Below are 57,671 nucleotides of genomic sequence, written 5' to 3'. Positions count from 1 at the left end.
AAGAGACTATGCACAGGGCTTCACTCGTGAAGAGATTGAGGCGGGTGGCGCTAAAGTTATCTTCTTCGATGTTCCAGAAGGTACAAAGCGTGTTGTATGGGAAGTGCTTAAGGCTCCAAGAGTCGCATATACCGCGTTAGATCTTGGTATGGATGTCAACGGTGACGAAGACATTCAATGGTTAGATGAAGCCATTTGTTATTCCAATACAGATGCTGGTGACTTCTGTGCCATCAACGACCCTATGCCTGGTCGTTATTGGGCCATAGCCGGAAACTGGAAGTGGGCTCGTGAAGACATTAACCAGAGTGCAGATCTATTTGAATTGCGCCTAGCTGTAGTGACTGCAGATGATGAGGCCAACATGACAGTTGAAGGCCCTGCCACAAATGATGGCATGACCCCTTTCCAACTAAAAATGAATCATAACCTCTCTGATGCAAAAGAAGGCGATGTCTACTACGGGGTGGTAAGTATCGGCAGCGATAGCTACAACGACAGTAACCTGGGTGATTTCGGGGTTAAGCTACAACATAAGGGTAGCGACATTCAGATTGAAGCCTCACAAACCGCAGCGAAAGCTGGTGACATAATCAACTTCAATGTTGACCTGGCACCTAACCTGTTAGGGGGCGAACGTGAGTTTACCCTAAATACTAAACTGTCCGATGGTTTGGTACTGCTTGCAGACTCTGTCAAAGTGGGTGGTATTGGAACATATGCCGATGACACCACTGTTGAAGGCAACCTAATCAGTATTGCTAGCACTCAGCCCGCGTCGAGTGAGATGAAGCGTCACTATGTCTATACTACCAATGAAACTGATGCCAACTGTAAGGTGCCATATGGCGATGATGAAACCTTCTACGATCTTCCGTCTGCAGGTTTCAGCCACATGGGGATATCTGGTTACTCAAATCGTCCACTATACATACCGTTAAGTGAAAATGGACTCGCGAGTGTTCCCCTATATGCCAACCCAGATGAGTACAGCTATGACGTTATAGGTGTCTCTCCATTTGGCTACTTGCAACTCGATGCGATGCCAATGTTCTGGAACCAAGATCGTCCATTTAACGACTTCTTCCAGGACTTCCCTGATACGCTGATCGCCCCACTCTGGCGTGGTGATATCAGAATGCCTGAGGCGTCATTTAACTGGGATACCTTGAAGATCCAAGATGCTGTATATGGTGTTGTTACCAACAAGCATTACATCTTCCAATGGGTAGGTGGTGAAGAATGGAGCAACTTCCTAGTGGGAGCCAACAATCCAGATCCCGATGCCCAGTATAATGTTGAAACGATAGTAGCCACCGATATTAGCTTTGAAGAAGAGACTCCTGAAATCATCTTCGCCTATCGCACGCTGAAGTCGGCTAACTCCAACTTAGGCTCAATCGGCCTACATGGTTTCTGGGGCGAGCGTCACATGTTCGGTCCGATAAACGGCTGGTTAAACGATGGTTTTGCCTATCGTGATGTCGATAGCAAGGTGAAAGAAGGCTTGGTTGTCTGTGCTGATTATCGCGGTCCAGAGCAATCGGCTGTATCACTGACCTTCTCCGCGAGAGTCTCTGCCTCGGCAGTGGGCAAGGATAACAGCGTTACCGTTGATACCCAGTACGCCGACTCTGAACTGGTCTCTGTCACCCATCATGTGGCGAGCGCCACTAACATCTCGGTTGCGCCTATTGCCGACATGATGATGGAAGAGAACACCACGCTGGAAGGCATCACTGTGACCTACAACGATGTCAAAGGCACAGCCAATGGCATCAAGGTATCGGGTGAGCACATCACGGCAACTGTGGATGGCGACAGCTTCAGCATCACGCCTGACGCCGACTGGTATGGCGAAACTCTGGTGACGGTAACCGTACACGATATGGCCTACCCATCTGACGCCGCCTCCACCAGCTTCATGCTGACGGTGAACTCAGACGGTGTTGAACCTACACCACCGGCGCCGGAAACCCCAGAACAGGGCGGTGACTCTGATTCGGGTGGTAGCCTTGGCTTCCTGGCACTGGGCCTACTGGGTCTTATCGCCGGACGCCGTAAGCTGCACTAAGCAGTATCTGACGGTAAAACGTTTAGTTCGACCTTGTCTTTGGGCCCTCTCTGAGGGCCCTTTTTTATGCCAGCTTAAAGCGACAACATCGCTAGTTCATGCCGTGGCAGTCACTACACTCCTTGATGGTCAGCTCTGGAGTGTGAATCTCTGGATCAGGCGCATGGGCATCTCCCATGCCATGACAATCGTTACAGGTCGCCAGGGTAGCCTCTGACTCTGTGTGCATGGTCAGGTCGATAGGCTCATGGCAATCTGTGCAATCCGTGGCGACAGCCGCACCCGCAAATAACAGGCCGGCGGCTAGGGTGGTAAATTTTTTCATCTCTGGTTCCTGGTTTTGGCAAGTCAAACAGTGAACATCTCACAATAAAAGGCAAAGGCTCAAAGGCTTTCCGCCTGTGCCGTGCCAGGGCCAAACGCCTCTGACACTGATACCTGTTAGGCGAGCTTCACTAGCCAAGATTAAGCCAGCCTTAAAAATAGGAGAGAGATGAGAGAAGTGCCGCCAAGATCAAATACCCGAATAGCATTTTGTGAACACAAGCTAGATTCAGGCTCGCCACAGGTATAAAAAAAGCTGCTCTGAGGCAGCTTTTTTAACGCAAATGGTTAAGCCAAAGAGGTTAGAAAGAGGTGCGCTTATAGCGGCGATATTCCGCCGTCCAGAAGTTGTCTTCGATCGCCTGCAATAGCAGCTCGTCGCTACATGGCAACGCATGGCCCTGCTCGATGGCAACCTTGCCCACCGCAAAGGCGATATGCTTACTGACCGCATGAATATCTTCCAGCGCAGGCAGCAAGGATCCCTCGCCGTCCTTCGCCAGCGGCGAGCACTCTGCCAGGGCGCGGCTCGAGGCCATCAGCATCTCGTTGCTGACGCGCTTGGCACCGGAGGCCAGCACACCCAGGCCAATCCCGGGGAAGATATAGCTGTTATTACACTGGGCGATCTCATAGGTCTGCTCCTCGATCACCACAGGCTCAAACGGACTACCCGTAGCTACCAGCGCCTGGCCCTTGGTCCAGTGCAAGATATCTTTCGGCGTCGCCTCGACGCGGCTGGTCGGGTTCGACAGCGGGAAGATGATGGGGCGCTCACAGTGGCTATGCATCGCCTTGATGATCTCTTCGCTAAACAGACCCGGTGCACCGGACACGCCGATAAGCACGGTCGGCTTACCGTTATTCATCACATCCAGTAGCGAGATGTTCTCACTCTCGGTATTCCAGCCCTCGACCTTGGCCGCCTGCTGCGCCAGGTTCTGCTGGAAGGGCAACAGGTTAGGCATGTTGTCCTGCAACAGTCCCCAGCGATCCACCATGAAGACCTGCTGACGAGCCTGCTCGTCGCTAATTCCTTCTGATACCATCTGGGCGATTATCGCCTCGGCAATACCACAACCAGCACTCCCCGCTCCAAGGAAGGCGACTCTCTGCTTGCTCAACTGGGTGTTGGCTGCCTGACAGGCCGCCAGCAAGGAACCTACGGTCACCGCCGCCGTGCCCTGAATATCGTCGTTAAAGCAGCAGTATCTATCCTTGTAACGCTCTAGCAGCGGCATGGCGTTCTTCTGGGCAAAGTCTTCAAACTGGATCAATGCATCTGGCCAGCGTCTGTGTACCGCCTCCATGAAGGCCTCGACAAACTCGGCATACTCTTCGCCGCCGATACGCTGATTACGCCAACCCATATACATAGGATCTTCCAACAGATGCGGGTTATCTGTGCCCACATCTAAGGTGATCGGCAGAGTATAGGCCGGACTGATACCGCCACAGCTGGTGTAGAGTGACAGTTTACCTATGGGGATACCCATGCCGCCGATCCCCTGATCGCCCAGCCCCAAGATACGCTCTCCGTCGGTAACAACGATAATCTTCACCTTCTGGCGGGTCGAGTTGTTGAGGATGTCGTCGATGCGATCCTTGTTTGGATAGGAGATAAACAGGCCGCGGTTACGACGATAGTTTTTCGAGAAGCGCTCACAAGCCAGGCCGACCGTGGGCGTGTAGATGATAGGCATCATCTCGGTAATATGATTCTGCAGCAGACGATAGTAAAGCGTCTCGTTGGTATCCTGAATGTTGCGCAGATAGATATGACGATCGAGATCGTTACTGAAGTTCTTGTACTGATCGTAGGCGCGCGATGCCTGCTCTTCGATGGTCTCGATCACGTGAGGCAGCAGACCCTCTAGGTTAAAGAAGATACGCTCCTCTTCGGTAAAGGCGCTTCCCTTGTTGATCAAGGGGGCTTCAAGAATGGCAGGGCCGGCAAAAGGAAGATATAGCGGGCGTTTATTATCGTCCATTGGTAACCTTTTCTCTATCTGTGGGTATGTTGGAATGGCTGTGCTTTCAATTTTGGCAAGATTACCACAAAGTGTGATCTTTGTTGCCTTTCACGCGATCATTTTTTTGATTATTTTCACACCTTGGTTGTTTTAAACAGCCATGCCTTGGCCCAATCGCCAGACATAAAAAAACGCGGCCTGAGCCGCGTCTTTAGGGAATGATATTCTTACTTGCCGCGATACTTGATCGACAGACCCATCAAGAAGTTACGCAGCACCTGGTCGCCACACTCCTTAAAGTGCTTGTGGCCTGGTTTTCTAAACAGGGCACCCAGCTCGGAACTCGTCATTCTGAAGTCCGCCAGGGCTAAGGTCTCGATAATATCCTCTTCGCGCATCTCAAGGGCGATCCTCAGCTTCTTGAAGATCAGGTTGTTGTTTAACTGAGACACGGGGGTGGGGATCTCTGCCCCATCGCGCAGGCCGCGTTTTTCGATGATCAAGCCATCCAGAAACAGGCACAAGGTCTTGTCGTTGCAGGGCTTATAACCCTCTTCAGCCTCTTTCTTGAGCATGTTGAGCAGGACTTCCTGGCTCATCTCATGTTTGACCTTGGCGAAGATCTTGATCATCTTGGCATTCTTGTAATCGAATACGAATCGTAGACGGCGTAAAATATCGTTATTAATCATGACTTAAATTCTTAAATTACTGGCTCGCGCGGGTGCGCCTGCCATAGCGACGACATTATAACCGACTTTGCGTCGGTGCCGAGGCATTATTTTCAAGCTTGCTATCGGCCATCAAGGCCTCGCGTACTGCCCGGCGCAGCTTGTCATGCAGGCCGAAGGCCTGATTGCTCTGATCGATCGGCCAGGAGGCATTTTCCAACACCACAAGGTAGGTGTCTGACTCAGGATAGCTCAGGCTCAGGGATTGATAGCCAGGCAGATAGCCTGAGTGGCTGTACTCATTCATTCCTGACTGGCTAACCTGCACGCCGAAACCGTAATAGAGCTGTTGCCAGCGATGAGGTCGTAATATCTGAGGAGCCACCATCGCCTGGTAGGCCTCCTTGCTCAGCAGCTTACCGCCGTGTAGCGCCCTAAGGTAATTGAGCAGTCCTGTGGCCGAGCCAGTCATGCCGCCCCCCGGTAGTAGGTTCATATGCACCTCATACTCCATCGGCTCTTGGCTAGCGATCTCTATGCCTTGGATCAGCCCCTGCTGTGCCCCGAGCCGGGCCTCGATGCCTTCTACGCCGTGCTCGCCGAGAAAGGTATTCACCAGGGTGGCAAATTCCTGCTGATAGGTGATCTCGAGCAGCTGCGCCAACACCTGATAACCCAGGTTAGAGTATTGAAAATCGCTGCCGGGCGCGAATCGGTTGGCCTTGCCCTGTGGGGCGATCCCTGAGCTGTGGCTAAGCAGCTGAGCAATGGTGATGCCCTCGTCATAGGCTGGCAGATTAGCGGATACCAGATAAGGATTAATCTTATCCTCCAGGGAAAACTTGCCCTGACTCACCGCCTGCATCACCAGCGCCGCGGTGATCATCTTGCTCTGTGAGGCCAGCATGACCCGGCTATCCAGCGTCGGCGCCGCAGCCTCGGCGTAAGGGTTAGACTTCACGTAGCGCAGCTCGCCGTGCTGCATCAGGGCGATCACCCCATAGAAGGGGCGCTCGTTGGCAGCAATAATAGTATCGAAAACCTTGCCAATCTCAGCAAAAGCCTCGCCAATCGCCAAGTCATGCGCAGATGTTAAATTACCCCCCTCGCCACTAGCTTGCTCAGCCTTATCCCCGATAACGGGCTCGCTAGCAAACCCACTGTCGCTAGCCAAAGTCCCCAACAGACAGAGGCTGCTCGCCAAGACACTCATCTTCATCCTTGTTCTCCTAAACGGCTTAACCGATACACTTCCAGTAGACAAATAAAGCCGCAAACCCTAGCAGATAAGTCATGCCGATCCAAGAAAGCAGCCGCATGGCGATGCCATAGCGATCGCCCGGCGCCAGATTGTCACTGGTCATCAGGCGGTAGTTGAGCCAGGCGAAGATGATGGTGGTCATGAAGGCCAGGGTCATCACAAACTGCAGCAGCGGCAGCAATGCCCCCTTGAAGAACAGGATGATCCCCAGTCCCAGCAGGCTCACGGTTAACATGGTCAAGTTCAACCCGCGCTCGCTGACCTCATCCTTTCGCAGTAGCTGCACACTCAGGATAAGGGTACGGCTGTAGCCATCCACCACAGTAACCGTGGTGCTGAAGATACACAGCAGGGCCACCAGGGCGATAAGGTAGCGACTCCCCTCCCCCAGCACCTGGCTATAGAGCTGGATCAACTGCTCGGCAAACTTAGCCCCAGAAGGTGAGAAGTGTACGCCCGAACCGTGCATCACCATGGCACCGAGCGAGAGAAACACCACTGCCAATATTGCCGTGGTGATGAAGCCCAGATTGAAATCGAACAGCGCCTGCTTAGGGGTGACCAGCTGCTGTTTCTGTTTTTCCAGCAGCCAGAGGGAATTCCAACAGCTCACCTCGATAGGCGCCGGCATCCAGCCCATCATGGCCACCAGAAAACCCACATGGGCCCACTGCCAGGGTGAGGGGGACACAAAACCCGGCGCGATAATGGGTTCAGCATTAAAGGCCAGCGCGGCGGCAATCAATGTGGTCACGGTCAGACAGAGCATGATCACCTTGGTCACCCTGTCCAGCACCCGGTAGTGACCGAGCACCAATAGCAACAGGCTGGCAACCAGGACAATCAGCGCCAGCAGATCAATAGATAAGGGGACAAACTGAGTCAACAGCGCGGCGGTTAGCATGGCGACGCCAGCAGTGCTGGCCACCGCGGCCAGGGCATTGAGCAGCGAGAAGAGCAGCAAGTAGCCACGCCCCTGACGCTGATAGCCGTGGAGCAGGCTCTCACCAGTTGCCGCAGTATAACGAGCCCCGGCGGCAAAGAAGGGATACTTGAGCAGATTCACCAGGAGTATCACCCAGGCCAGTTGCCAGCCAAACTCGGCGCCGGCGCGGGTCGAGGCCACCAGATGTGAGGCGCCAATCGCCGCGGCCGCCATTAGCAGGCCAGGACCTGTGGCGGTTAACACCCGGCGGCACTGATGCCACAGGCTGACTTGAGTTGCATTTGCAGTAAGTTCTTCCACCGTCTCAGTTTTCCTTCACATTAAGCCAAAAAATGTTTGTATTTCGCCGGGCCACATTAGTCCAAGTCCAGAGTTCGCCACAGAGGCTTGCCCTATAGTTAACACTGCGATGGCTGTTAAATTTAAGCCAGCTTGGCCTCGATGCGCCTCAGGGTCTCATCGATACTCTGCAGGCAGACTAGGGTCTGAGCAGCTACGTCCACTTTCGCCTCAACCGGCTGACTCTGCTCGGCTAGCGCACTCTTTTGCGCCATCACTGCGGCGCGAAACTCGGCCACCTCCTCGACGCCGGTAAGGCTGATCAGGGCACCGTTACCCGACTGCCCTGCCGTCTCTATAGTCAGCTTATGAATGCCAAACAGGCGCATCAATGGCCCTTGTATCATCGCCATGTCGGTGATCTTATCCAGCGGCACGGTATTTTCGGTGCGGGTGAGTATTCCCTTACGCACGATCAACTTCTTGGTGGTCAGCTGGGCGCTCATGTTGGCGATATATCTGTGAGTCGCCCACAAGCCGATGGGAAACCAGAGCAGCAAGAGTGGAATCCCCACGACAGTAATGCCTAACACCACCGCCCCCGAGGTCAGCCAATAGAGCCCAAGCTTGCGATGAAAGCGTGCCTCGAGCAGTGTTTTCTCTTCCATTTAATTTACATCTCCAACAAGGTCTGACAGTGAGCCGACCTAAGACAATGCCAAGAGGCTCGGCATTAATCAATCCAAATTCATAGGTTTATTTATTTACATTTGTTAGCAATTAGCACTATTGACTTTGCTACTTTAGCAATTAGCTTAGTAACGTTACTGTAACAAATGGTGGCGGTAGTTAAGTGGTAGTCACTGAATTAAAAATATAACTATTAATTAGGGATAATTATGAAAAGACCTCAATATTGGCCCAGCGCCTGCGCTATCGCCATTACCATTGCGCTAACCCCACATGCATATGCTGCCAGCGAGGACGTCGAACGCATCGAAGTCACAGGCTCTCGTATTAAACGTACCGACATCGAAGGCCCATCGCCGATCCAGTCGATCAACAAAGACGATATCGCCAACATGGGCTTCGACAACCTGCAACAGCTGCTCGAACGCATGCCGGCCAACGGCGCAGGCGCCTTCTCAACCCGCGGCAACAGCCAGGACTCCACCGCCAACGGCGCGGCCTCTATCAGTCTGCGCGGCATGGGCCCAGATGCTACCCTGGTACTGATCAACGGCCGCCGCGTGGCCATCAGCTCATTCGCCGAGGGGATCACTAACTCCTTCGTCGACATCAACAACATTCCCGTTTCTGCCATCGAACGTATCGATATCCTTAAAGATGGCGCCTCGGCCATCTATGGCTCAGACGCCATCGCCGGTGTGGTCAACATCATCCTGCGTAAGAACTTCGAAGGGATCGAAGTTAACCTGGGCTATGGCGAGGCATCTGGCTCCGGCTATGACGAGCAGAGCGGCTCCATGTTGTGGGGCATGCAGTCCGATAAGGGCAGCGCCTCTATCATTCTCGACTATTTCAAAAACAGCACACTCGCCGCCAGTGAGATGGGTCGCTTCGGTACCGCCAACCAGAGCCCATACGGCGGTGAAGATTTCCGCTCGTCACGTGGCTTCCCTGGCTACTTCTATGTCGATGGCGTCAAGACCATAGACCCTGATTGTCCTCCAGACTCGGCCACCGCCAGCGGCAGCTGTCTGTTCGACTACGGCCCATACAACCTCACCATCCCTGCCGCCGAGCGTGTAGGGGCGATCGCCCAGTTCGACTATCACCTGAGCGATGAGATGACCGCCTTCCTAGAGGTCGCGGCACAACACAACACCTCTGAGGCCGGTGGTGCGCCGACCCCCCTAGATGAAGATGCCATGCTTACGGTTCCAGGCACCCACCCTAACAACCCATGGGGCAAGGATATCGAGATAGGTCGTTACCGCACAGTGGATGCCGGCGCCCGTCGCTGGGATATCGAATCTGACACCCTGCGTCTGGTTGCCGGTTTGCGTGGTAGCCTAGATGAGTGGGATTGGGAAGTCTCGGCACAGAAAGGCCGCAGTGAATCGACCCAGAAGGGTGACAGAACCCAGGGCTGGGTGCGTACCGACTTCCTGCAAGCCGAGATCGATGCCGGTAACTACAACCCATTTGGCGGCACCATGAACTCGCAGGATGTGATCGATCGTATCACCACCAGCCTGGTTCGCCAGGGTGTCTCTCACCTGACCGCCTATGACGCCAGCATCACGGGCCCCGCCTTTACCCTGGCGGATCGTGAAATCATGATGGCCGCAGGTGTCGAGTACCGCGAAGAGGACGTGAGCGATATCCCAGATGATCAATTCCAGCGCGGTCTGATCTTCGGTACCGAAGCCGTCTCTGCCCAGGCCGACCGCGACCAGTACGCGGCCTATGTGGAATTCTCTATTCCGGTTACAGACAACTTCGAGTTGCAACTTGCCGGCCGTTACGATCACTACAGCGATTTCGGTTCGACCACCAACCCTAAGGTCGCCTTCCAGTGGGGCATTAGCGATCAGCTGACCGCTCGCGCCTCTTGGGCAACCGGTTTCCGCGCGCCATCTCTGGCACAGATAGGTCTAGGTCCATCGAGAGAGAGCAGCTTCTTCATCGACACCTACCGCTGCGCCGCCGACAATGTCGACTGTACGGCCCTGGACTACAACACGGAATTTGCCGGTAATTCAGACCTAGACGCCGAAGAGTCAGAAACCTGGAACGCGGGCCTGATCTGGGCACCGAGCCAGAAGTTTGATATCGGCTTCGATGTCTTCAGCATCACCCAGGACAACAAGATCGATAAGCAGCCCCTGGGCGAGATCTACCTGGCGAACTGTAACGATCAAAACAGCACTGTGTGTGAGCGTCTGGCGCCGCAGCCAGGACAATCGCTGGGCCCAATCAGCCTGATCCATTCGAGCTTTATCAACCTCAGCTCGCAAGAGGTACAAGGGGTGGACGTTTCCAGCCATTATGGCCTGGAGATGGATCGTTTCGGCGACCTCAAGTTTGGCCTGGAATACAGCTACCTACACAAGTTTGAGAAGGACAACCTGGATTACACCGGCGAGTACCGCTACCCGCAGCATCGCTGGTTGCTGACCACCAACTGGATGATGGATGACTTCGCCGCCAACATCAACTTCAGCTACATAGGCGAGTTTGAAGATACGCCAGACATCAACTTCGACGGCGTGCTCGACTTCGAAACCAACGAGTCGCGTATGGTTGATTCGCAGATATTGGTGGATATGTCGGGCTCATACCGCTTCAACGACACCTTCAAGTGGACAGTCGGCGTCAACAACGTATTGGATGAAGAGCCGCCATTTGCCATCGGCGACGGCGACACAGACCTCTACGGCTATGTGATTGCCACCCATAACCCAATGGGCCGCTACTTCTACACCAAGTTGAGCATGAGGTTCTAATACCAATCACACTAAGTAAGCTATCAGAAATAGCGTAAGAAAAACGTTTGAGAACAAGGCGGGATTTTTCGATAAGTAGTTATTCTACAATCAAAAAAGCTAACGCAGTTATCGAACGTTTTAACAAGCTTGGATGATCAGCTATTTACTAGGATAGGTAAAACATACACTGTCACAAAAATGGCATCCAAATGGATGCCATTTTTATTTACACTCATTACTCACCTAAAAACATGAACGAGGAAAAGGATGATCACTCTATATGGAACCCCAAGAAGCCGCGCGCTACGCGTCTCCTGGCTACTGGAAGAACTGGCTATCGACTGGCAATTTCATTTCATCAACTTTGCCAAGGGCGACAACCGCAGCGAGGCCTTTCTGGCCATGAACCCTTGCGGTAAGGTGCCCGTTATAAAGGACGATGATCTGGTGCTCACCGAATCCGCCGCCATCTGCCAGTACCTGGTGGAAAAATATGGTCAGGGACAGTTTCTGCCCACTCCCGGTACACCACAAGCCGCCCTTTACCACCAGTGGATGAGTTACATCATCTGCGAATTGGAGCAGCCCCTGTGGACCATGGGCAAGCATAAGTTCGCCCTACCCGAAGAGCACCATCTGCCAGCCATACTGCCCACTGCGGTATGGGAGTTCGACAAGGCCGCCGCCATCGCCGAACAGTGGCTGCCGGGCAGCGACTACCTGCTGGGTGATACCCCAACGGTTGCCGATATCATGCTGGCACATACCCTGATGTGGGCCACGGTATTTGAGCAGCAGATCCCACCTAAACTCGCCGCCTTCAGAGACAGGATGCAGACCCGCCCGGCCCTGGCCAGCGCCCTCAAAAAAACCGAGGCCGTCGCCGCCCAGGCAGCAGAGTAGTTAGGCGTAAAAGGTTTAGCAGCATAATGTCTAACACTTTAGAGATTATGCTGCCATCCATCACCATGAAGCCTTAGCAAATAGTCTTCATTTTCGCTGTGTAAAGCGAACTGACATCAGGCAGATGGACAACCTGGCACCTTGGAGAGATCCAGTCTGATCTCGTCAAACCTAGAGCTTATCTTCAAGATATGCTCATCCAGGCTCACCTCATACTCCCCCATCCAGTCCAAGGTTTGAATCGGCGCCAATCGATACCGCCACAGGGGCAGATCGCACTGCATCCACACCCGGTGATAGGCCTTGCCCATGGCACCGGGATCTACTGTCTGCACCCAGATGGCGTAATCTTCATAGCGCTTAAACTGACTCTGCTCATTGGCAGGCGCGCCAAATACCAAGTTCATAAACAAGCCTAAACTCAATAAAACAAGCTGAATTATCCCAACCAAGAAACTGAGTTTAATTAAGAAAGATACAAGCCAATGGCCACGGATAAAGTCACTAAATTGGCGACGAAATTGCTCCAACTTCCAAAAGCCAAAAAACACGACAATCAGTTTTATCATTAGAGCCATAGGTTTCACCTTGGCCATAAAGCTAGGATCAACCCAGTAGGCGGCAAACAGGCCGGGTAACAGGCTCTCAATCAGCGGCAGATAGATAAGCGCTGCGATGGCAATGAAGAGTAAAGTAGGCTGACGAGGGCTGGCGGCTTGGTACATATCCTTGTCCAAATTGAGTTAACCTTTAAGTAACATCTGCACAAGATAGCATTGGGCTCGTTGAAGCAACACAGTTTGAAGATGAAAGATAATTAAAAAAGCCCCGCTCATTAGAGCAGGGCTTTTTATCGAATCAGGGGTTAACTCACAGCTGAGTAGCTGCCCACTTGGCGCGGCTCTCGCGGCTCTCTTTCAGGCCTTCCTGCTCGCGATAAGCCTTATAGGCATCGACGTCCAGCGGCACTAGGGTGACCTCAACTTCCAGCACCAGCTTACACTCTTTCTTGATGCGCCAGGCCGCCGTGTTGTATAGCTCGGTCAGCGGCAGCGAGCTTAAGAACTCGGGGTTGTACTGGGTGTATACCGCCTGTGTCGGGTAGACCACGAAGCTCAGGCGACGCTTAGGTTCCTTCTTAAACAGCTCCTCGATACCGTCACAGGTGTTAAGCACCTGCATCTCTATGGTCTCATCCAGTTCCAGCAGCTTCTTGGCCGCCAGCCCAGACACCTCGGCCTCACCCGCTTCCCAGGCTAGCACGTCTGCCTCGCTACACTTGCTCAGCTCGGCCACCTGGGCGGCAGTTAGGCCGAGTGAGTGACGCAGGTAAGTAATTTCTATCGCATTTAAATCAGCTGTCTTTGCCATCTTAATATCCAAATTGAGTTAATCTTGTCACGTACCTAGGCGGGGATCCAAACCTCTTCGACCCATTGCCACAACGACTCCCAGCGCTCCTCGGCTAGCTCGCCGTCTTGCCACAGCATCACCTGACCTTCCTGATCGATACAGTAAAAGTCATCGCCCTGTTGGCAGATGGCAATATATTCCCGCGGCATACCGATAGACCAAGCATAGGAGGTCACCTCTGGAAGATAGGTATGGGCATAGGGATCGGCTGCGGTCACAGGCTCCAAGGTGCCGTGAATCACATCGCTGGCGAAGAGGAGATACTCTTTCAGCTCAGCGGGTAAGGGGATCAGAATCTGCTCTTCCACTTCGACCAGTTGATCGAAGCTGGGCAGCTCCAGGGGAACGGGAACTGTCTCGCTCAGTTCCCTGAGTTGCTCGATAAGATCGTGCATTATCGTCTGCTCTAATTGGGCTAATGGCCGCAAGTATAATCGCTTTAAGCCCAGATTGTTATTCCAATTTAATGCAGACGACGCGCCTCGCTTGGATCAAGCCGCCGCATTCAACAACTCGGCGCTGTCCAACCTTTTATAATAGAGCCAAGCCTTGTGATACTGCTTGTGAGACGCCTGACGCAATGCGGTGATCTGCGCCTGTTCCAACTCGCTCAGCTCACGGGACTGGGCCATGGCGCGGGCCTCGATGGCCTGGATCTGCTCGTAGGCCTTATGCTCCTCGCCGCTCTTGATCTCGGCGATGGCCTTGAGGTGCAGCTGAACCTCGGCAATCATACAGCTTTTGGGCAACTGCACCAGCAGGTTGAGGTCACGATATCCGGAGGCCTTAGGCTCGGCGAAACGGTTTTTCACCTGCAATACCTTCACCTGCTGCTGAAGATCTTCGAACGCCGTCATCAGCCCCTGAATATCGTCGGCCACCAGACTGGCCCTAGCCAGATCCGTGATCTGGCTGGCATCGCCGTCAAACTTAGCGGCAATCTTGGCCTTGGCACGCTCATAACTTTTTACCTCGGGGATCAGCAGCTGGTAATTCTCTTGTCCATTGAGGCCCTCGAGCAGGTTAGTCAGCTCCTGTTGGGCATGCTCGGCCTGGGCATAGAGGCTATCGAGATCATCGCTGCTCTGGCGAATAAGGGCGGCAGAGCTGCTGGCGATGGCGTGCAGACCATGCTGGTCTTTACTGAAGGATTGTTTCTGGGCGTAGCAACCAGACTCCTCCTTGGTGTCGATTAAGGTATCGTAGTTGATCGCCAGGGCGCTGCGGGTGGAGACAAGTAGCAGGAAGATAAAAAAGGGTCTAAACAACTTATTCATAACCGTCCTCGGTAAAAGCGCAAACCTTGTACCCTTAATCTAGCTAGGGTTCACTTAACCCTTGCTGAATGGATGATGAACAATTATTTATCATGAAACAGGCATAAAAAAAGAGCGCCAAGGCGCTCTTTTTTATCGAGAAATGTCGAATTACCAGATCTTCACACGCTGGCTTGGCTCTATGTACATAGCATCGCCCGGCTTAACGTCGAAGGTAGTGTAGAACTCCGGCATGTTAGACAAGGCGCCCAGGGCACGGAACTTAGCCGGAGAGTGTGGATCGGTTGCCACGCGGTTACGCATCGCCTCTTCCTTCATCTTGGCGCGCCAGATCTGGCTGAAGCCGATGAAGAAGCGCTCGTCGCCGGTCAAGCCGTCGATTACCGGGGCTTCCTTACCATTAAGTGACATCTTGTAGGCCTTGTAGGCGATGGTCACGCCTGACAGGTCACCTATGTTCTCACCTAAGGTCAGCTCACCGTTTACGTGCAGGTCATCAAATACCGCGTAGCCGTTGTATTGAGCAACCAGCGCCTTACCGCGAGCGGCAAACTCTTTCAGATCTTGCTCTGTCCACCAGTCGCGCATGTTGCCTTCACCGTCGAACTTAGCCCCCTGGTCGTCGAAGCCATGCCCCATCTCGTGACCAATCACGGCGCCGATACCGCCATAGTTCACCGCATCGTCCGCTTCCATGTTGAAGAAAGGCGGTTGCAAGATAGCGGCAGGGAAGACGATCTCGTTCATGGTTGGGTTGTAGTAGGCGTTCACCGTCTGTGGTGTCATGTGCCATTCCCACTTGCGGATTGGCGACCCTAGCTTCTCAAGCTCCTTCTCGTGGCTCAGCTGGCTGGCGCGCATGCTGTTGCCGACCAGGTCATCTGCCTTGATGGCCAGCTTGTCATAGTCTTCCCAGCGATCTGGATAACCTATCTTAGGATCGAACTTGGCCAGCTTATCTTTGGCGGCCACCTTAGTGTCAGGACTCATCCATTCCAGGCCATCTATGCTATCACCATAGGCGCGGCGCAGATTTTCCACCAGCTCCTGCATACGCTGCTTAGCCTCAGGCTTGAAGTGACGTTTGACATAAACCTTACCCACAACCTCACCCAGCAGGTTGTTTACCGTGCTCACGCCGCGCTTCCAGCGAGGCTGCTGCTCCGCCTGGCCGTTCAGCGTTTTAGAGAAGAACTCGAAGTTTTCACGGTCAAGATCTGTGCTTAGATCGCCGGCGAAGTGGGTCAGGGTCTGCCAGGTCATGTAGGTCTTCCACACTGACAGTTCGTTGGCCTTGAGCACCTCGTTGAAGCCTTCGATGAAGCTTGGCTGGTTGATGATGATATCGGCCTGCTTGTCGCCGCCCAGAGTCTTGAGGTAACCGTCCCAGTTGACATCCGGAGCCAGCTTAGCAAGGTCTGCGACTTGGTATAGGTTATAGGTCTTAGTGCTGTCACGGGTCTCGACTACGTCCCAGTGACGGCTGGCAATAGCGGTTTCCAGTGCGAGGATCTGTTCGGCGCTCGCCTTAGCATTTGGCAGGCCGGCCAGGGTGAACATCTTCTCGATATGGGCCACGAACGCCTTACGAATGTTGACGAAACGCTCGGCTTCGTTGAAGTAGTAATCTTTCTCCGGCAGGCTCAGACCGTATTGCCAGATATGGGTCGCATAACGGCTAGAGTCTTTGGCGTCGATATTGATGTAGAAAGCCAGCGGCGTGCCGCCACCTATGATCTGGCTGTGGGCAAAGTACTCCACCAGCTGATCTTTGTTCTCCAGCGCGGCGATCTTGTCCAGCTCACCCTGAATAGGCTTGATACCCAGCTTGTCTAGCTGCTCTGTATCCATGAAAGAGCGATACAGGTCGGCAACCTTCTGCTCATCGCTACCCGCCTTCAGGTTAGGGGTGGCCGCCACCTCTTCGATGATGGCCTTAACATCGTCACGTGACTTCTCGCGTAGATCATAGAAGGCGCCAGTGCTGGTGCGATCGCCTGGGATCTCAGTGTTCTTGATCCAGGTGCCGTTTACGTAGCTATAAAAATCATCTTGAGGACGCACAGACTTATCGAAGTTAGCGAAATCGATACCCGAAGTCAGGGCCTGTTGTACCGCTACGGCGGTTTCTGTCTTGGCGGTTTCCGGGGCCTTAACTTCTGCCTGGTCGCTGTTGCAAGCGCTAAGACCAAGAATCAAAGAGGCACATACCCCTCCAATGAACACTTTTTTCATGTGAATTCCTTTTATGCTTAATTGTTTTTCTGTTAGCAATGCGACTGTCATGGCGAAGCCAAAATGGTGCAAAAACTGCTTCAAGCGACCTATGTTAAAGGGATTGGGTCAATGTAAACAAGTTTATCTGCCTACCAGAGGCGAATTTGTGGTCTCTCATATGTAAGTAAAAATTTCCTCTGCGGCGACAAGCAAACCTATTTACCCCTCAATTTGACGTATCACACGTGCGGGGTTACCTCCCACCACGGTTCTGGGCGCTACATCTTTGGTGACCACAGCCCCCGCCCCGACGACGGCCTCATCGCCTATGGTAGCACCGGGCAGAATGATAGCTCCGCCTCCGATCCACACCCGCTCGCCGATATGAATAGCCTTGGCCTGCTCCCATCCCTGACAGCGACGTACAGCATCCAGAGGGTGACTGGCGGTATAACACTGCACGTTTGGCCCAATCATGGTCTGACGTCCTATGGTGATGGGGGCGTTGTCCTGCAAGGTGACATTGACGTTGATAAATACCTGAGGCGCGACAAAAAGATTCTGCCCATAACTGACATAGAGCGGCAGCTTAACCACCGCCTTGGCGTCCAGATGAGGCAGCAGCTCATTGTCCACCTCCCCGCGGCGGTTCATCTCGGCATTGGCCTGTTGCCGCGCCTGCCAACGGCTCTGCAGCTCGCCATCGAGGCAGTTGTACTCCTGACCGCTGACCATCTTGTCAAATTCACTCACTTCTTCCATCGCCTATCGGCTCCTTTCGAGGATGCATAATATGTCTGAAATTTGCCATGCTAACACTTTTCAGTGATAGCTCTTTTCCCCACTGACGCTTTTCGTGACGAGTCCTTTTTAATTGGCACTTTCCATTAGTTCTCGGCGGCCTCATAATACCGCCCCAAAGTACCATCCTTAGGATAATCCAGTGCGTCTAGACAAATTTATCAGCGAATCCACCCAGCTCACCCGCTCTCTGGCGAAGAAAGCCTTGCACAGGGGCGAAGTGACCGTCGATGGTCAGGTCATCAAAGATGGCAGCTTCAAGCTGAATGAGAGCCAGCAGGTCTGTCTGGACGGCGAGCCTATCTCGCTGATTGGGCCGCGTTTTATCATGTTGCACAAGCCAGTGGACACCCTCTGCTCCACCGTCGATGAGGTCTACCCTTCTGTGCTTAACCTGCTCGACCTGCCCCACATAGACAATCTACATATCGCCGGACGATTGGACGCCGACACCACGGGCCTGGTGTTGATCACCAGCGACGGTCAGTGGTCCCACAGGGTCACCTCCCCCAAGCGCGAATGCGGTAAGACCTATCTGGTGCAGCTTGCCGATCCCCTCAAGGCCGAGTGGGTCGAGCAATTTACCACCGGGCTGGCGCTGCGCAGCGAAGAGGGACTCACTAAACCGGCCAAGCTTGAGCTGCTGGGCAGCCACGAGGCGAGACTCACCATTACCGAAGGTAAATATCATCAGGTGAAACGTATGTTTGCCGCGGTGGGCAACAAGGTGGTGGGACTACACAGGGAATCTATCGGCGAGATAGTGCTGGACGAGAGTCTGGCACCGGGGGAATGGCGCTACCTGACAGAGGATGAGATCGCCTCGGTCAAGTAGCGCGCCGCATTCAGTTATCGACCAGCGATAACCGCCTTGATGCTGTTAAGCAGGGCGCGGTCGGTGCGCGCCTTCTTCAACTTCTTCACACTCTCCTTGAGCGAGGCTTCTGACAGACGCGTAAAGATGTTGTTGTACTCCTTCTCCTCGATCGCCTCGTCACTGTCGGCCAACTCGGAAATATCCTGAGCGACGCGGCTAAGTTGTAACCAAGAATTGGCGATATAGAAACCGTGGAATTCGGCTTGGCCAATTAACCCCTTAGCGCTGGCAGGCAAGGCGTCCCAGGCTGCCGCGAACTTACCCTCTTCATCGCTGAGCAGCTCGTTGAACAAGTTGGCATAGGCCTCCAACAGATTCGCCGGCACCTTGTCCATGGGGATCACCGTGTTACATACATTCAGCGCTGCCTGCTCGGCAATCGCCTGATACTCTTGACTGGGTTTACTCATAAAAAAACTCTCAACTCAATAGGCCGTGATCGACTCGGCCAACTACGCCCACAGAAACTCGGTCTAAGCCCACTAGCAGACGGAAAATAAGGGCTGACGTTATACCCCTAGTCCGGCTGAAAAGCAAAACTGCCACTTTTGTTATACAAAAGTTAAAAACAAACGCATAAAAAATATACTTTTTACTGTCAATAAACTGTCATCCGTATAATATAGTTACAAAAAAAGCGTTTATGCTATGGTTAAATGGTCACATAGCAAGGTTGGCAAAGCTAAAAATGACAAGAAAAACAAAAGCAAAATCCTGGTTAACGTCTCTGCTGCTCTGTCTTGGCCTCTCTCTCTTTGGCCTCAGCCCCGTGAGCCAGGCACAAGAAGATGCCAACGAACAGATAGATGCCATCTTCGATAAGTTCGATCAGGGAGAATATAGTGATCAACAGGCGATTAGTGAAGCGCTTGATTACCTGACGGCCAATGTCACGATGGAAGACACAAAGCGCTATCTCAAGTTGCAGACTGTGCTTTGCTGGAACAACTATGACATCACCAAGCAGCAAGCGATCAAAGATGCCATCGCCTTTGCCGACATGAAACTGCTAAGCGAAGGGGTCGCCGCCTCTGCCGAAACGACCACAGATCTCAAGCTGTGCCGCGCCTTCATGCACCAACTGCTGGGCGAGGTGGAGGTGGCACTGGAGGAATACAACAAGGTTGTCGCCGAAGCCTATCTGATAGAATCCCCAAGGCTGATCGCCGACTCACGCTCACTGCGCGGCGCCATCTACTCTTTTCAGGGCAACTTTGCCCAGGCGCTGGAGGATCTGATCACCGCCCAACACCTCTATGAATCCCTCAACCTGCAATACTGGGCCATCTATAACCTCACCGAGCTGGCCACCAGCTATCGCCGCTTCGGCGATCCCCAGACGGCGATCAAGTACTATAGCAAGCTGGAAAAAGGATTCGAAGATACGGGTGACAGAGACGGTGCCAACGCCATTAAGACAGAAATAGGTTTCGCCCTGGAAGAGCTGGGCGAGTATGAGGCGGCGCTAAAGAAGCACAAGGAAGCCTACAAATACTGGCGCGATACCCAAGGCGAAGAGGCCAGCTCCTATACAGCAGTGAATGTCGCCGGCGTATTGATTCAGCTTCACCGTGAAGACGAAGCCAAGGCCTACCTGGATCTCGCAGAGAAGCACGTGCAACCGGAAATAGGGGGCAGCTATAGTTTCATGCGCCTCTATCAGGCACAGTCGGCCCTCAACAAGGGGCAATATCCTCAGGCACTCGATTATATCGACAAGGCCAAGCGGAGCTTTGAGGCGATCAAGAATGCCCGCGGTCTAGAAAAGCTACACATGGTACATAGCCAGATCTTCGTCGCCGAGAAGGATTGGAAACAGGCCTATGAGGCGCTACTGAGCTACATACAGACCCATAAATCACTGGATGCCACACAGCAGACCAATCGCACCACAGAGATGCGTACCCGCTTCAATACCGAGCAGATAGAACGCGAGAATCAGCAACTGATCGAGCTGCAGAAGATCAAAGAGAACGAGCTGGTGATCCTCAAGCAGAACAAGTATCTGCAACTGGCTGTCATAGTGCTGGGCTGCATCATCATGTTGATCCTCTCTATCGTCGCCTACAAGCAGTCACAGAAGTCTAAGCTACTGTCCATTCTGGCGCTGACTGACCATCTCACCCAGTTACCTAACCGCCGCTACACCTACTCCAAGGGAGAAGGCTACTTCAAGTCTAAGGATGAGGGCGATCATCCGCTGTCGATCATCTTGTTTGACGCCGACCACTTCAAGAAGGTCAACGATAAATATGGCCACGATATCGGCGACAAGGTCCTCATCGCCCTGGCAAACATCAGCAACGGATTGATGCGCAAACAGGATCTGGTTGGAAGAGTCGGCGGCGAAGAGTTTCTGGTGATTCTCCCTGGTACCACGGCAGAACAGGCGCTCAATATTGCCCAGCGTCTCGTGACCACGGTGGAGAGCAGCAACTTCGATGATGTCTATGTGAACTTTAAACTCACCATCAGCGCAGGTATCGCCAGCGTAGAGGGAGACAAGAGCTTCGAACACCTGCTAAAACGTGCCGACGATGCCCTCTATCGAGCCAAGTCATCGGGACGTAACTGCGCGGTCCTAGATACTCAATAATCAGGACGCCACTCTGGGGAAGCGTAAGGAATTAGCCTTAGTCGTGACGAGAAATCAACTCGATGCGGCTTGGTGGGGTGAGTTTGGGAAACCAATCCCCATAGAGGCGTGCCATTTCGCCAGACGCCTGAAGTTTAATCAGGGCTTCATGCCAACGACTCACTAACTTAGGGTCGGTGCCCTTGGAAAAGGCCAGATACAGGTCTATCTGCGCCAGCTCCAACACGGGATACACCTCGTCCAGCCCCATGTTCACCTCGGCCAACAAACGCTCGACCGCCAGATCGGCCTGACACCAGAAACGGATCCTGTCGTGCTGTAACTGCCTCGCCGACTGCTGTGGAAAGCTGGCCACCGTCATATGCTCAACGCCCTGATGACTCAGAATAGACTCCCCCAGGGAGCCACGATAGACACCGACACTGCCCAGGGCATCCAATTCCGCCAGGGTTGCAGGCGTCACCCTGTCCTCTGACTTGGCATAGATAGAGATACTCGTGGTGGCGATAGGACCGACAAAATCAAACTCGCTGCTACGTTGCTCATTGAGAGAGGTGGCAAACAGTAGCACATTAGCCTGGGTCTCCGCGATGGCATAGGCGCGCGCCCAGGGCAACACCTCTATATTGGCCTCCTCGCCTAGATTAGCGGCGAGACGCTGCACCAGGCGAACACCATAACCCATGGGAACGCCCTGCTCCTGGTAGCTCATGGGGGCCCATTCCTCGGTGAGCATCCGCAGTGGCGCCGCCCCAGAGGGTAACGATAAACATATCAGCGAAATAAACCACAGGTAACGCCAGCTCAATTGCTCCCCCAGAAATATAAGCCAAAGCCTATAAGTGATTATCGTCTAAGATAGACAGACTTTCCCAAAGCGCTTTGCCGATACGCTTTTCCTCACCCACTTTTCCAACATAGTTAGCCCACGGTCAAATTGCAATAGCCTGCCGAGTCCGGTCGTTCCAAGTTTTATCAGCTAGCGTAAAACTGCTATCATGACACCAGTGTTTATCCTTGCCCATCATCCTTAACCCAAAGTATGCCAGACCCCAGCGCCCTGACGCCCCAAGCGTTACAACAACTCGCCCTCAAGATTAAAACCTGGGGTAAAGCACTCGGCTTCGCCCAAATCGGCATCTGCGATACCGATCTCAGCGCCGAAGAGCCCAAGTTTCAGGCCTGGCTCGATAAGAGCTACCACGGTGAGATGGCTTATATGGAGAGTCATGGCATGATGCGCGCTCGCCCACAGGAGCTGCATCCGGGCACGCTGCGGGTGATCTCGGCACGTATGGACTACCTGCCGCCAGAGGCGGGTTTCGCCACCCATCTCAAGGATCCCAGGCTCGCCTATATCTCACGCTATGCCGGCGGCCGTGACTATCACAAGATGATCCGCAACCGCCTGAAGAAACTGGGACAACAGATAGAGGCTGAGCTGAAAACCTTAGGGCTAGAACGCCCCAATTACCGCCCCTTTGTCGACTCGGCGCCCATCCTGGAGCGCCCGCTGGCCGACAAGGCTGGACTGGGCTGGACCGGTAAACACAGCCTGCTACTCAATCACGAGGCCGGTAGCTGGTTCTTCCTGGGGGAGCTATTGATCGACCTGCCGCTGCCGGTGGATATTCCGGTACAGGCCGACTGCAATACCTGTGTCGCCTGCATCAAGTCCTGCCCCACCGACGCCATCGTCGAGCCCTATGTGGTGGACGGCAGGCGCTGCATTTCCTATCTCACCATAGAACTTCAGGGAGCGATCCCCGAAGAATTCAGGCCTCTGATGGGCAACCGCATCTATGGCTGCGACGACTGTCAGCTGGTGTGTCCGGTCAATGGCGAGGCCCCGCTCACCCAGGAGAGTGACTTCCACACCCGGGACCCACTCAAGTATCCCGAGCTGCTGACCCTCTTCGCCTGGAATGAAGCGGAGTTTCTTAAATTTACCGAGGGGAGTGCCATACGCCGCATCGGCCACAGGCGCTGGCTGCGCAATATCGCCGTCGCACTGGGCAACGCACCGGCATCGCCAGATATAGTAGCGGCCCTCGAGACGCGCCTGGAGAGCGACGAGGTAGATGAGATGGTACGCGAGCATATCGACTGGGCACTGTCTCGCCAGACACAAGGCAACTATCAGGCTAACCGTAAGACACAGCGGGTGATCCGCACCGTCGAGAAAGGACTCCCCAGAGACGCCTAGGCCATTGAGCTAAAGGTACTCGCCAAACGCCTCAGAGGAGATATTAATACCAATCACAGTGAGTAAGTGATCAGAAATAGCGCTGGAAAAACGTTCGAGAACAAGGCAGCATTTTTAGATAAGTAGTTATTCTACAATCAAAAATGGTAACACCGTTATCGGACGTTTTAACAAACTAGAGTGATCAGTTACTTACTACGATTGGTATCACTAGTCTAAGGTAAAGCCCACCTTAAGCGTCACCTGCCAGTGGGCGATAACTCCCGCCTCCAGGTTTCCCCGGGTCTCGACTACCTGAAACCAACGTAGATGATGCAGCGACTGGCTGGCCGATTCGATGGCATTCTTAATCGCCTCGTCCGAACTAATGGGCGAGGAACCAACGAGTTCAATGATCTTGTAAGTGTGACTCATGGTGGATCTCCTGTTGCAAACCGGCTATCCCCTTGAGTATAGAAAAGCTTTGCGATCCCTGTATGGCCCGGTCGCAATATCCCGTACCATTAATCCTTTGTGAGGCGCTCCAGCAACTTGTCGGCCACCCGAAAGGCGTTGGCATAGATGGTCAGGGTCGGGGTGACGCTGCCGCCGTTAGGCATAAATGAGCCGTCGGTCACATAAAGGTTATCGCAGTCGTGTACCCGGCAATCGGGATTCAGCACAGAGGTTTGCGGGTCCTTGCCGAAACGACAGCCGCCGGCCACCAGGTTAGCCGTCGGGTCACTAAATACATTGCCCCAGGCCTCGTCGGCGCCCATGGCCTTCATCACCTCCACGCCCCGATCGACCAGATACTGGGCCACCTTAAGATCATGGGGATGAAAACCGGCGCGTACCCTGGCCACCGGCTGACCCCACTTGTCTTGCTCCTCATCGTCTAAGGTGACATAACAGTCATCATTGGTTAGCCAGTCACAGAAGACCTCGAACTTAAAGTCCCGCGACTGGGTAAAGTGGGCCTTAAGCTTCTGCTTGAGCGGCGTTCCCCACAGCAGGTTGCCTTCCTGCCACTTGAGGGCATTCGCCTCACTGGTGGGCGCTGGCGGGTCAAACACAAAGTCTAAGGTGCCGCCCTTCACCGGCTTATCGAACGCCGTCTTGTCGTCGATCACATACCAGTCCTGCAGGGCGCGGTTAAAGAAGGGCCCACGTTGTTTAAGCCCCTTGGCCGTCTCCAGAGGTAACTTATCGAGCTTAAACACCCCATGGCCCGTGCCACCGGCGCAGCAGTGCAGGTTCTTACCCAGCTGATCATGGCGATTGCCTATCCCCTTGGGATGTTTCTCGCCGGTGCTGGCCAGCAGCAGGCGGGCACTCTCTATGGCATAGCAGGCCACCACGAAGATGTTGGCCACAATTCGCCTGCTCTTGCCGCTGGCATCGAAATAGTCGGCTGAGCTCACTCTTCCCTGGGCATCGCTATTGAGACGATACACCTTGGCCCGAGTGATGATGCGGCAATTGCCGCTGGCCACCGCATCGTTGAGCAGCGCCGCCCGCGAGCTCCCCTTGGCGCCGGAGTGGCAGCCATAGCTGCCGCAATAGCCGGAATACTCGCAGCTCAAACGCTGCTTGAAGGGGCGAGACAGAATCGCCCTCGCCATGGGCAGAGGATGCAGCTTAAGTGTCTGACAGGCATTGTCGAAGCGCGCCGCTATGGGGTGCTCGGCGGTGGGCGGAAAGGGATAGTCCCGGGTCGATCTCGGCTCGAGCCGTGGGTGCTTCACCACCCGGCCGCTGACGCCGACAATCTGCTCCACCTTGGCATAGTAGGGCTCGAGCTCCTCATAACTGATGGGCCAGTCCACCGTGTTAGCACCGGGAATAGGCCCAAACGTGGAGGCGAGACGAAAGTCACTCGGCTTGAGGCGATGAAAATAGCCGCTCATAAAGTTAGAGGCGCCGCCGACGATATTGCCGCCCCAAAACTGCGCCGTGGTCTCCCTGCGCCAGCCGCCTTCGCCGTCGGGTAGCTCGAGCACGTGTCTCTCCTCATCGAACTGGGAGCGAAACACCCGGTGGCGCGGCAACTGCTCATCTTTGACGAAATCCTGCTCGGTATACCAGTCGCCCTTCTCCAGCACGACCACTTTAATCCCGGCCTTGGCCAGCTCATAGGCGATGGGACCTGCGCCCGCGCCGCTGCCGACAATACACACCTCAAATTGCTGCGGCGCCTGTGCCTCCCCCTTAGCTGCTAATCCCATCGCAAATATCCCTCGCCTGTAAAAAATAACCTATCATCTCGACTTAAAAATCCAGATAACTCTTACCCGGCACGGGCCGTGGAAAGCCTGGCTGATGTTCGAGCCAACGCCAGCCAATCTCATCCGGGTTACCGCCGTAGAGTGGATCTAACATCAATGCCTCAATCAGGTAATAGAGCAACAGGGAGAGCCAGTTTTCCCCGGCGCGGCTCTTGGCTATCTCTTGCAGCAGCGCCTCCTGTTCATCCCAGCTCAGCACCAGGAAGCTACGTCCGGTCTGGGTATCGGCCCAATCTTCCAACCAGGCCGCCCCCTGCAAGATGAACTGCCTGTCCTCATCGGCGCGATTATCGGGATCTTCCATGGCCCACAGCAGATAGCGATAGGCGTTCAGCTCCTTGGCCGATGGGCCATCGCCATCGTCGGGAAACAAATGCTGCTGCACGCTCTCTATAATGGCGCGGTTGATCACGTCGAAACCTTTAGGCCGTGTGGTGAGGGAGAAGCCCTCTTCACTGCCCCAGCTCAACTCAGGCTTGACCGACAGCAGCAGCCCGAGTGCGCCGCTGCGGACAATAAAGTCGCGCCGGCTCAGGCCAGTTTCGAAGGCATATTGTTTTTTCGCTTCGCGCTTGCTCCTCACCACATCGATCTCCTTCTCGTTTTACTGGCCTACTTGCTCTCTCGCCTTTTCTCATCAGGCAGGTGATGTTTTACATAAGACCCTGCTCACCACCAATTCGATTCAATTGAGTGTGAATTTTTCGGCGCGCCGGGTCAACACCCAGCAGATGGCGGCTAAGCATAACGAGGCGGCGACTCATCCCAAAAGCACCTAGACTAAAGACAATAGCCCCATAGCAAGCCCAAGGATCCCCCATGGTTAAACCCGTCATCGCCGATAACAAGCCCAAGAAAGTCGAGCTAACCAAAGGAGAAGAATACTATTTCTGCGTCTGCGGCCGCTCAAACAGCCAGCCCTTTTGCGATGGTTCCCACAAGGGAACGGGACTTAGCCCCAAGGCCTTTACCGCCGAGCGAAGCGGCGAGGCCTACCTGTGCGCCTGCAAACACACGGGCAACGCCCCCTATTGCGACGGCACCCACAAGCAATTTCGCGCCGAGCAGGTGGGCAAGGAGGGCCCGGGCCGCGAGGCAATCACCAAAGATGACGATCAGGCTCCCAAGGCGGTAGCAACCCAGGAGGAACCCGACGTCGAATTGATCCATCAGCTTGCCAGAGAGGGACTCAAGAGCCTAGGTCATCACGGTCCCATGGTCGCCATGGGAGTACCCAGATACCAGCTGCCAAGCTGGGATGAGATTCAGCTCATGACGGCCCAGATGGCAAGCAAGCCCCTGTTCGAGGAGGAAGCGGTCGACACCGAGCTGATCATTGGCCCCGAGGCACGCAAGCCCCTGAGGCTTAAGATCCCACTACTGGTATCAGACATGAGCTTCGGCGCCCTGTCGGAGGAGGCAAAAGTTGCCTTGGCCAAGGGGGCCGAGCTTGCGGGGACCGGGATCTGCTCCGGCGAGGGTGGTATGTTGCCCGAGGAGCATGCGGCCAACTCGCGCTACTTCTACGAGCTGGCCAGCGCCCAGTTTGGCTATCAGGAAGCCTTGATGGCCAATATACAGGCGTTTCACTTCAAGGGCGGCCAGGGCGCCAAGACGGGCACAGGCGGCCACCTTCCGGGCAGTAAGAACCAGGGTAAGATAGCCCAGATACGCGGTATTCCGGCGGGGCAAGATGCCATCTCGCCGCCCAGGTTCAGAGATCTTAACTCGGTGGCCGACTTTAAACGCTTCGCCGACAGGGTGCGTGAACTCAGCGGTGGCGTGCCTATCGGCTTTAAGCTGAGCGCCAATCATATTGAGCGGGACATTCAGTTTGCACTCGATGCCAGTACCGACTACATCATACTCGACGGCCGAGGCGGCGGCACGGGCGCGGCGCCACAGATTTTTCGCGACCATATCAGTGTGCCGACCATCCCCGCCCTGGCTCGCGCCCGCCGCTACCTGGATCAACAGGGCGCCAGCGGTCGGGTGACACTCATCATCACAGGCGGCCTCAGACTACCCATGGATTTTGTTAAGGCCATGGCGCTGGGCGCAGACGGCGTCGCCCTGGCCAACAGTGCCATGCAGGCGATCGGCTGCGTCGCGGCCCGAATCTGCAACACCAACAACTGCCCCGCCGGCATTGCCACCCAGAATGCCGACCTGCGTCAGCGCCTTAATATCGACAAGTCGGCTCAGCAGCTGGCCAACTTTCTGCAGGCCTCCACCGAGCTGATGCAGGTGATGGCCAGGGCCTGTGGCCATCACCGCCTGCAGGATTTTACCTTGGGCGATCTCGCCACCTGGCACAGTGAGATGGCAAGGCTCTCGGGCATCTCCTACGCCGGCGTGACACCGATTTAACGTGACAGGTTACACCTCACCTGCCCGCCTCCGCCTCGAAAGAGGCGGGCACCTAGCGCTATTCAGCCAAGACAACAAGATAAAGCCCAACCAGTAAAGACTTGTTTAACAAGGCAAATAGGTGCACACTTGCCAGCGATTTAGGACAATCCATCGCCAAAGGCCAATAGCCACCTCAATTCAGCCATAGATAATGTGAAGGATCACAATGCAAGTCGTTATTTTCTCGATAATCTTAGCCCTACTCATCATCACCCTGCTGCTGGTCTACCTAAACTGGCGCGGCAAACAGCCCATCGAAGTCAGCGGTGGCCCGGATGAGGTAATTTTTCTCGCCAATCAGCTGCTGCACAGCGGTCGGGAAGCCCAGGCCCTCGATTATCTGGAGCGCGCTGCCGCCATGGGGATGGCCCACGCGGCGCAGTTCCTCGGTGAACTCTACAGCCTAGAAGATCACCATCTATTTGATAAGAGCAAGGCCGATCACTGGTTTCAGAAAGCGGCCGAGCTCGATGAGCAATTTGCCCAGCTTCAACGCCAGATGCTGAAATTTAAGGTCCATCCCACCCAAGAAGACGGCAAGGAACAGCTGGAAGCCATGTTGAAACCTGGCGCCGATCAGGGCAACAGCCAGCAGCAGACTGAGCTTGGTAGACTCTATCAGGAGAGCCCGCTGCTCGACCCAGACGGCAGCAAGGCGTTGCACTATCTCGAGCTTGCGGCCGAGGCCGGTGACACTCAGGCGCAATACCATCTGGCCAACCTCCTGCAGGAACCTCGCCACGGCGAGCCGGATCCCGCCAGGGCCAGATCCCTGCTCATGGCGATTGCCGACAGTGAGCCCTTGGCCAAGAACCAACTCGCGCAGATGCTGCTTAGGGGAGAAGGTGGCCCAGCCGACCCACGCGAGGCCGAGCGCCTGATGCGCGAGGAGGCAGAGGATAACGAGTTTGCCCTCATCGAACTGGCCCATATCTATCAGGAAGGCAAACATCTGCCTAAGGATATCGATAAGGCAGAGGAGTGCCTAAGACAGGCCATGGCCTTGGAAAACAACAGCGCCAGCTACCGACTGGGGGAGCTACTGCTCAAACATAGAAGAGCCAGCGACAGTCACAGTGAGGCGATCACCCTGCTCACGCCATTAGCTGAGCAGTGGTGGACAGATGCCCTCTTCCTCCTGGGCAAGGCTCACGAGGAGGGGCTTGGCACACGTCGGCACCTACCCACTGCCCTAGCTTACTATCGATTGGCCGCGACAGACCCCGCTCCCTATCACCTAGAACGGGTCAAGGAGTTGAGCGCCAAGATGGGCAGCTATGAGAAGGAGCAGGCCGAGAGCCTGTATCAAGCATTTCTCACCGAGCACCCCATAGACAAGTCTCAGCAGGCCTGCATAGATCTGACCCATGGCCTGCGCCTGCTCCATGAAGATGACAGGGGCCGACGTCATCCGAGAGAGGCCGTTAGCTTCCTGGAGCGCGCCGCGCTCGCCGGCGACAACCTGGCATTTGAGCCACTACACAAGGCCTGCGCCGAGCAGGGACTTAGGGTCGATGCCGCCGTCTGGGCACAGATCGCCCTGGAAGATAGGTTCTATTTTCTACCCTCGGGCGAGATGGAGAGCAGCTTAGTCAGCCTCAAACAAGGCTTTAGCGAGGCCGAGCAGGCGCTGTTTGATCGGCGTCTCGATGAGTTACGAGGGGCTCTCGCCGGTCACTAGGCTTTCACCAGCACTAGTCGCTAAGTTCAAAGAGCTTAAGCTTGAAAACATAAGCCAAAAAAGGGTGGCCAGTAAGCTGGTCACCCTTAGTCTAAAAACGGGGATTAAAAGAGGCTAACCCAGACGGCGTCTCAGCTCCTTGGTTGCCTTCACCATGTTTTGCAGCGCAGGCTCCACCTCATCCCAGGTGCGCGTCTTAAGGCCACAATCCGGGTTCACCCACAGCTGTCCCACAGGAATCTTAGTCGCCGCCTTCTCGATAAGTGCCACCATCTGCTCCACTGTCGGAATGTTCGGGCTGTGGATATCATACACCCCCGGGCCTATTTCATTGGGATACTCGAAATCCTCGAAGGCATTGAGTAGCTCCATATGCGAGCGCGAGGTCTCTATGGTGATCACATCGGCGTCCATGGCGGCGATGGCGTCTATGGTGGCGTTAAATTCGCTGTAACACATATGAGTGTGGATCTGGGTCTCATCCTCGGCGCCCGCCGCGCTCAACTTAAAGGCGGCCACCGCCCAGTCGAGATAATGCTGCCAATCGCTTGCCTTCAGCGGCAGGCCTTCTCGAAATGCCGGCTCATCTATCTGTATGATGCCAATCCCCGCCGCCTGCAGATCGGCCACCTCGTCGCGGATAGCCAGGGCAAGCTGATTGGCGATCTGCTCGCGGCCAATATCTTCCCGGGCGAAGGACCAATGCAGTATGGTCACAGGACCGGTCAACATCCCCTTCACCGGCCTGTCGGTCAGGCTCTGGGCGAAGCTTGCCCAGGCGAGCGTCATCGGCTGACGACGTGACACATCGCCGTAGATGAGCGGCGGCTTGACGCAGCGCGAGCCGTAGCTCTGCACCCAGGCAAACTGGGTAAAGCCCACCCCGTCGAGCTGCTCGCCGAAATACTCCACCATATCGTTACGCTCAGCCTCGCCATGAACCAGGACGTCTATCCCCAACTTGAGCTGACGCTCGATACTGTCGCGAGTCACCGCCTCGAGCTGCGCCACATAGGCCCGTTCGGTCAACTCCCCCTTACGCCAGCGACTGCGCAGGCCGCGAATGGCCGGTGTCTGCGGGAAGGAGCCGATAGTCGTCGTTGGCAGCAGCGGCAGACGAAAACGAGCCTGTTGCTTTAGGCGACGTTCGCCAAAGCCACTGGAGCGATTGAAATCCTCTGGCGTTAACGCATCGAGTCTCGCCTGCACCTCAGGGTTGGCCGCCTGCTCTCGGGCCTGACGTCTCGCCTCGCAGCGCGCCACTATCGCCTGGGCGGCCTCGCTCTGAGGGGTAAGCAACAAGGTGCGCAGCGCGGCCAGCTCATCGAGTTTCTGCTTGGCAAAGCTGAGTTGATTGGCGAGCTCTGGCGTCAGCTCGGTTTCGCTCTCCAGATCCACGGGCACATGTAAGAGCGAACAGGAAGGCGCCAGCCAGACACGCTCGCCGAGATCCGCCACCAGGCCGCGCAAACGCTCGGCCAAGATATCGAGATCCGCCGCCCACACGTTACGGCCGTTGATCACACCAAGGCTGAGTACCTGCGTCGGCTTCAAGCTGGCGCCGAACAGAGTGAGCTGCTCGGCATCGCTCACCAGATCCAGATGCAGGCCATCGACCTCAAGCCCGTTTATCAAGCCGTGATGATGGGCCACAGAGCCATAGTAGCTGGCCAGCAGCAGCTTAACACCTTGACCACTGAGTGCCCGGTAAGCGGGCGCGAAGGCCGCCTGCCAGTCATCATCAAGCTCCAGCGCCAAGATAGGCTCGTCGAGCTGCACCCAGGTCACGCCCTGGTCGGCAAATCGCGCCAGAATAGCTTGGTAGGCCTCGCTCAGCGCCGGCAACAGGCTCAGCTTATCGAAGGGCTCGCCCTCGCACTTAGCGAGATAGAGATAGCTGACCGGGCCAAGCAATACCGGCTTAGGCTGATGCCCCAGAGACTTAGCCTCGGCCACCTCGTCGAACAGCTGCTCATAGGCTATCTCGAAGCGCTGACCCGCCGTCAGCTCGGGCACTATATAGTGATAGTTGGTATTGAAGTATTTCTTCATCTGGGCGGCACGGCTCGCCTCCCCCGTGGGGGCGCGGCCACGGGCCACTCGAAACAGGGTATCGAGATCCACCTGCTCGCCGCTGCGATGGCGCGCCGGGATGGCATTGATGGTGGCGCTCAGGGTTAGCACCTGATCGTAGAAGGCAAAGTCCCCTACCGGCACTTGCTTCACCCCCGCCGCCTGCTGCCACTGCCAATGGGTTCTGCGCAATTCGCTGGCGACCGATTGCAACTGCGCTTGGTCAATCTCGCCACGCCAATATTTTTCCAGGGCAAATTTGAGTTCTCGTTGACGGCCGATACGGGGAAAGCCTAATGATGCGATATCTAGAGTTTGCATATTGTATACCTTTTGCATTAAGATGAGCGAAATTCATGGTTAGCGCCCTTCGCTGTCATCGCAATACAGGTTTGAAAACTGGAATTGCACAACAAACTAAAACGGGCGTCTGGACGTCTAGAAGTTTATTGTGCTAGTCTGTTGTCTCGCAATCGAATTGATTTCACGAGCAACATGAGCCAAATTCATGTGAGGTAAAAATGATAGAGCTTAGGCATTTACGTACATTGGTCGCCCTGAAAGAGAGCGGCAGTCTCGCGGGCGCAGCCAAGAAGCGCTTTGTCACCCAGTCGGCCTTATCCCACCAGATCAAGGAACTGGAAACCCGCATCAACTCGGCAATTTTCGTACGTAAGAGTAAACCTCTCTCCTTTACCCAGGAGGGTGACCGGCTGCTCAATCTGGCCGAAGAGATCTTGCCTAAGGTGATAGAAACCGAAATCGATCTGAAGAATGGCCTGGGCGCCGAGGCGAAAGATCTCTTTGTGGGCATAGAGTGTCACAGCTGCTTTCGCTGGCTGATGCCGGTGATAGAGCAGTTTAATGCCAGCTTTCCCCACACCAATCTGGAGCTGTCGAGCCGCCATCTGTTCGATTCGCTGACTGCGCTCAAGCAGGGACAACTGGACGTGGTGCTCACCTCAGACCCGATTCCTGATCATGATATCGCCTATCAGCACCTGTTCGATTTCGAGGTTAAACTCCTGGTCGCCGCAGATCATCCACTGGCCGAACTCCCCTATGTCACGGCCGCGCAGCTTAGGGATCAGACCCTGCTTACCTACCCTGTGCCGCTGGACAGACTGGATATCTACCGCCACTTCTTGGAGCCTGCCGGGGTGCCGGTTGCCAAACAGATCCGCTGTGACCTCACCGCCATGTTGCTGCAACGCATCGCCTGTAAAGATGGGGTTGCCGCCCTGCCTAGCTGGTCTATTAACGAGGCCCACGGCCTGTCACTCAAGGCAGTAAAACTTGGGGCTGAGGGTCTCAAACGCCCGCTGTTTGGCGCCTATCGCAGCAACGGCAGCAACGCCCGACTCGCCCAGCAGTGGCTTAATCTAGTGACCTCAGAGGGGCTGGAACGTCAAGGGCATTAGGCTCTGTTTCATATCACCAAAATCAAGACACAAAAAACCTGCACTCGGCAGGTTTTCTTTTATCTGGTCGAAGGCCCTAGGGCCTGTTGGCCTTTTGAGAACAAATTTTGTTCTAATTGAGCACGTTCAAATCGCGGCTCGAGGCTTGAGATATAGTTATTCTATATAAAAGCCGAGTAACAAAGAGTTGAACGTGCTCAAGACGAACCCTGCGGGCAGCTTCTGTATCATTTTTCTACTGCGTTATCGCTCATTGATGTAGCTCACTGCATTACAATCACTCTGCCTTGTATAAAATCGATACAGAATGCTGCAAAAATGAACCTAAAAGGTCAACAGGCCCTAGAGCGGGTTAAGCAGTTGATTGCGCATGGAGAGCACCCGGCGCAGCACTAAGCCCGGAGAGTCTGGGTTACGGGTCTGACGCAGGTTGTGGGCGATCATAAATTCTTCCCTAAGCTCCTCATCCAGGCCTAAGGAGTCGAAGGCCTCCAGGGTCAGAGTCTGCTTCTGATTATCAATCAGCGACTTGATAATAGAGAGCGGGAAGGATTGTTCCGACTCGGCATTCAGATAGGCGAAAGCGGTCAGGGCGATGATCTCGCCAAACACGCTAAACAGCGCCAGGGTCTGTACCTCATCGGGATTGATGTTCACCCCGTCCATATGATGCAGACTATCCACAGCATCGGTGGCAATGCTCTCGGTTAGCGCCCAGTAGCCATACACCAGCTTCTTGTATGGCTGAGGCAGCTCATCGAGACGCTCCTTAAGATAGAAGGTAAAGGCGTATCGGTAAATATTGACCTGGCCTAAACGCACCAGGGCATCTTTTAGGGAACGGTTCTTAGATGACACCACGCCGCCTGCATTAGCGGCCGAATTACTGCGCCACAGCAGATGCGCCGCCAGGGCGGGATCGGAAGAGACAATATCGATCACATTGCGGATATCGCCATCTGCAATAATGGCTTTCTTCAACGGGATCAGTATTCCCCGTCGCCCGATAACCTGTTCTTCATTGGCAATAATTGCGCGTACTTGAGTGAATACCTGATGCTCAAGATCTGTCATGAGAAGTTATTAACCTGATTTATTATTGGCACGGCGCCGTTTGTTATCCGAGAATTTACCCATAAAACGACTGCCTGGGTCAAGTCGATTTGGGGTAAAAACGGACATTAACCTAAATAAATTCATCTTGCCACTCACGCTTGGGCTTTCAGCCTACTATGGACGAAAGATAAACGACAAGATTCCGCCACTTAACCAAGGGGTGACGCCCATTGATTGGCTGCTGCCAGGGCCATTTTAGCTATAGGGCACCTGCCTGTTGCAGACGCTGATATAGGTGCTCGGCGAGACGACGGTAACCTTCATCGTTGAGATGAATCGCATCAGATTTTACCTCTGATAATTTTAGCAGTTCTGTCAGAAAATCCTCAATAAATAGCGGATTATATTGTGCCGCCAACTGCCCGTAGAGGGGCGCAGTTTCCAGCCAGAGACTCTTCTGAGGCACGCCGACCAGCACCACAGGGATGTCACGTCGCTGGGCCTGTGCCAGCATGGCCGCAAGGTTAGCCTCGACCTGCTCTGCGCTCACATTACGCAGAAAGTCATTGCCCCCCTCGAGCAAGATGATGAGATCCGGCGCAGTCTCATCCAGCACCCGTGCGAAACGTTCACGGCCCTGAGAGCTGGTCTCTCCCGAGATGCCGGCGTTGATCACCACGCGTCCGCTCATTGTTTGCAGCTGCGCAGGATAATCCATGCCAGGGCTAGCGCCCACGCCTCTAGTCAGGCTATCGCCAAAGGTGAGGATTCTGGCGCCCCCAGCCAGCGGAGCCAAGGAAGGCCCGCCGCTTGGCCAGAAGACGACTGCCAGCAGCAGGATCACCGGCACAAGCAACCACTTTAGTTTCATCCTTTACCCTCATACTCACTATGATTGGTATCACTAAAAATATCCTGGTTCCATGATGAACAGCAGGCAATAAAAAAGCCAGTCAGATCTGACTGGCTCTAAGGCTAAAACACTTTAGAAGCGATAGCTGGCGGTCAGGCGCAGTGCCCGACCCGAACCAGGGTAGTAGCCATTACCATAAATACTGAAATACCCTGAGCTGACATACTCCTTGTCCAGCAGGTTGTCGACCCGCAGGCTGGCCAGCCAGGCATCGCGGCTATAGTTGATGGCGATGTTCGCCAGGGTATAGGCATCGAGCTTATCACCCAGGTTGGCATTGTCGCCCTCTATGTAACGTTCACCTGTGTAGACCGCCTCGGCGAAGAGCTGCAGATGTTCATAAACATCGTAACTGACATAGCCACGACCTGTGTTCTTGGCCACCCAGGAGAGCGCCTTACCCTCGTTCAGCCCTTCGGTAAACTCGGCGTCTATGTAGTTGTACTCAAGCCCAAGCAGCAGATCCTGAGTCGCCTGCCAGTCCCAGTCTGCGCTCACCCCATAACGGCGTGAGGCATCGGCGTTCACGTTAGCGCCGGGGAAACTGCCACCGACAGGCGTCTCGGCGCTGGGGTCGAAGACGATCTCATCTTCGAGATCCAAACGATAGGCACTCAGGCGCAGGCTATTGCGCTCGAGCAGCAGATCCCAGCCCGCCTCGTAACTGCGCCCCGTCTGCGGCTTGAGCCCCTGAATGCTAGCCGGGGTATAGGCCTGCTCGTCCACCTTGGCGAAACGGAAGTTGTCGTCGGCCCGCAGGTAGAATCTATGTTGCTGGCTCGGGCGATAGTTAAGGCCAAGCTCGAAGGCATGGGCATCCTGATCCAGATCGATCCCATTTGGATAGGCACTGGCGTCCACCAGCTCATCTGTCACCTCGGCGTAACGACCACCCACCACATAGCTGAAGCTCTCGGTGAGGGGCACGGTCGCCTGCAGATAGGCGCTGGCCAGCTTCTGCACATTGCTGCGATTGCTAAATGTCGCCTCGCCGCGACTGAGATCCAGGCCGGTCACCAGCTTAAGCTCGCCGTTATCCGTCTTGATGTTAGCCACAGCCTTGGGCTTAAACTCCAGCAGGGAGCGGGTATCGCGGCGGCTTGTGTTCCAGGTGCTGAGCCCGGTTGTCAGGGTATCGCTGTAGTTAAGGTCGGCGCCCAGTGCCCAGGCCTCATTCAGCTGGCGCTGATAGCCGGTGCGGGCCGCCGTGGTCATCTCATGGAGGTAGGCATCGATAAAGAGATCGCCCTGCTTCAGATCACCCATTTGTCTTGGGTTTTCCTTGAGTTGATCATCATTCAGCGCAGCTGCAAGCTCGCGGTAGTTGTCATAGTGACTCGCCTCGGCGAAAAACTGCTGCGCCTCATCGTCATACTGCAGGCGTCCCAGCACTGAGCTGGTCTTGCTGGCGTTATGATCGCGATAGTTGTCGCTCTTGAGATGGTTGGCTGCGCCATAGAGGCGCCAGTTGTCGTTGATGGCGACTGAGCCCTCGGCCTTGGCCTCAAAGGTGTCGAAGCTGCCGCCGGAGAGCTGCAGGCTGCCGCCGTTATCTTTCGGCGCCTTGGTGATAATGTTAATCACCCCGCCAACTGCCTGGTCTCCATAGAGCACACCGGCGCTGCCTGAGAGGATCTCGACTCGCTCCACCTGATTGAGCCCGATGGCGCCGATGCTTGGCGCGGCGATATCGATGTTATTGAGGCGACGACCATCGATCAGGATCAAGGTGTTGTTGACCGCCTGACTGGCACCGAAGCCACGCATGGCAAACACGGCCCCCGAGTTTGAATCTGACACCTGAATGCCGCTCTGTCCGCGCAGCAACTCGGTGAGGTTGGTGGCACCGCTGAGCTCGATGGCGGCGGCGTCGATCACATTGACGTTAGCCGCGATATTGATAGGGGTGTTTTCGGTGCGGCCGATAACCGTGATGGTTTCATCCACAGGTCCTGGGGTGCCCGAACTTTCCGCTAAGGCAGGAAAGCTCCCGGCCAGACAGGCGCCAAGCAGTAGCGCAATTTTACTAGGTTGTGTACCCATTTTCCTTTAACTCCTAAAAGGGAAACAGGGCAAGGCGTCACGACTGGGCGCTGTCCATCAAACCGCCAAGGTCGCATTTCGAGATCTGCCCGCCGAAATCTCAAAATCACCTTAAGGGCCGGTCTCCGGACTGAGGTTAAGTCTAAACAAAGGGTTTAAACGACGAGCATAGATTTTTTTAACACCATGATGTTAAAGTCATGGCGCACCCAGCTCTCACCTATCACCGTTGCGGGGGCAGTGCCAGATTCTCACTGGCTTCCCGATTATCCCGTGTCGTCTCGCGCCACAGGCACCACATAAGGTTGACTAATACCAATCGTAGTAAATAGTCGATCATCCTAGCTTGTTAAAACGTTCGATAACTGCGTTAGATTTTTCGATTGTAGAATAACTACTTATCTAAAAATTCTAACTTGTTCTAAAACGTTTTTCCGACGCTATTTCTGATCGCTTACTTACTGTGATTGGTATGAATTTGGTCATGCTCTGTCGCTTGGCAAGCGGCGGTTTACCCGCAGCATGATGGAGAAACTCTCTCCCTGCTCCATTGACAGAACGCGGGCATTATAGACGTCTACACGTATAAATGTCTAATACTCCCATGATGGCCCGAGTCGGCATCTGCACCCAAAGGCGGCATTACTCCCTAAAAACAACAAAGGAGGCCTAAGCCTCCTTCATCGCATATAGGGGAAAATTACGCCTCGGCCAATGCCTTAGGATTTTCACCATATTCGTTGCCTTCCACGCTGTCTTGCACATAGAAGATAAGCAACACTATGGCGCCTATCAGTGGGACCAGGCCGATCAACTGCCACCAGCCCGAACGACCCGTGTCGTGTAGACGTCTGGCCGAGATGGAGATAGTTGGGATAAACATCACCAAGGCAAAGATTGTGCTCAACATATACAGGCCAGTCACCACATCTATGGTAGCCGTTACCGCGTAGAAGATGATGTAGAACAGGGTAAACATCCAAAATTCTTTGCGACGTGCACGACCTGTGAAATCAGCAAACTTCTTCAACGCACCAATAAAATATTCCATATAGTTCCCTTTGTTTACGTAAATGAACTGAAAAGCTCCAATAAATAGGGGGCTTTTCCTAAGCCCCCTTTTGGATAAGCAACATAATATATCAATACTTTCAAAAATATAATTTAAATTTAATGACAATCTCGTTTGACGCACAGACGCGAACTGCTTACCCCTTTAACACCCAGCCTTGATTAGACGCCATCACCAGAAGAGTCTGCATTAATGCAGGCTGGTCATGTCGGCAACACGCTCGATGGGGGGGACAATATTTAGCGAGGAAAGCGACAGCAGTGCCTCTCCCCGCGCCGACTGATGCAGCAAAAAGAGATCTTCTTCACCCGCAATGACTGTGTAGTGGCCTATTTCCCCCATCGGCTGTTCGGTGCCGGGCTCACCTCTGTGGGTCTGCGGCATCTTGTCACAGGTCAGCATGGCACTATAACTCGCCTTACCGCCGAGTTCACTCTCCCCCAGCTTCTGGTATTGCATCTCCCCCTCGCAGGTATGGCTATACTGCTCGGCGAAACCATCGAGAAAGGCCTCGGGGTTGATGCGCCCCGCCATCCCTTTAAAACCCTGTACACAGTAGAGCGACGACCAATGGGCCAGCAGCTCCTGGGCGGGCACAAACTCGGCCGAAAACATATCGCCATGCTGCTCGCTATAGGCGAGACGCCAGTTGGCGGGGAAGTGTAGTCCTAGGTTATGTTTGAAGATGGTCAATTGACTCGTCTGCACCGACATCTGAGACGACATCTGTACCAGCTCGGTGGCGGTCGCGCCCAGGGGTTGCACGAGTAGGCCGAGGGTCAGCCCTTTTGCCAACGCCTGAGTAAATACCTGTGGTGAAAAATCCATTTTATCTACCTCATCCTGTAATACTGCAGCACATAAATAGCCAACAAACCGATAGCAATTAGCGCTATTTCCAGTGTCAATCACTCCTCCAGAGCGATCTCCGGCAGATATTACTACAAAGTCACGGTAAGGGAGCGGATGATTTACAAAAATTAAGACTGAAAAACTCCTTGACGCTTTTGATTACAAGTGTAATCTTAATTAAAAATTACAAACGTAATCGTAGAAAACGGTCCCATCATGAAAGAGATTAGCAACGCCGAGCTGTCGGTACTCAATATACTCTGGCAAGACGCCCCCCTGGGCGCCAACGAAGTGGTAGAGGCACTGGCCAGCAGCCAGGGAATGCACGAAAAAACCGTGAAGACACTGCTCAACCGTCTGGTGAAGAAACAGGCCCTGGGCTATGAGAAGGAAGGCAGAGCCTATCGCTACTACCCGCTAATCGATCAGAGCGAGTATCAACTCAAGGAGAGCCAATCCTTCGTCGAGCGGGTATTCGCCGGCAAGGTCGCTCCCCTGGTGGCAGGCTTTGCCAAGCAGAAACAGCTAAGCCCCGAAGATATCGCCGAACTTAAGGCCTTGATCGACAATTGGGAAGAGGAGCAATCCTCATGATCTCTCTAGTCATCAATGTGATGCTGCCGCTAACCCTGCTGTGCGCCGCCATCTTGTTACTACACAGACCGCTACAAGCACGCCTGGGGGCCCACAACATCTACACACTCTGGGTTTCCGTCCCCTTAGTGCTGGCGGGGACTGTGCTGGGCCAACTTGCACCGGCCAGGCTGGACAGCCCCTCACTGGAACAGCTGCAGCACTACCGCGTCCTCGCTGGCGAACTGTTATTCCAGGGCGATAATCCCACACTGAAAATGATCTTGGCTGGCATCTGGATGCTGGGCAGCCTGACACTCCTGGCCGCCCTCCTCTATCAGGCGATTTTACTCAAACGCCTTAGCAATCGCGCCGAAGATATCGAACTGCCGCATGCATCGATCCAGTGCCCACTATCTCTGACTAGACGCGAACCTTCTATGGTGATCAAACGCCATCCCGACATAGATTCCCCCATGCTGGCCGGACTGCTCAGGCCCGTGATCTTAGTGCCCATGACTTTCGAGCAGCTATCCCCTAGCCAGCAGACGGCCGTACTCAGCCATGAGCTTAAACATCTCAGCCGTCACGATATTGCGGCCAACCTCTTTGGCTACCTGCTGGCGTCGCTGTTCTGGTTCAACCCAGTTTGCTGGCTGGCCTATCGCCGCTTTCGTGACGATCAGGAGATCGCCTGTGATGCAGAGGTGACTCAAAAAATGGATAAACAACAAAGAATTGCCTATAGCCAAACGCTATTGGCCTACTCCCAGCAAGCCCAACTGGGCATGCTACACACTCACTATGGAAACAAGACCATCCTCAAGGAGCGGATCATGCAACTAAAGAAATCACACACCAAGCGCCCCCTCGCCATGCTAGGCCTGGCACTCACAATGGGCCTGTCTGGCGCCTTAATCAACCAAAGCGCCGTTGCGGGCGGTAAACATCATGATGAGGTAAAAGCACCTAGTCCAGTCATGCGTATCGAGCCTGGTTATCCAACCGAGGCCGCTAAGCAGAGTATTGAAGGTTATGTACAGCTACAGTTTGACATCGACAAGCAGGGCAAGGTCAGCAACGTCTCTGTCATCGAGTCCTCTCCAGCCGACGTATTTGACGCAGAAGCGGTCAAGGCACTGAGTCAATGGCGCTATGAAGCCTCAGACAAGGGGGTCAGTCAGGCCAAGGTTCAGCTGGATTTTATGATGTCGGCGCCTAAGGCGGAGCTCGAAAGAATTCGGATCACCGCCGGCTAAGGCCAGGTGCACAATCCGAAAAGTGAAAAGGGGCCGCGTTGCTCTTTTTCTGCTACTACCCATAAGTCATGTGACTCACCTGCGTTGACATCCGGCGCCTTTCCCTCAACGCTCGCCATAGGTTTACCTTAGATTGATCACTCACTACTGATAGTGGTAAAACATTGACTTATTATAAAAACTAAACGAATTCCCTTAGCCCAAAAGGTCATCGATGAGTTCAACCGCCAATGCCCCCCGCACCCTCAAAGTCCCCCTCGTCAATGTGTATGCCAAAGGTGGCTACAGTGCCCAGTTAAGAATTGGCGCCGAGAAGCACCCGCTGAACCTGATCTTAGATACCGGCAGCAGCACCCTGGTCGTATCCGGCAGCGACTATGTCGAGGAGCGCGACAGTGCCCTCACCCCCACCAGCTTCGCCCAAGAGGTGCTCTACGGCATAGGTGGCTGGGATGGGCCCGTGGTCTACACCCGGGTGGGTATTCGTGAAGACGCGATAGATTTCGACCTCCATGATGACCACGTTCCCCACGCCCATCATCCGATTGTGCTGGAACAATGTCCGGTGGCAGTGGTGTCATCGCTCGCCCAGGAGACCAGCTTTGCCGATGCCGACGGTATACTTGGGCTTGCCTATGATGGCCTCAACAAGGTCTATGATCTCAAAGACTATTTTAATCACTATGGCATAGCCCCGGCGCTCACCCATCCCTGGCCCTTCGACGAGGAGATCCACCTGTGCAGCCAGCACTATCACCCCATACTTACAGACGCCATACTCACCGAGGCCAATCGGGACTTCTCCATGGTGCAGACAAGCGGCAATTCTTCTGCCACGCAAGACACAGGAGCGCAGTGGCATCAGGCGACCGAAACGAGTTTCAACAGCGAGGATCTGCGCCAGTTTAAGCGCTTCCTGCGCACCCAGCCCACCAATGCTCTACCGCCCTACTTTAGCAACTTGACCAGTCATGGCCTGACCCCCAATAAATTTGCCTTCTTTGCCCGCCGCTCCAGCATACACGTGGCGAGCCAGGAGGTGCTTACGCCCAACACCGCCAACGAGTTCGCCTTCCTCGGCCAGGATCCCCTCAACCAGGGCTGGTTAATCTTAGGTGGCGGCGAGGAGCATACCGAGCTGTACCGGGGCGAGTTTAAGACCATAGCCGTGATCGAAAACAAGTATTACAACGTCAATCTGGTGGGGATGAGTATCGGCGATAATGAGATGATCCCCAGCCTGCTGACCCAGTCCATAGAAGAGCAAGGAGAGCAAGGACTAGAGGAGCAGGCAGCAGAAACTAAATCAGATACGGCTCAGCTAGATGATTCACTATCAGACACTAGCGCACTCTGCCCAGACGGCCAGCACCTGCACACCCATGGGGTTCACATCTGCGATACCATGAGGGGCCAGAGCAATGCCATCATAGACACGGGAGCCTCGGCTATCGTGCTTACCCGCCACCTGTTCGATGCGCTGACCCAGACCCTCGAAGCCATAAATCCACATTTCATAGAGCAGATAGCCCCCTTCAAGGATATCGCCTTTCAACAGACGGGGATCGACATGGCAGATCTGCAGCTGGAACTCTGGCCTGATCTCACCTTCTATTTTGTCGGCCCGCGAAACGAACATGACGCGGCGCCCACCTGTGACGCTCCCGACTGCCCACCAGGATGCGAGCCCATCGCCATCCGCGTCACGCCAAAGCACTATTGGCAGATCAATACGCCGACTCAGGGCAAGGCCTGTTTCAAGCTGTTGTCGCAGCTCCCCAACTGGCCGGATCAATCCATATTGGGCCTGCCGCTGATGAGCGCCTACTATGTGGTATTCGACCGCTCCGTTGACGACAAGGGGGTGATCCGCTTCGCCGAGCAGAAACCCTTGAATATCTCGGAGGCGCAGCATGCCAGATAATGAATCCTTCACTTCAAGACAACAGCCTTCAAGCTGTTTACCTTCAAACTGTTTACCTTCACGGCTGACACACTACCTGGCAGATCATGGTTTCACCAGCGAGCGCCTAACCATGCGCCCGATTAGTGAGGCAGACAAGAAACTGTATCGCCGCCTCTATTGCGATAAGAGGGTGATGCGCCATATCGGCGCGCCGCTCACCCAAGCACAGGCCGACAGGGCGTTTCAAACGGCATGGACTCAGATGAACCGGGCAATTTCGGGCACGGTGCCAACTAGCCAATATATGAACTGGGCCATAGTGGAGCGGCAAAGCCTGCGCACTATTGGCGTACAGGGCCTCACCTGGCAGGGCGAAGATCGCAGCCAAGCGGAGATAGGCATAATGCTGCTCCCCCAAGCCAACGGTAAACTCTACCCGGAGGAGGCCATGGGGGCGCTGATGGAATATGCCTATCTTAAGCTAGGGGTGACACGCATCCTGGCAAACTTTGCCGCCAAGAACCTCGCCACCGAACGCTTCGTCAAGAAGCTGGGATTTGTGTTCGGCTCAAATGCGTTATCGACGGCCAATTCAGAGCCAAAAAAGGCGCACCAGATGAAATCCTGCTTCGCCGATCCTCACCACTATAAAAGTACGAAATAAGTCTTCAATTCAAGGCAATTAGCGGTTTTAAAATAGGGCAATTGCTGTTAGCTTTAACCCTTAATTAACATACATATTATCGGGACTCAATTCCATGGCGGGAAGCCTGGCTTGTGTCGGCATAGGGATGACCTTAGGCGCCCATATCTGCCCGCTGGCACGCAGCTATATTGAACAAGCCGACGTCGTTTTCTCCGGCGTTTCAAACGGCATAGTGGAACTCTGGCTACAGGAGATGCACGGCGATGTACGCTCGCTACAAGTCTATTATGACGAGGGTAAGTCGCGTCATGTCACCTACCGTGAGATGGTCGATGCCATCCTAGCCGAGGTCAGACAAGGTAAGAAAGTCGTCGGCGCCTTCTACGGCCACCCCGGCGTATTCGCCCAGGCCCCCCATAGATCCATTGAGGCGGCGCGAGCCGAAGGATTCGAGGCTGTCATGGTACCCGGCATCTCCGCCGAAGATTGTCTCATCGCCGACCTAGGCATAGACCCAGGCCAATTTGGCTGTCAGCAGTTTGAAGCCAGCCAGTTTATGTTTTATCAGCGCCGTTTCGATCCCTCTTGTTACCTGATCCTCTGGCAGATAGGCCTGGCCGGCGACAAGAGCATGGCCAGATTCGCCACCGGCAAGGCCCATCGTCAGGTGCTGATAGAATTGCTGGCAGAGACCTACCCCTTAGATCATCAGGTGATCCTCTACGAGGCCGCCGTGCTCCCCATAGATAAGGTGCGCAAACAGTCTCTGGCGCTGCGCGAACTCGCCGACGCCGAAATATTCATGCACACCACCTTAGTGATCCCGCCGAGCGAAAAGATGCGGCCAAACCCAACAATCTTGGAGAAGCTGGCTAAACTTGAAACGGCACACAGAGTCGATGACACCTTAATACCCGAAAACTAACCACCAACAACAATAAGGACGAACAATGTCGAACATCATTCAACTACTGGAACGCATGGGTCAGGACGCGGCGCTACAGACCGAAGATTCTATACTTCAAACCATAGATGAATCACAGATTAGTTCTGAACAAAAAGAACTTCTGAAAAGCCGTAAAGGTGACGAACTTGCTGAGTCACTAAAGACGAGCAAAGATATTATATGTTTCCTAATCCCGGCTAAAGATGAAGATGATGAAAGTGAAAACAGTGAGGAATCTGACGAGAAGTCAGCGGTAAATCAATAATATGAGACTTTGCTACCTAATATTTAGTTTGTTAGTTTTATCACTTCCTCTGCCCATTTGTTCAGAGGAAGTCTCTGATTTAGGTAGCAAACTTCAATATGCCAATGAGATAAGAAGCAGTAAGCCAGCAGAGTTTTCTCTAATCCTTAGCGAACTGAGAAAAAATAAAAACCAGTTAAATAGTGAACAAATTTCACTGCTAGCATATTTAGAAGCATATGAAGTCACTTACCAAGGTAAATTAGACGAGGGCACAAAACTATTAGAACAACTCGTCAGAAATAGTGACACCCCCATTGAAATCGTATTCCGTTCAGTAATATCGCTAATAAACATTTTTTCAATTACCAATCAATGGACTGAAGGCCTCTCCTATCTAAAACACCTTTTAAACTTAATCGATAGAATTGGCAACACAGAACTCAAACATAATGGTTATGCTGTTGCCGCTATGTTTTTTAATCAACTAGGTCAATATAGTTCGGCAATTCATTACGCCGAAAAACTAAAAAACAGCAAGCCATCAAAAAGAAATACCTGCCTAGCCAATGGGTTAGCCATAGAGGCGCAACTCGGCCTCAATCAACTCGAGGTCGACTCACCCAGCCTGCAAACAGCTGTGGCCAGCTGTGACGAAGAGGTGATAATGGAGGGCTTTATCCACTCCTTTATCGCCACTAAATACCTGCGAGACGGCAAAACCAGGGAGGTATATGAGCAGCTCACGCCATCCCTAGCAAGCATTGAACAGACACGATACCCGAGATTGATAGCAGAGGTCTATGCCACCCTGGCCAGCGCCTATCTACTGGATAATAGGATAGGCGAGGCTCGATTAAAGGCGGAGAAGATAGTCAACTTAGCAAAAGGTTTGGGCAATACTCAGGCAATAGTCACCGCCTACAAGGTGCTCTATGAGATCGCCGATCTCAGCGGCGACTACAAGACGGCGCTGGATTATCACATCAAATACGCCCAGGCCGACAAGGCATACCTGGACGATATCAAGACCAAGCATCTGGCCTTCCAGCTCGCCGAGCATCAGGCGGCGGAGCAGAAGAGTCGTATCGCTCTACTGGACAGACAAAACAATCTGCTACTGACCGAACAGCAACTGGCAAGGATCCAGGCGGAAAACAACCGGCTGTTTATCTCGCTGCTGATCGCCATCATTACCCTGCTGGGTTTCTGGGCCTACAAGTCCTGGACCATTCAGAAGCGCCTCAAGCAGCTTGCAGAATACGATGCCCTGACCCATGTATTTAATCGCGGCCACTTCACTCAGGTCGCCCAGAGCGCGCTCTCATACTGCGAAAGCAGCGAGGTAGACCTCAGCTACATCCTGTTCGATCTGGACAACTTCAAGCAGATCAACGACAAATATGGCCACGCCATTGGCGATTGGGTACTGAAGAAAGTTGCCAAGGCCTGTCAGGCTCAGGGACGCAAGAACGACATCTTCGCCCGAATCGGGGGCGAGGAGTTCTGTATCGCCCTGCCCGGCTGCGACCTGAAAACGGCGATTAAGCTGGCCGAGGCTTGTCGTGAGGCGATTGCCACAATTGACTGCAGCGCCACCGGCCATGAGTTTAATGTCACCGCCAGCTTTGGGATCACAGATACTCAGATGTCAGGCTATAAGCTGGAGCGGCTGATCAACGACGCCGACAGCGCCATGTACCAGTCGAAGGAAACCGGGCGGGATCGCCTCTGTATCTTCGACCCCGAGGCCAAGCGCACTATCCCCCAGGCGTCCCATTCTCTACTCTCCCTCTAGCGAGGGAGGGTGCCTTCAAGAACCTGGACCAGCCTTAGCATATGGCTGGTCACGACTATCTGCGCCAATATTAATTGTGCTGCTGCGCAACAGATTGAGATGAAAGCCTTTTGCCAAGCCGCAGCCCCTTTTATAATCAAGTCTCTACATAGATAAAAAGGGAATGACTCTCGTGCTAAAGAAACTGCTCGCCATGACCAGCTCGACCCAGATGCTCGTCGCCATGTTTGTCGGCTTTGCGGTAGGGCTCTTTTTCGGGGAGTCTGTCGGCTGGATGAGCAGCATAGGCACCAGCGTGATCCTCCTGATGCAGATGACGGTACTGCCCTATATTCTGGTCTCTCTGGTGGGGGGCATAGGTAAACTCAAGCGCGCCACCGCCAGCCTGATCTTTAGCCGAGCCGGCGTCATCATGCTGCTACTCTGGGGTGTCGGCCTACTAGTGGTCGCCTTGATGCCACTCTCCTTCCCCTTTGTCGAGACCGCCTCCTTCTTCAGCACCAGCTCCATCGAGCCCGCCACGGCCATAGACTATTTCAAGCTCTATATTCCCTCTAACCCCTTCCAGTCGATGGCCGAGGGTTATGTACCCGCCATGGTGATCTTCGCCATCGCCATGGGGCTGGCACTCATTGGCATGGAGGGCGACAACAAGCTGCTGATCATCAACTTCATGCACACCTGCAGCGAGATCTTCTCCAAGATCACCCAGGCACTGGTGAAGGTACTCCCCATAGGGATCTTCGCCATGTCGGCCTCGGCGGCGGGCACCATGGGAGTGGACGAGTTTGCCAGCATGCAGGTCTATCTCATCAGCTACTTCGTCCTCTGCCTGCTGCTCACCTTCTGGATACTGCCCTGGATAGTCGCCTCCCTGACCCCGGTTACCTTCGCCCAGGCGCTACGGATCAGCAAGTCCAGCCTGGTCACCGCGTTTGCCACCGGCAATATCTTCATCGTCATCCCAGTGATCGTCGAGGAGTGTAAGCAGATCATGCGCGAGCATCAGAGCCTGAGCGACGATGCCGAAACCCTAGTAGAAATCTTGGTGCCTATCGCCTTCACCTTCCCCAACATAGGCAAGCTGACGGTGATCCTCTTCGTACTCTTCGCCGGCTGGTTTAACGGCACCCCGATAGAACTCAGCGCCCTGCCGTCGCTCTCCATCAGCGGCGTCCTGTCGCTGTTTGGCAGCGTCTATGTGGCGATTCCCTTCATGCTGGACTTAGTGCATTTGCCCCAGGATCTGTTCCAGCTGTTTGTGATGTCGGGCTTTATCACGGGCAAGTTTAACTCCATCACCGCAGTGATGAACCTGTTTGCCCTGACGCTGCTGACGGTGGCGCTGTTTGAGAAGCGTCTGAGACTCAGGCCTCCGCAACTGCTCAAGATGGCCATAGGCGTGGGTGCCAGCGTTGTGCTCACCCTCATCGTGTGCCGGGTGGGCATGGGACTGTTTATTCACAGCCCTGAGGTGACCAGCGGCGTGATTGCCAACATGCAGGTGGCCGATAAGGTGCCGACCAAGGTAAGCAAGCAATATCCGGTGGTGGGCCAGAGCGCCAGTCGCCCCATCGCCGATGTCAACGCCATCCGCGCCCGCGGCCTGCTCAGGGTCGGCTATATCCCCAGCAATGTGCCCTTTAGCTACTACAACAACGCCGGACAACTGGTGGGCTTCGACAGCGCCATGGCCAACCGTCTGGCAGACGATCTTGGGGTCAAGGTCGAGTTCATCCCCTTCGAGAAGGACAAGCTGGCCGCCTCCCTCGACGCGGGCTTCTTCGATATCGCCATGTCGGGCCTAGCCATGGATATCGAGCAGATGGATAAGCTGAGCTATGTTGAGCCCGTGCTGCTGCTAAACCTGGCCATCGCCACCAAAGACCACAAGGTCAACAGCTTCAAGCGCAACCAGTCGATAAAGGCGATGCAAGATACCACCATAGCCTATGTGGAACACAGCGACATCATAGAAGATGCCAAGGCCTTCTACCCCAACCTCAAGTTCATCAAGATTAAGGGCTACAAGGACTTCTTCCGTCAGAAGGGCGACAAGTACGATGCCGTGGTGATCAGCGCCGAGGCGGGCTCCGCCTGGACCCTCTTCTTCCCTGGCTATGGCATAGCACCGCTGGAATACAAGGCGAAATACCCTATCGCCTATGCGGTGGCTCAGGACAACCAGTCGCTGCTCAACTATGTCAACAACTGGCAGAAGCTACGCAAGGTGGATGGCCACCAGCAGCGGCTCTACAACTACTGGATGCTAGGCCAAGGGGCCAGCGAACCCGAGCCAAGATGGTCCATCATTCGCGACGTGCTGCACTGGGTAGACTAGCGATCTTGCTCAGTTTTTCTCGTACTAGCCCTCTCGGTTACCTTTCTCGTTCCAAAGCCTCACCCAGGGGGCCGAAATAGGCTAGTAGCTGGCGATAGATGCCCTCTCTATGCTCCAGGCTAGGATAACCGCCAGCCTTGGCCAGGAGCGAGTCCAGGGTCTCGTTAACCAGGTAAGGATTACGGATCTCGGGATGGGACTCGATACAGGCCTCGAAGGCCCTGGCCATCATCTCAGTGGGTTTGGAAAAGTATTGCCGCCCCTGCTGCCGGTCCAGCGCCACGGCGCGGCGTACATACTCATGACTGTCCTGGCCATCATCACTTAATAGGACGCTGGCAAACAGCTGCATCAGGCGATCATTAAGGGGGTGAACTATCGGCGTGTGGTCGGCCAGCCAGCAGTGACTGGCGAAGGCGATGCCCGTCGTTGGGATCTCGAAGGCCTTGGTGGCAATGTAGTGGTCGAAGGCGTGCCAGAACTCGTGTGCCAGGGCGCCGGCACCTGCATTTTTCGCCAGGGCTAATTCCCTCTGCGCCGGCATATAGTGGGCCTGCACGCCCATCTGTCCACCTGTCCCGAAGGCCAGATTCAGCGTCTGTCGCAGCCCCATGGCCTTGGGCGGCAACTGCAACATGAAGGCGAGATCGGCAAAGGCATCGAAGATAAGGTTGGCCGCCTTATGCTTCTCTTCCTCCTCGACCCAGCTACCCAGGCGAATATGATTGAGGCCGAACACCTCCTTGATGTCGTGAAAGCTCACCTGCTCGCCGCAGCGATAGTCTGGTCCCTCACGTCGATACTGGTTTCGTTTTAGCACTCGCCTGCCCATAAAATTGCCCGCAGCCATCATACCCTATTTTCTGTCTATGCATGAGGTCGGCGGCCGAGACGAACGCAAAATCGACGCGCAAAAAAGCCGCCCTGGGGCGGCTCTTGGCACTGATGCTGATACGAAAAATATGCCTTAGGCTATCTTCAGCGCCGCCTTATCACCGATCAGCTGCATGTCGAAGTCGAACTCGTCGACACGAATGGCACGCTCGCGCTTGAGGTTATAGTCCAGCAACTGCTTATGCTCGCCCTCGGTGATGATCTTGGCACCGCGGGCTCTATCCAGCGTCTCGGCGAATCGCACGCCAGACTTGAAGTAACCCTGTTTCAGCCCCTTCTTCACCTTGGCCAACAGCGGCAGACAGGCAATCTTAGCCAGATAGGCCTGCTGGTTGATATCGTTGCCATCCCCCGGCACCGGCTTCACCAGATGGGTCAGCTGACGCTTGATCTGGGTGTTGAGCTGGGCCTCATGGGCCAGTTCGCGAACCAGGTCGTCGTTGATCTTCTTCATCTTAGGCGAGTAGGTCACAGTGAGCAGCTTCATCAGCTGACGTGTCGCAGCTTGAGGGAAATTATCCAGGAAGCTCAGCAGGGCATTTTCGGCGTTAACCAGCGCCCAGCGGGTGGCGTACTCGAAGTAAGGCTTGGCCTGGGCACGATGCTCGCTGCTCACCTTCTGCTCATAGTAGCGAATCGAAGCCATGGCCGCGTACAGGTAACTCATCACATCCCCCAGACGTGCCGACAGCATCTCGGCCTGCTTGAGCTTGCCGCCAAGTACCAGTAGTGAGAAGTCAGCGTACACGGCCAGTTTCGACGCCAGCTTGTGAACAGCCTTCTCATATTCCACCACCTCGCTAAGCTCTGACTTGGCATCGGCGGTAAAAGGCAGCAGACCCAGGCGGAAGGCGCGCAGGCTGTTGCCCACACTGTAGCCCACTGTCTGCTTGAAGATACGATTAAAGGTCTTGTCGGCATCTTTGTCTTCGCTGTGGATCGCCTCTACCATGCTCTGCAGATGAGGGTGACAGCGCATCACGCCCTGACCGAAGATCATCAGGTTGCGGGTCAGAATGTTCGCTCCTTCCACCGTGATGGCGATGGGCTGGGCCACATAGCCAGAGGCCAGGGTATTTTGTGGGCCACGCTGAATCGCCTTACCGGCCTGAATGTCCATGGCCGAGTTCAGCACGTCACGGCCGATCTCCGTCATGTGGTACTTGGCCATCGCCGTCACCACAGAGGGCTTTAGCCCCAGGCCCAGGCCTTCGGTGGTCAGCACGCGCATCGCCTCTTGCAGATAGGTCTTACCGGCGATATCCGCCAGCTTCTCCTGAATCCCCTCGAACTTGCCGATGGCCAGACCAAACTGCTCACGCACCGCGGCATATTCCGCCGACGACTTAAACGAGGCCTGGCTTACCGAGACTCCTAGCGCCGGCAGCGAGATGCCACGCCCTGCGCCGAGACAGGCCACCAACATCTGCCAGCCACGACCGATATTCTCTTGACCGCCTATGATGAAGTCCATCGGGATAAATACATTCTGGCCGCGAGTGGTGCCGTTGTAGAAGCGACAGCCCATAGGGTCGTGACGGTTACCCAGCTCGACGCCAGGATGCGACTTAGGGATCAGCGCGCAGGTGATCCCCAGCTGCTCCTTGCCACCCAGCAAGCCTTGCGGATCTTCCACCTTGAAGGCCAGACCCAATACGGTAGCGATAGGCGCCAGGGTGATGTAACGTTTGTCCCAGGTCACCGACAGGCCGAGTACCTGCTCGCCCTGATATTCGCCCATGGTGACAGTACCGACATCGGGAATACCACCGGCATCCGAGCCCGCTTCTGGGCTGGTCAATGCAAAACAGGGGATCTCCTGGCCATTAGCCAGACGTGGCAGCCAGAAATCTTGCTGGGCCTGAGTGCCGTAATGCATCAGTAGCTCACCCGGGCCTAAGGAGTTAGGCACCATGACGGTCACCGCCACCGCGGAACTCTTGGCGGCAATGGTAGCCACAATCGTCGAGTTGGCATAAGGGCTGAACTCCAGGCCACCGAAGGCCTTAGGGATGATCAGCGAGAAGAACTTATGCTCTTTTAGGAAGTTGAGTATGTTGTCTGGCAGATGCAGGCTGTTTTGAATGGCAAAGTCATCCACCATCTCGATAAGTGTCTGCACTGGGCCGTCTAGGAAGGCCTGCTCTTCGTCGGACAGGGTCGCCCCCGGAACCTGACGCAGGGCATCGAAATCTGGGATCCCCTGATAGATAGATCCCTCTAGCCATACATCACCGGCGTCGAGCGCCTCTTGTTCAGTGGTAGAAATACTCGGCAGTACTTTTTTAAATTTTGTTCTAATACTCATCTTTCAGACTCATCCGACCAGAAAACCTAGTGTGCATTACGTCACAAAAAACAAATTAGATCAAACATTCTAACCTCAAAAAAATGCTTTATTTTACAGTTACAAACACAACTTAAAATTAAGCTTTTTCTTTTCAAAAGGTTACAGGTGTACGCTCAAATAAAAAATTTAAACAACCGTTTTATATAATTGTTTGAATCAGGCCTTTTTTGACCTAGATCAGAGACATTTTTCAGGGTTATGGGGCTGAAGTCACACTGTTTCAAAAATGAAAAAATGAGCATATATATTTACTAAATTAGCACTACTTATTATGTGGATATAAGCTTAAATTATCATCACAAATAACCCTGCAACATGGGCCAAATAACCAGCTTATGCCACCTGTAGCGGCACGATAAGCCAGCGCATTCGCCCACATGCAGCCATCAAAATAAGAGAGTGCTTCATGAAGATAGCCCTATTTATTCCCTGTCTGGTGAACCAGATGATGCCCCATGTCGGCATCGCCACCGTCGAACTCCTCGAAAAACTCGGCCATCAGGTCATACTGCCCAAGGGGCAGACCTGTTGTGGCCAGCCCATGACTAACTCGGGCTGTTTTGATGAAGCCAAGAAAACCACCCTCAAGCTGTTGAACGCCTTCAAGGGCGTCGAGTGTGACGCCATCGTCTGCCCGGCCGCCTCTTGCCTGGTTGCCGCCAAGGAAAACTTCCATGAGTTTGACGACAGCCCAGAAGCCCAGGCGGTTATCGACAAGCTCTACGAACTCACCGAATTCCTACACGATGTGGCGCCAATCCCCGCCTTCAACAAGGCCTTTAACTTCAAGGTCAGCCTGCAGCTGAGCTGTCACGGCATCCGCATGTTGGACCTGGCCACACCGAGCGAGCAGATGGGCCCTCGCACCAACAAGGTCGAGGCCGTGCTGAGCCGCATCCCTGGTATCGAAATCGTCTATCCTGATCGCCGCGACGAATGCTGCGGCTTCGGTGGTACCTTCGCTGTCGACGAGGGCGCCGTCTCGGCCAAGATGGGTAAAGACAAGGCCCAGGCGCACGCCGCCACGGGCGCTACTTATGCGGTAGGTTTCGACCCATCCTGCCTGCTGCACCTGGATGGCATGATGCGCCGTCAGCTATTGCCTATCGCGACCCGTCACATTGCCGAAGTCATCAACGCAGCCCTGTAAGGAGTAGCTCATGTCTAGTCAAACCACCGCACTCAACTCAGGCGTGCATGCGAAGAAGGCCGACATCTTTTGTCAGGACGAGGCACGCGTCGATTGGCACTCTAAGGCCCTCTGGGTGCTGCGTGAAAAGCGCGATCGCGCCGCCGCCAGCCTGCCGGAGTGGGAGCAGCTGCGTCAGCTCGGCTCCGAGATGAAGCTCCACACCCTGACCCACCTGGGCGAATACCTGGAGAGCTTCGAGAAAAACTGTCTGGCCAACGGCATAGTCGTGCACTGGGCCAAAGATGGCGCCGAGCACAACCAGATAGTCCACAACATCCTGGCCAAGCATCAGGTGAAGAAGCTGGTTAAATCCAAGTCTATGCTCACCGAAGAGTGCCACCTCAACCCTTACCTCGAGAGTAAGGGCATTGAGGTGATCGACACCGACCTGGGTGAGCGCATCATTCAGCTGGCCAAACAGCCGCCATCACATATCGTGGTACCGGCGATCCACCTAAAGAAAGAGGAAGTGGGCGACCTCTTCCACGACAAGTTAGGCACAGAGGCGGGCGCCTCGGATCCACTCTATCTCACCCGAGCCGCCCGCGCTCACCTGCGTGAGCAGTTCCTGTCGGCCGATGCGGCCATGACAGGGGTTAACATGGCCATCGCCGACAAGGGTGCAGTCGTCGTCTGCACCAACGAAGGTAACGCCGACATGGGTGCTAACCTGCCTAAGCTGCAGCTACACTCCATGGGCATAGACAAGATAGTGCCGGATCTCGACAGCGCCGCTATCTTACTGCGTACCCTGGCCCGTAACGCCACCGGCCAGCCGATCACCACCTACTCCAGCTTCTATCGTGGTCCACAGGACGGCGGCGAGATGCACGTGATCATCGTCGACAACGGCCGTACCGACATGCTGCAAGACAAGATTCTGGCCGAGTCGCTCAAGTGTATTCGCTGCGGTGGTTGCCTGAATACTTGCCCCGTGTATCGTCGCTCCGGCGGTTACAGCTACAACTACACCATTCCAGGTCCTATCGGCATCGCCGTAGGTGCTCAGGCAGACGATACTCACTCTATCCCATGGGCCTGTACCCTATGTGGCAGCTGTAGCTATGTCTGCCCGACCAAGGTACCGCTGGATAAGATCATTCACCATCACCGTCGCCTCAAGGCCAAGGCGGGCAAACTGCCTTACGGCAAGCGCAGCTATATGCCGCTGGTCGGCAACTTCATGGCCAGCGAGACCATGCTCAACTGCTCCATGAGTGTCGCCCGCACCGCGCTGCGTATACTGCCGGGCTCCCTGCTCAAGCCATTCTCTGGCGCCTGGGGTAAATACCGAGAGCTACCGGTCGCACCTAAGTCCAGCTTCGAAGCTTGGTTTAACAAAAACAGAGGTCAATAATATGTCGAGCAAGCAATCTATTCTCAATGCATTAAAAAGCGTCGCGGTTGCACCTCAGGCCATGCCGCCAATCAATGTCAGCCCACGTATTGACGATGTCATTGGCCAGTTTGAAACCAACCTGAACACAGTGGCAGGCACGCTACACCGCGAGGGGGGCTTGGCCGCCCTACAGGCCAAGGTCGACGAACTGACGAAAGAAGGCAAGCAGGTGATCTCTCAAGTTGAAGGCGTCAAAGGTAACCGCGAGGTGCCAGACACGGCTCACGAGTTAAGAGATATCGACTTTGCGGTGATCCCTGGCGATGTGGCCGTGGCGGAAAATGGCGCCATCTGGGTCAACAACCAACACCTGGGCCATAGGGTGACCCCCTTCATCTGTGAAAACCTGTTCTTAGTCATAAGCGCCGACACGGTTGTTGCCAACCTGCATGAAGCGGTTAAAAAAATTGGCTTAGACAGCGGCGAGTTCGGCGTCTTCATCGCCGGTCCTTCTAAAACGGCCGATATCGAACAGGCCCTGGTGGTCGGTGCCCACGGCGCCTGCAGCCTGAATGTTTACCTAGTATAAGTCCCCCGCATCAACCCTATTTAGCAGCCTCAAACTGCCTGGCCACCACGATAACTGTGGTGGCTTTTTTTTGCCTCAGGCAGAGAGGAGGTTAGCGAGATAGACTGCGCCAGTAGTTAGTCGTTAGTCGTTAGTCGCTAGTGGAACAGACAGCTAGCCCTTTCCTGCATGAAATCGATAAACAACTTCACCTTGAGGGGCTGATGGGTGCGCTGATGGTACAGCAGAGAGATCCGCCGCTGCTCGCCGTGCCAGTCGGGCAGCACACGGTGCAGTTCGCCCGAGGCAAGCTCATTCTTCACGAACAACTCTGGGCCATAGAGAATGCCGCCATCGTCTACCGCGGCGCGCACCGCACCGTTGAGATCGCCGAGCGTCAACTTGGCTGGCCCTTCGTAATAGAAATCTTCGCCGCTGATATGTTTCATCGACCAGTTAAATAGCGGCCAGACCTTGATCAAGGAGTGATCCACCAGCTGCTCCGGATGGTGTGGCGTGCCGGCGCAGGCCAGGTAACCCGGCGAGGCGAACAGGGCATAATCGAGTACCCCCAGCGACTTAGAGACCCAGGAGGAGTCTGGCTGAGCGCCACCGACGATGGCCACATCCACCCCTTCATCGATCAGATCGATACTGGAATTATTCTGGGTGATATGCAGCTGAATATCCGGGTAGGCCTTGGAGAAGTCATTGATCACGCCGATGAAGATCATCGAAATGATCGACACAGGCGCCGCGATGCGTAGCGTGCCTTCGGCCTTCTCGACCCTGGGCTCGCTGCAGCGGTCAAACTGGGCCACCACATTCTGATAGCGGCCAAAGAGTTCGCTGCCCTCCTCGGTTAACCTGAGCTTACGGGTGCTGCGCATGATCAGCTGGGTATCGAGCAGGCTTTCCAGCTTAGTCACCTTACGGCTGACGGTCGCCACAGGCATACCCAGCTCTTTGGCCACCTGGGAAAAACCGCCGGTATTCACCAGATGCACAAACAGATGAATAAGCTCTAGTTCCGTGCCTACGCTATGCGCCATCAAAAGCCTCGAAAAAACCGATTAGAAATGGATAAGAATTATAACAAAACCAAGGATGTCAGACAGCCATCTGATCTGATTAAGCTTGCGCTCAATCAATAAATCCCTCATCTAGCCGAACATATCCCCATCTCCCAGGCCTTCCCTAGACAATTCTGGAAGGCTCCCAATGAGTTAGCCGCCCGGATTAGAGTCAACTAATCCAAACAGCCACCTTAGTAATCACTAATTTAGCTCGCGACAAGATATTAATTTTTAAGACAAAAACTAGACAGATTAGAATTTGCACAGCATTATTAAATGTGACACAGGTCACATTTAACGATAAGGAAGATAATAATGAATAAGATGTTCCCTACTGCGCTCCTGTTACTCTCATCGACAATTTCAGGCGCGACTTTCGCTAACTTTACCGCCATCGAGTGCAATGACTGCTCAGCGACGGCGGCCCAGCAACAAGCTACCAAGGCACTTGCTAACCAAGAGACCAAATCTATCTATGTAGTCGACTTTGTTAACTATAACGTCAAAAAGTTTAAGCAGGATGGTGACGCCGTCTCAACCACGACGATGACACTATCTGAGAACCTGCAGGTGAATAATCACTATGCTCATCGTAAGGTCAACCTGCGCTCGATCGATTAAACACAAGCTGGATAAAGGTTAGCCTGCTGGGCGCATAAGGGTCTTCTTCACGAAGACCTTTTCTGTTTTCGTCAACATGAAGAAGCCCAAACCATTAACCGGCTCATAACCGGCTTAGCCGGGTAAGAGCTAGAGAGGCGCCTGAACCGAGCTCTCCCAAGAGTCACGCCCATCGTTAGGCGAATCCCCTTGGGCCTGCACCGTCTAACACAGTATAATGGCCAGAATTAGGTCCAATATATTAGCCAAGAGGCAACACCAGATGGCAAGAACCGCAGCGGCGCTTCACATACTCGTTAAACATAAAGAACTCGCCGAAGAGATCATCGAAAAACTCAATAAGGGAGCTAAGTTTGACCAGCTCGCCAAGAAACACTCCACCTGTCCATCGGGTAAGAAAGGCGGCAGCCTGGGTGAATTTAAGAAAGGTCAGATGGTGCCCGCCTTCGACAAGGTCTGCTTCACCGGCGAGTTGATCACGCCGCATCTGGTCAAGACCAAGTTCGGCTGGCATGTGGTGAAGGTGTTGTATCGGACGTGATGCAGAGGTTTATCCTGAGTGGTCAAAGGGGGTGATAGTTAACCCTCTCCGCTAACCGGTTTAAACCTTTCTGCTTCGGTGTAAAACAAACGTCCAAATGGACTTATATACCTATTTGAAATCCTTACTTTCTCTGTAACCTATCGCCTGCGGCTGGCTCATGTGCAAACACCATTTTGGCTCGCCGCGAGCACTTATATGGACACCTCGGATAGATCAAACATTTTGTGAGTAACAGAAAGTAATACTGCGTACGTATATCCGACCTGTTTGTGAGCATCTTCGTGCTCTGGCCTTAATGAGAACCGCGCCTT

Annotated in this window: 48 protein-coding genes and 1 riboswitch (1 of these 49 running past the window's edge); of the genes, 22 read left to right on the top strand and 26 right to left on the bottom strand. The window is 54.3% G+C overall.

Annotated features, from left to right (window positions below; genetic code table 11):
• Nucleotides 1-2,074: the 3' end of a S8 family serine peptidase gene (locus GNT65_RS20715; protein WP_160798481.1), read on the top strand. Its footprint begins 2,906 nt before the window's first position; only the last 2,074 of its 4,980 coding nucleotides appear in the window; its start codon lies off the left edge, out of view; the stop codon is at nucleotides 2,072-2,074.
• A gap of 91 nt (nucleotides 2,075-2,165) precedes the next feature.
• Here GNT65_RS20715 and GNT65_RS17430 read toward each other — a convergent pair whose 3' ends face one another.
• The 6 genes from GNT65_RS17430 to GNT65_RS17405 all read right to left on the bottom strand — a co-directional run bounded on the left by GNT65_RS17430 (nucleotide 2,166) and on the right by GNT65_RS17405 (nucleotide 8,196).
• Entirely contained in the window at nucleotides 2,166-2,399 is a 234-nt protein-coding gene (locus GNT65_RS17430) for a hypothetical protein (RefSeq protein WP_160798480.1), read from the bottom strand.
• 301 nt (nucleotides 2,400-2,700) lie between these two features.
• A complete protein-coding gene (locus tag GNT65_RS17425; protein WP_160798479.1) occupies nucleotides 2,701-4,389 on the bottom strand; it encodes an NAD-dependent malic enzyme in 1,689 nt (562 codons plus the stop codon).
• A 209-nt stretch (nucleotides 4,390-4,598) separates the two neighbouring features.
• The gene (locus GNT65_RS17420; RefSeq protein WP_160798478.1) at nucleotides 4,599-5,063 is read right to left on the bottom strand and encodes a YehS family protein; all 465 of its coding nucleotides are present in this window, start codon (nucleotides 5,061-5,063) and stop codon (nucleotides 4,599-4,601) included.
• A 55-nt stretch (nucleotides 5,064-5,118) separates the two neighbouring features.
• Nucleotides 5,119-6,261: a serine hydrolase domain-containing protein gene (locus tag GNT65_RS17415; RefSeq protein ID WP_160798477.1), complete on the bottom strand. Its 1,143-nt coding sequence runs from the start codon at nucleotides 6,259-6,261 to the stop codon at nucleotides 5,119-5,121.
• A gap of 19 nt (nucleotides 6,262-6,280) precedes the next feature.
• On the bottom strand, nucleotides 6,281-7,549 hold the full coding sequence (locus tag GNT65_RS17410; protein ID WP_160798476.1) for an Nramp family divalent metal transporter: 1,269 nt from the start codon (nucleotides 7,547-7,549) through the stop codon (nucleotides 6,281-6,283).
• 122 nt (nucleotides 7,550-7,671) lie between these two features.
• Entirely contained in the window at nucleotides 7,672-8,196 is a 525-nt protein-coding gene (locus GNT65_RS17405) for a PH domain-containing protein (protein ID WP_160798475.1), read from the bottom strand.
• A 231-nt stretch (nucleotides 8,197-8,427) separates the two neighbouring features.
• On the opposite strand from GNT65_RS17405, the gene GNT65_RS17400 reads away from it, so the two are divergent.
• Together GNT65_RS17400 and GNT65_RS17395 are read left to right on the top strand one after the other, a co-directional pair.
• On the top strand, nucleotides 8,428-11,001 hold the full coding sequence (locus tag GNT65_RS17400) for a TonB-dependent receptor (protein ID WP_160798474.1): 2,574 nt from the start codon (nucleotides 8,428-8,430) through the stop codon (nucleotides 10,999-11,001).
• 249 nt (nucleotides 11,002-11,250) lie between these two features.
• Nucleotides 11,251-11,886, top strand: coding sequence for a glutathione S-transferase family protein (locus tag GNT65_RS17395; RefSeq protein ID WP_160798473.1), 636 nt, complete (start codon nucleotides 11,251-11,253; stop codon nucleotides 11,884-11,886).
• Nucleotides 11,887-12,002: 116 nt separating this feature from the next.
• Here the strand turns inward: GNT65_RS17395 and GNT65_RS17390 are convergent, their stop codons facing one another.
• The 6 genes from GNT65_RS17390 to GNT65_RS17365 all read right to left on the bottom strand — a co-directional run bounded on the left by GNT65_RS17390 (nucleotide 12,003) and on the right by GNT65_RS17365 (nucleotide 17,555).
• The gene (locus tag GNT65_RS17390; RefSeq protein ID WP_160798472.1) at nucleotides 12,003-12,611 is read right to left on the bottom strand and encodes a hypothetical protein; all 609 of its coding nucleotides are present in this window, start codon (nucleotides 12,609-12,611) and stop codon (nucleotides 12,003-12,005) included.
• Between the two features lie 145 nt (nucleotides 12,612-12,756).
• Entirely contained in the window at nucleotides 12,757-13,257 is a 501-nt protein-coding gene (locus GNT65_RS17385) for a DUF4447 family protein (RefSeq protein ID WP_160798471.1), read from the bottom strand.
• Between the two features lie 35 nt (nucleotides 13,258-13,292).
• The gene (locus tag GNT65_RS17380) at nucleotides 13,293-13,694 is read right to left on the bottom strand and encodes an SMI1/KNR4 family protein (protein ID WP_160798470.1); all 402 of its coding nucleotides are present in this window, start codon (nucleotides 13,692-13,694) and stop codon (nucleotides 13,293-13,295) included.
• A 96-nt stretch (nucleotides 13,695-13,790) separates the two neighbouring features.
• Complete coding sequence (locus GNT65_RS17375) at nucleotides 13,791-14,576, bottom strand: RelA/SpoT domain-containing protein (RefSeq protein ID WP_160798469.1); 786 nt, start codon at nucleotides 14,574-14,576, stop codon at nucleotides 13,791-13,793.
• A 150-nt stretch (nucleotides 14,577-14,726) separates the two neighbouring features.
• A complete protein-coding gene (locus tag GNT65_RS17370; protein ID WP_160798468.1) occupies nucleotides 14,727-16,811 on the bottom strand; it encodes a M13 family metallopeptidase in 2,085 nt (694 codons plus the stop codon).
• Nucleotides 16,812-17,012: 201 nt separating this feature from the next.
• Nucleotides 17,013-17,555: a sugar O-acetyltransferase gene (locus tag GNT65_RS17365; RefSeq protein WP_181006353.1), complete on the bottom strand. Its 543-nt coding sequence runs from the start codon at nucleotides 17,553-17,555 to the stop codon at nucleotides 17,013-17,015.
• A gap of 181 nt (nucleotides 17,556-17,736) precedes the next feature.
• On the opposite strand from GNT65_RS17365, the gene rsuA reads away from it, so the two are divergent.
• On the top strand, nucleotides 17,737-18,429 hold the full coding sequence (gene rsuA, locus GNT65_RS17360) for a 16S rRNA pseudouridine(516) synthase RsuA (protein ID WP_160798467.1): 693 nt from the start codon (nucleotides 17,737-17,739) through the stop codon (nucleotides 18,427-18,429).
• A 14-nt stretch (nucleotides 18,430-18,443) separates the two neighbouring features.
• On the opposite strand, the gene GNT65_RS17355 is transcribed toward rsuA, so the two are convergent.
• Nucleotides 18,444-18,881, bottom strand: a complete 438-nt coding sequence (locus GNT65_RS17355) for a DUF3069 domain-containing protein (RefSeq protein ID WP_160798466.1) — start codon at nucleotides 18,879-18,881, stop codon at nucleotides 18,444-18,446.
• Between the two features lie 278 nt (nucleotides 18,882-19,159).
• Here GNT65_RS17355 and GNT65_RS17350 point away from each other — a divergent pair, with 278 nt between their 5' ends.
• Nucleotides 19,160-21,067 (top strand): tetratricopeptide repeat-containing diguanylate cyclase, encoded by a 1,908-nt coding sequence (locus tag GNT65_RS17350; protein ID WP_244952218.1) that lies wholly within the window; start codon nucleotides 19,160-19,162, stop codon nucleotides 21,065-21,067.
• Between the two features lie 37 nt (nucleotides 21,068-21,104).
• Here GNT65_RS17350 and GNT65_RS17345 read toward each other — a convergent pair whose 3' ends face one another.
• Nucleotides 21,105-21,803 carry a substrate-binding periplasmic protein gene (locus tag GNT65_RS17345; protein ID WP_181006352.1) on the bottom strand — a complete coding sequence of 233 codons (699 nt, stop codon included), beginning with the start codon at nucleotides 21,801-21,803 and terminating at the stop codon, nucleotides 21,105-21,107.
• 306 nt (nucleotides 21,804-22,109) lie between these two features.
• Between GNT65_RS17345 and queG the strand changes: the two genes are divergently transcribed.
• On the top strand, nucleotides 22,110-23,273 hold the full coding sequence (queG, locus tag GNT65_RS17340) for a tRNA epoxyqueuosine(34) reductase QueG (RefSeq protein ID WP_160798464.1): 1,164 nt from the start codon (nucleotides 22,110-22,112) through the stop codon (nucleotides 23,271-23,273).
• A 210-nt stretch (nucleotides 23,274-23,483) separates the two neighbouring features.
• On the opposite strand, the gene GNT65_RS17335 is transcribed toward queG, so the two are convergent.
• The 3 genes from GNT65_RS17335 to GNT65_RS17325 all read right to left on the bottom strand — a co-directional run bounded on the left by GNT65_RS17335 (nucleotide 23,484) and on the right by GNT65_RS17325 (nucleotide 26,126).
• On the bottom strand, nucleotides 23,484-23,687 hold the full coding sequence (locus GNT65_RS17335; protein ID WP_160798463.1) for a dodecin: 204 nt from the start codon (nucleotides 23,685-23,687) through the stop codon (nucleotides 23,484-23,486).
• 89 nt (nucleotides 23,688-23,776) lie between these two features.
• Nucleotides 23,777-25,480: a GMC family oxidoreductase gene (locus GNT65_RS17330; protein ID WP_160798462.1), complete on the bottom strand. Its 1,704-nt coding sequence runs from the start codon at nucleotides 25,478-25,480 to the stop codon at nucleotides 23,777-23,779.
• Nucleotides 25,481-25,523: 43 nt separating this feature from the next.
• Nucleotides 25,524-26,126, bottom strand: coding sequence for a gluconate 2-dehydrogenase subunit 3 family protein (locus tag GNT65_RS17325; RefSeq protein WP_338091788.1), 603 nt, complete (start codon nucleotides 26,124-26,126; stop codon nucleotides 25,524-25,526).
• Nucleotides 26,127-26,359: 233 nt separating this feature from the next.
• On the opposite strand from GNT65_RS17325, the gene GNT65_RS17320 reads away from it, so the two are divergent.
• Both GNT65_RS17320 and GNT65_RS17315 read left to right on the top strand, forming a co-directional pair.
• Nucleotides 26,360-27,910: a glutamate synthase-related protein gene (locus GNT65_RS17320; protein WP_160798461.1), complete on the top strand. Its 1,551-nt coding sequence runs from the start codon at nucleotides 26,360-26,362 to the stop codon at nucleotides 27,908-27,910.
• A 208-nt stretch (nucleotides 27,911-28,118) separates the two neighbouring features.
• A complete protein-coding gene (locus tag GNT65_RS17315) occupies nucleotides 28,119-29,633 on the top strand; it encodes an SEL1-like repeat protein (protein WP_160798460.1) in 1,515 nt (504 codons plus the stop codon).
• Between the two features lie 114 nt (nucleotides 29,634-29,747).
• Here the strand turns inward: GNT65_RS17315 and metE are convergent, their stop codons facing one another.
• Complete coding sequence (gene metE, locus GNT65_RS17310; RefSeq protein WP_160798459.1) at nucleotides 29,748-32,027, bottom strand: 5-methyltetrahydropteroyltriglutamate--homocysteine S-methyltransferase; 2,280 nt, start codon at nucleotides 32,025-32,027, stop codon at nucleotides 29,748-29,750.
• A gap of 200 nt (nucleotides 32,028-32,227) precedes the next feature.
• On the opposite strand from metE, the gene GNT65_RS17305 reads away from it, so the two are divergent.
• The gene (locus GNT65_RS17305) at nucleotides 32,228-33,127 is read left to right on the top strand and encodes a LysR family transcriptional regulator (RefSeq protein ID WP_160798458.1); all 900 of its coding nucleotides are present in this window, start codon (nucleotides 32,228-32,230) and stop codon (nucleotides 33,125-33,127) included.
• A 342-nt stretch (nucleotides 33,128-33,469) separates the two neighbouring features.
• On the opposite strand, the gene GNT65_RS17300 is transcribed toward GNT65_RS17305, so the two are convergent.
• From GNT65_RS17300 to GNT65_RS17280, 5 genes are all read right to left on the bottom strand, one after another.
• Nucleotides 33,470-34,201, bottom strand: coding sequence for an HDOD domain-containing protein (locus GNT65_RS17300; RefSeq protein WP_160798457.1), 732 nt, complete (start codon nucleotides 34,199-34,201; stop codon nucleotides 33,470-33,472).
• Between the two features lie 241 nt (nucleotides 34,202-34,442).
• Nucleotides 34,443-35,054 (bottom strand): arylesterase, encoded by a 612-nt coding sequence (locus GNT65_RS17295; RefSeq protein ID WP_160798456.1) that lies wholly within the window; start codon nucleotides 35,052-35,054, stop codon nucleotides 34,443-34,445.
• 114 nt (nucleotides 35,055-35,168) lie between these two features.
• Nucleotides 35,169-37,139 carry a TonB-dependent receptor gene (locus GNT65_RS17290; protein WP_160798455.1) on the bottom strand — a complete coding sequence of 657 codons (1,971 nt, stop codon included), beginning with the start codon at nucleotides 37,137-37,139 and terminating at the stop codon, nucleotides 35,169-35,171.
• A gap of 100 nt (nucleotides 37,140-37,239) precedes the next feature.
• A riboswitch (cobalamin riboswitch) is annotated at nucleotides 37,240-37,454 on the bottom strand.
• Between the two features lie 385 nt (nucleotides 37,455-37,839).
• Complete coding sequence (locus GNT65_RS17285; protein ID WP_160798454.1) at nucleotides 37,840-38,190, bottom strand: DUF805 domain-containing protein; 351 nt, start codon at nucleotides 38,188-38,190, stop codon at nucleotides 37,840-37,842.
• A 210-nt stretch (nucleotides 38,191-38,400) separates the two neighbouring features.
• Nucleotides 38,401-39,039, bottom strand: coding sequence for a hypothetical protein (locus tag GNT65_RS17280; protein ID WP_160798453.1), 639 nt, complete (start codon nucleotides 39,037-39,039; stop codon nucleotides 38,401-38,403).
• A 240-nt stretch (nucleotides 39,040-39,279) separates the two neighbouring features.
• Here GNT65_RS17280 and GNT65_RS17275 point away from each other — a divergent pair, with 240 nt between their 5' ends.
• From GNT65_RS17275 to GNT65_RS17240, 8 genes are all read left to right on the top strand, one after another.
• Nucleotides 39,280-39,657 (top strand): BlaI/MecI/CopY family transcriptional regulator, encoded by a 378-nt coding sequence (locus tag GNT65_RS17275; protein WP_160798452.1) that lies wholly within the window; start codon nucleotides 39,280-39,282, stop codon nucleotides 39,655-39,657.
• Nucleotides 39,654-40,895: a M56 family metallopeptidase gene (locus GNT65_RS17270; protein ID WP_160798451.1), complete on the top strand. Its 1,242-nt coding sequence runs from the start codon at nucleotides 39,654-39,656 to the stop codon at nucleotides 40,893-40,895. The genes GNT65_RS17275 and GNT65_RS17270 overlap by 4 nt, the downstream gene beginning before the upstream one ends.
• Nucleotides 40,896-41,109: 214 nt before the next feature.
• On the top strand, nucleotides 41,110-42,819 hold the full coding sequence (locus GNT65_RS17265) for a pepsin-like aspartyl protease (RefSeq protein WP_160798450.1): 1,710 nt from the start codon (nucleotides 41,110-41,112) through the stop codon (nucleotides 42,817-42,819).
• 112 nt (nucleotides 42,820-42,931) lie between these two features.
• Nucleotides 42,932-43,465: a GNAT family N-acetyltransferase gene (locus GNT65_RS17260; protein ID WP_244952216.1), complete on the top strand. Its 534-nt coding sequence runs from the start codon at nucleotides 42,932-42,934 to the stop codon at nucleotides 43,463-43,465.
• Between the two features lie 94 nt (nucleotides 43,466-43,559).
• Nucleotides 43,560-44,372 (top strand): SAM-dependent methyltransferase, encoded by an 813-nt coding sequence (locus GNT65_RS17255; RefSeq protein WP_160798448.1) that lies wholly within the window; start codon nucleotides 43,560-43,562, stop codon nucleotides 44,370-44,372.
• A 25-nt stretch (nucleotides 44,373-44,397) separates the two neighbouring features.
• Nucleotides 44,398-44,658, top strand: coding sequence for a hypothetical protein (locus GNT65_RS17250; protein WP_160798447.1), 261 nt, complete (start codon nucleotides 44,398-44,400; stop codon nucleotides 44,656-44,658).
• Between the two features lie 451 nt (nucleotides 44,659-45,109).
• Nucleotides 45,110-46,435 carry a GGDEF domain-containing protein gene (locus tag GNT65_RS17245; RefSeq protein WP_239871029.1) on the top strand — a complete coding sequence of 442 codons (1,326 nt, stop codon included), beginning with the start codon at nucleotides 45,110-45,112 and terminating at the stop codon, nucleotides 46,433-46,435.
• A gap of 163 nt (nucleotides 46,436-46,598) precedes the next feature.
• On the top strand, nucleotides 46,599-48,776 hold the full coding sequence (locus GNT65_RS17240) for a cation:dicarboxylate symporter family transporter (RefSeq protein WP_160798445.1): 2,178 nt from the start codon (nucleotides 46,599-46,601) through the stop codon (nucleotides 48,774-48,776).
• Nucleotides 48,777-48,813: 37 nt separating this feature from the next.
• Here the strand turns inward: GNT65_RS17240 and GNT65_RS17235 are convergent, their stop codons facing one another.
• Nucleotides 48,814-49,596: a CLCA_X family protein gene (locus GNT65_RS17235; RefSeq protein WP_160798444.1), complete on the bottom strand. Its 783-nt coding sequence runs from the start codon at nucleotides 49,594-49,596 to the stop codon at nucleotides 48,814-48,816.
• A 147-nt stretch (nucleotides 49,597-49,743) separates the two neighbouring features.
• On the bottom strand, nucleotides 49,744-51,978 hold the full coding sequence (locus tag GNT65_RS17230; protein ID WP_160798443.1) for an acyl-CoA dehydrogenase: 2,235 nt from the start codon (nucleotides 51,976-51,978) through the stop codon (nucleotides 49,744-49,746).
• A 448-nt stretch (nucleotides 51,979-52,426) separates the two neighbouring features.
• Between GNT65_RS17230 and GNT65_RS17225 the strand changes: the two genes are divergently transcribed.
• The 3 genes from GNT65_RS17225 to GNT65_RS17215 are packed head-to-tail and all read left to right on the top strand — an operon-like array spanning nucleotide 52,427 to nucleotide 55,140.
• The gene (locus tag GNT65_RS17225; protein ID WP_160798442.1) at nucleotides 52,427-53,170 is read left to right on the top strand and encodes a (Fe-S)-binding protein; all 744 of its coding nucleotides are present in this window, start codon (nucleotides 52,427-52,429) and stop codon (nucleotides 53,168-53,170) included.
• Between the two features lie 10 nt (nucleotides 53,171-53,180).
• Nucleotides 53,181-54,569: a lactate utilization protein B gene (locus tag GNT65_RS17220; RefSeq protein WP_160798441.1), complete on the top strand. Its 1,389-nt coding sequence runs from the start codon at nucleotides 53,181-53,183 to the stop codon at nucleotides 54,567-54,569.
• Nucleotide 54,570: 1 nt separating this feature from the next.
• Complete coding sequence (locus GNT65_RS17215; protein ID WP_160798440.1) at nucleotides 54,571-55,140, top strand: LutC/YkgG family protein; 570 nt, start codon at nucleotides 54,571-54,573, stop codon at nucleotides 55,138-55,140.
• Between the two features lie 137 nt (nucleotides 55,141-55,277).
• Here the strand turns inward: GNT65_RS17215 and GNT65_RS17210 are convergent, their stop codons facing one another.
• Entirely contained in the window at nucleotides 55,278-56,171 is an 894-nt protein-coding gene (locus tag GNT65_RS17210) for a LysR family transcriptional regulator (protein ID WP_160798439.1), read from the bottom strand.
• A gap of 339 nt (nucleotides 56,172-56,510) precedes the next feature.
• On the opposite strand from GNT65_RS17210, the gene GNT65_RS17205 reads away from it, so the two are divergent.
• Nucleotides 56,511-56,816 carry a hypothetical protein gene (locus GNT65_RS17205; RefSeq protein ID WP_160798438.1) on the top strand — a complete coding sequence of 102 codons (306 nt, stop codon included), beginning with the start codon at nucleotides 56,511-56,513 and terminating at the stop codon, nucleotides 56,814-56,816.
• A gap of 262 nt (nucleotides 56,817-57,078) precedes the next feature.
• Entirely contained in the window at nucleotides 57,079-57,357 is a 279-nt protein-coding gene (ppiC, locus tag GNT65_RS17200) for a peptidylprolyl isomerase PpiC (protein WP_041508681.1), read from the top strand.
• The last annotated feature ends 314 nt before the right edge of the window (nucleotides 57,358-57,671 follow it).

This window comes from Shewanella insulae (genome assembly GCF_009831655.1).
GTDB classification, from domain to species: domain Bacteria; phylum Pseudomonadota; class Gammaproteobacteria; order Enterobacterales; family Shewanellaceae; genus Shewanella; species Shewanella insulae.
The sequence above is the reverse complement of the archived record's forward strand: the minus strand, read 5'-3'. Positions and strand labels throughout refer to the sequence as shown.

Coding starts and splice junctions, on each gene's coding strand:
- GNT65_RS17430 (WP_160798480.1), bottom strand. CDS start 2,399: ATGAAAAAATTTACCACCCTAGCCGCCGGCCTGTTATTTGCGGGTGCG.
- GNT65_RS17425 (WP_160798479.1), bottom strand. CDS start 4,389: ATGGACGATAATAAACGCCCGCTATATCTTCCTTTTGCCGGCCCTGCC.
- GNT65_RS17420 (WP_160798478.1), bottom strand. CDS start 5,063: ATGATTAATAACGATATTTTACGCCGTCTACGATTCGTATTCGATTAC.
- GNT65_RS17415 (WP_160798477.1), bottom strand. CDS start 6,261: ATGAAGATGAGTGTCTTGGCGAGCAGCCTCTGTCTGTTGGGGACTTTG.
- GNT65_RS17405 (WP_160798475.1), bottom strand. CDS start 8,196: ATGGAAGAGAAAACACTGCTCGAGGCACGCTTTCATCGCAAGCTTGGG.
- GNT65_RS17400 (WP_160798474.1), top strand. CDS start 8,428: ATGAAAAGACCTCAATATTGGCCCAGCGCCTGCGCTATCGCCATTACC.
- GNT65_RS17395 (WP_160798473.1), top strand. CDS start 11,251: ATGATCACTCTATATGGAACCCCAAGAAGCCGCGCGCTACGCGTCTCC.
- GNT65_RS17390 (WP_160798472.1), bottom strand. CDS start 12,611: ATGTACCAAGCCGCCAGCCCTCGTCAGCCTACTTTACTCTTCATTGCC.
- GNT65_RS17385 (WP_160798471.1), bottom strand. CDS start 13,257: ATGGCAAAGACAGCTGATTTAAATGCGATAGAAATTACTTACCTGCGT.
- GNT65_RS17380 (WP_160798470.1), bottom strand. CDS start 13,694: ATGCACGATCTTATCGAGCAACTCAGGGAACTGAGCGAGACAGTTCCC.
- GNT65_RS17375 (WP_160798469.1), bottom strand. CDS start 14,576: ATGAATAAGTTGTTTAGACCCTTTTTTATCTTCCTGCTACTTGTCTCC.
- GNT65_RS17370 (WP_160798468.1), bottom strand. CDS start 16,811: ATGAAAAAAGTGTTCATTGGAGGGGTATGTGCCTCTTTGATTCTTGGT.
- GNT65_RS17365 (WP_181006353.1), bottom strand. CDS start 17,555: ATGGAAGAAGTGAGTGAATTTGACAAGATGGTCAGCGGTCAGGAGTAC.
- GNT65_RS17355 (WP_160798466.1), bottom strand. CDS start 18,881: ATGAGTAAACCCAGTCAAGAGTATCAGGCGATTGCCGAGCAGGCAGCG.
- GNT65_RS17350 (WP_244952218.1), top strand. CDS start 19,160: ATGACAAGAAAAACAAAAGCAAAATCCTGGTTAACGTCTCTGCTGCTC.
- GNT65_RS17345 (WP_181006352.1), bottom strand. CDS start 21,803: ATGCTCACCGAGGAATGGGCCCCCATGAGCTACCAGGAGCAGGGCGTT.
- queG (WP_160798464.1), top strand. CDS start 22,110: ATGCCAGACCCCAGCGCCCTGACGCCCCAAGCGTTACAACAACTCGCC.
- GNT65_RS17335 (WP_160798463.1), bottom strand. CDS start 23,687: ATGAGTCACACTTACAAGATCATTGAACTCGTTGGTTCCTCGCCCATT.
- GNT65_RS17330 (WP_160798462.1), bottom strand. CDS start 25,480: ATGGGATTAGCAGCTAAGGGGGAGGCACAGGCGCCGCAGCAATTTGAG.
- GNT65_RS17320 (WP_160798461.1), top strand. CDS start 26,360: ATGGTTAAACCCGTCATCGCCGATAACAAGCCCAAGAAAGTCGAGCTA.
- GNT65_RS17315 (WP_160798460.1), top strand. CDS start 28,119: ATGCAAGTCGTTATTTTCTCGATAATCTTAGCCCTACTCATCATCACC.
- metE (WP_160798459.1), bottom strand. CDS start 32,027: ATGCAAACTCTAGATATCGCATCATTAGGCTTTCCCCGTATCGGCCGT.
- GNT65_RS17305 (WP_160798458.1), top strand. CDS start 32,228: ATGATAGAGCTTAGGCATTTACGTACATTGGTCGCCCTGAAAGAGAGC.
- GNT65_RS17300 (WP_160798457.1), bottom strand. CDS start 34,201: ATGACAGATCTTGAGCATCAGGTATTCACTCAAGTACGCGCAATTATT.
- GNT65_RS17295 (WP_160798456.1), bottom strand. CDS start 35,054: ATGAAACTAAAGTGGTTGCTTGTGCCGGTGATCCTGCTGCTGGCAGTC.
- GNT65_RS17290 (WP_160798455.1), bottom strand. CDS start 37,139: ATGGGTACACAACCTAGTAAAATTGCGCTACTGCTTGGCGCCTGTCTG.
- GNT65_RS17285 (WP_160798454.1), bottom strand. CDS start 38,190: ATGGAATATTTTATTGGTGCGTTGAAGAAGTTTGCTGATTTCACAGGT.
- GNT65_RS17280 (WP_160798453.1), bottom strand. CDS start 39,039: ATGGATTTTTCACCACAGGTATTTACTCAGGCGTTGGCAAAAGGGCTG.
- GNT65_RS17275 (WP_160798452.1), top strand. CDS start 39,280: ATGAAAGAGATTAGCAACGCCGAGCTGTCGGTACTCAATATACTCTGG.
- GNT65_RS17270 (WP_160798451.1), top strand. CDS start 39,654: ATGATCTCTCTAGTCATCAATGTGATGCTGCCGCTAACCCTGCTGTGC.
- GNT65_RS17265 (WP_160798450.1), top strand. CDS start 41,110: ATGAGTTCAACCGCCAATGCCCCCCGCACCCTCAAAGTCCCCCTCGTC.
- GNT65_RS17260 (WP_244952216.1), top strand. CDS start 42,932: ATGCGCCCGATTAGTGAGGCAGACAAGAAACTGTATCGCCGCCTCTAT.
- GNT65_RS17255 (WP_160798448.1), top strand. CDS start 43,560: ATGGCGGGAAGCCTGGCTTGTGTCGGCATAGGGATGACCTTAGGCGCC.
- GNT65_RS17250 (WP_160798447.1), top strand. CDS start 44,398: ATGTCGAACATCATTCAACTACTGGAACGCATGGGTCAGGACGCGGCG.
- GNT65_RS17245 (WP_239871029.1), top strand. CDS start 45,110: ATGTTTTTTAATCAACTAGGTCAATATAGTTCGGCAATTCATTACGCC.
- GNT65_RS17240 (WP_160798445.1), top strand. CDS start 46,599: ATGACTCTCGTGCTAAAGAAACTGCTCGCCATGACCAGCTCGACCCAG.
- GNT65_RS17230 (WP_160798443.1), bottom strand. CDS start 51,978: ATGAGTATTAGAACAAAATTTAAAAAAGTACTGCCGAGTATTTCTACC.
- GNT65_RS17225 (WP_160798442.1), top strand. CDS start 52,427: ATGAAGATAGCCCTATTTATTCCCTGTCTGGTGAACCAGATGATGCCC.
- GNT65_RS17220 (WP_160798441.1), top strand. CDS start 53,181: ATGTCTAGTCAAACCACCGCACTCAACTCAGGCGTGCATGCGAAGAAG.
- GNT65_RS17215 (WP_160798440.1), top strand. CDS start 54,571: ATGTCGAGCAAGCAATCTATTCTCAATGCATTAAAAAGCGTCGCGGTT.
- GNT65_RS17210 (WP_160798439.1), bottom strand. CDS start 56,171: ATGGCGCATAGCGTAGGCACGGAACTAGAGCTTATTCATCTGTTTGTG.
- GNT65_RS17205 (WP_160798438.1), top strand. CDS start 56,511: ATGAATAAGATGTTCCCTACTGCGCTCCTGTTACTCTCATCGACAATT.
- ppiC (WP_041508681.1), top strand. CDS start 57,079: ATGGCAAGAACCGCAGCGGCGCTTCACATACTCGTTAAACATAAAGAA.